General features: G+C 28.6%; 49 protein-coding genes, 2 tRNA genes and 2 pseudogenes. 39 read left to right on the top strand and 14 right to left on the bottom strand.

Features of this window, described 5'->3' with window-relative positions; all coding sequences use genetic code 4:
- Nucleotides 1–219 precede the first annotated feature (219 nt).
- The 9 genes from ACM0IS_RS03125 (at nucleotide 220) to rsmI (ending at nucleotide 10,037) form a co-directional block, all read left to right on the top strand.
- Complete coding sequence (locus ACM0IS_RS03125) at nucleotides 220–756, top strand: transposase (RefSeq protein ID WP_416756043.1); 537 nt, start codon at nucleotides 220–222, stop codon at nucleotides 754–756.
- The gene (locus tag ACM0IS_RS03120) at nucleotides 680–1,402 is read left to right on the top strand and encodes an IS256 family transposase (protein ID WP_416756041.1); all 723 of its coding nucleotides are present in this window, start codon (nucleotides 680–682) and stop codon (nucleotides 1,400–1,402) included. The genes ACM0IS_RS03125 and ACM0IS_RS03120 overlap by 77 nt, the downstream gene beginning before the upstream one ends.
- A gap of 1,532 nt (nucleotides 1,403–2,934) precedes the next feature.
- On the top strand, nucleotides 2,935–4,155 hold the full coding sequence (locus ACM0IS_RS03115) for a restriction endonuclease subunit S (RefSeq protein WP_416756039.1): 1,221 nt from the start codon (nucleotides 2,935–2,937) through the stop codon (nucleotides 4,153–4,155).
- Nucleotides 4,156–4,600: 445 nt separating this feature from the next.
- The gene (gene dnaX, locus ACM0IS_RS03110; RefSeq protein WP_416756037.1) at nucleotides 4,601–6,856 is read left to right on the top strand and encodes a DNA polymerase III subunit gamma/tau; all 2,256 of its coding nucleotides are present in this window, start codon (nucleotides 4,601–4,603) and stop codon (nucleotides 6,854–6,856) included.
- A 22-nt stretch (nucleotides 6,857–6,878) separates the two neighbouring features.
- On the top strand, nucleotides 6,879–7,163 hold the full coding sequence (locus ACM0IS_RS03105; protein WP_416756036.1) for a YbaB/EbfC family nucleoid-associated protein: 285 nt from the start codon (nucleotides 6,879–6,881) through the stop codon (nucleotides 7,161–7,163).
- 6 nt (nucleotides 7,164–7,169) lie between these two features.
- On the top strand, nucleotides 7,170–7,754 hold the full coding sequence (locus tag ACM0IS_RS03100) for a recombination protein RecR (protein WP_416756034.1): 585 nt from the start codon (nucleotides 7,170–7,172) through the stop codon (nucleotides 7,752–7,754).
- 10 nt (nucleotides 7,755–7,764) lie between these two features.
- Entirely contained in the window at nucleotides 7,765–8,421 is a 657-nt protein-coding gene (tmk, locus tag ACM0IS_RS03095; protein ID WP_416756032.1) for a dTMP kinase, read from the top strand.
- Nucleotides 8,408–9,334, top strand: coding sequence for a hypothetical protein (locus ACM0IS_RS03090; RefSeq protein WP_416756031.1), 927 nt, complete (start codon nucleotides 8,408–8,410; stop codon nucleotides 9,332–9,334). Before tmk ends, ACM0IS_RS03090 begins: the two co-directional genes overlap by 14 nt.
- Entirely contained in the window at nucleotides 9,327–10,037 is a 711-nt protein-coding gene (gene rsmI / locus ACM0IS_RS03085) for a 16S rRNA (cytidine(1402)-2'-O)-methyltransferase (RefSeq protein ID WP_416756029.1), read from the top strand. The genes ACM0IS_RS03090 and rsmI overlap by 8 nt, the downstream gene beginning before the upstream one ends.
- A gap of 144 nt (nucleotides 10,038–10,181) precedes the next feature.
- On the opposite strand, the pseudogene ACM0IS_RS03080 reads toward rsmI, so the two are convergent.
- The 4 genes and pseudogenes from ACM0IS_RS03080 to ACM0IS_RS03065 form a co-directional block, all read right to left on the bottom strand.
- A pseudogene (locus ACM0IS_RS03080) lies at nucleotides 10,182–11,780 on the bottom strand (IS1634 family transposase).
- A gap of 262 nt (nucleotides 11,781–12,042) precedes the next feature.
- The gene (locus ACM0IS_RS03075) at nucleotides 12,043–13,650 is read right to left on the bottom strand and encodes a DUF2130 domain-containing protein (RefSeq protein WP_416756027.1); all 1,608 of its coding nucleotides are present in this window, start codon (nucleotides 13,648–13,650) and stop codon (nucleotides 12,043–12,045) included.
- 85 nt (nucleotides 13,651–13,735) lie between these two features.
- The gene (locus tag ACM0IS_RS03070; protein WP_416756026.1) at nucleotides 13,736–14,428 is read right to left on the bottom strand and encodes a ribonuclease HIII; all 693 of its coding nucleotides are present in this window, start codon (nucleotides 14,426–14,428) and stop codon (nucleotides 13,736–13,738) included.
- A gap of 2 nt (nucleotides 14,429–14,430) precedes the next feature.
- A complete protein-coding gene (locus ACM0IS_RS03065) occupies nucleotides 14,431–15,336 on the bottom strand; it encodes a Cof-type HAD-IIB family hydrolase (protein ID WP_416756025.1) in 906 nt (301 codons plus the stop codon).
- A 376-nt stretch (nucleotides 15,337–15,712) separates the two neighbouring features.
- Between ACM0IS_RS03065 and pyrH the strand changes: the two genes are divergently transcribed.
- Entirely contained in the window at nucleotides 15,713–16,432 is a 720-nt protein-coding gene (gene pyrH, locus ACM0IS_RS03060; protein ID WP_416754402.1) for a UMP kinase, read from the top strand.
- Complete coding sequence (gene frr / locus ACM0IS_RS03055; protein ID WP_416756023.1) at nucleotides 16,432–16,983, top strand: ribosome recycling factor; 552 nt, start codon at nucleotides 16,432–16,434, stop codon at nucleotides 16,981–16,983. Before pyrH ends, frr begins: the two co-directional genes overlap by 1 nt.
- Before the next feature lie 495 nt (nucleotides 16,984–17,478).
- On the opposite strand, the gene ACM0IS_RS03050 is transcribed toward frr, so the two are convergent.
- Nucleotides 17,479–17,706 carry a sigma factor-like helix-turn-helix DNA-binding protein gene (locus ACM0IS_RS03050; protein ID WP_416741589.1) on the bottom strand — a complete coding sequence of 76 codons (228 nt, stop codon included), beginning with the start codon at nucleotides 17,704–17,706 and terminating at the stop codon, nucleotides 17,479–17,481.
- Nucleotides 17,696–18,739 (bottom strand): signal recognition particle-docking protein FtsY, encoded by a 1,044-nt coding sequence (gene ftsY / locus ACM0IS_RS03045; protein WP_416756022.1) that lies wholly within the window; start codon nucleotides 18,737–18,739, stop codon nucleotides 17,696–17,698. Before ftsY ends, ACM0IS_RS03050 begins: the two co-directional genes overlap by 11 nt.
- A gap of 190 nt (nucleotides 18,740–18,929) precedes the next feature.
- On the opposite strand from ftsY, the gene ACM0IS_RS03040 reads away from it, so the two are divergent.
- Together ACM0IS_RS03040 and ACM0IS_RS03035 are read left to right on the top strand one after the other, a co-directional pair.
- On the top strand, nucleotides 18,930–20,426 hold the full coding sequence (locus tag ACM0IS_RS03040; protein WP_416756021.1) for an MAG3960 family lipoprotein: 1,497 nt from the start codon (nucleotides 18,930–18,932) through the stop codon (nucleotides 20,424–20,426).
- A 721-nt stretch (nucleotides 20,427–21,147) separates the two neighbouring features.
- Nucleotides 21,148–21,232, top strand: a tRNA-Leu gene (locus ACM0IS_RS03035).
- A gap of 73 nt (nucleotides 21,233–21,305) precedes the next feature.
- Here the strand turns inward: ACM0IS_RS03035 and ACM0IS_RS03030 are convergent.
- The 4 genes from ACM0IS_RS03030 to ACM0IS_RS03015 all read right to left on the bottom strand — a co-directional run bounded on the left by ACM0IS_RS03030 (nucleotide 21,306) and on the right by ACM0IS_RS03015 (nucleotide 23,883).
- The gene (locus tag ACM0IS_RS03030; protein ID WP_416756019.1) at nucleotides 21,306–21,569 is read right to left on the bottom strand and encodes an HPr family phosphocarrier protein; all 264 of its coding nucleotides are present in this window, start codon (nucleotides 21,567–21,569) and stop codon (nucleotides 21,306–21,308) included.
- Between the two features lie 65 nt (nucleotides 21,570–21,634).
- The gene (locus tag ACM0IS_RS03025) at nucleotides 21,635–23,149 is read right to left on the bottom strand and encodes a phospholipase D-like domain-containing protein (protein WP_416756017.1); all 1,515 of its coding nucleotides are present in this window, start codon (nucleotides 23,147–23,149) and stop codon (nucleotides 21,635–21,637) included.
- 45 nt (nucleotides 23,150–23,194) lie between these two features.
- Nucleotides 23,195–23,443: a DUF2188 domain-containing protein gene (locus ACM0IS_RS03020; RefSeq protein WP_416741585.1), complete on the bottom strand. Its 249-nt coding sequence runs from the start codon at nucleotides 23,441–23,443 to the stop codon at nucleotides 23,195–23,197.
- A 2-nt stretch (nucleotides 23,444–23,445) separates the two neighbouring features.
- Nucleotides 23,446–23,883: an RpiB/LacA/LacB family sugar-phosphate isomerase gene (locus tag ACM0IS_RS03015; RefSeq protein WP_416756015.1), complete on the bottom strand. Its 438-nt coding sequence runs from the start codon at nucleotides 23,881–23,883 to the stop codon at nucleotides 23,446–23,448.
- Nucleotides 23,884–23,982: 99 nt separating this feature from the next.
- Here ACM0IS_RS03015 and ACM0IS_RS03010 point away from each other — a divergent pair, with 99 nt between their 5' ends.
- The 23 genes and pseudogenes from ACM0IS_RS03010 to ACM0IS_RS02900 all read left to right on the top strand — a co-directional run bounded on the left by ACM0IS_RS03010 (nucleotide 23,983) and on the right by ACM0IS_RS02900 (nucleotide 52,631).
- Nucleotides 23,983–24,285, top strand: coding sequence for a cysteine peptidase family C39 domain-containing protein (locus ACM0IS_RS03010; RefSeq protein WP_416756014.1), 303 nt, complete (start codon nucleotides 23,983–23,985; stop codon nucleotides 24,283–24,285).
- A gap of 427 nt (nucleotides 24,286–24,712) precedes the next feature.
- On the top strand, nucleotides 24,713–26,008 hold the full coding sequence (locus ACM0IS_RS03005; RefSeq protein WP_416756012.1) for an ATP-binding cassette domain-containing protein: 1,296 nt from the start codon (nucleotides 24,713–24,715) through the stop codon (nucleotides 26,006–26,008).
- Nucleotides 25,986–26,369 (top strand): MAG1140 family protein, encoded by a 384-nt coding sequence (locus ACM0IS_RS03000; protein ID WP_416756011.1) that lies wholly within the window; start codon nucleotides 25,986–25,988, stop codon nucleotides 26,367–26,369. Before ACM0IS_RS03005 ends, ACM0IS_RS03000 begins: the two co-directional genes overlap by 23 nt.
- Nucleotides 26,370–26,420: 51 nt before the next feature.
- Complete coding sequence (locus ACM0IS_RS02995; protein ID WP_416756010.1) at nucleotides 26,421–26,573, top strand: hypothetical protein; 153 nt, start codon at nucleotides 26,421–26,423, stop codon at nucleotides 26,571–26,573.
- 309 nt (nucleotides 26,574–26,882) lie between these two features.
- The gene (locus tag ACM0IS_RS02990; protein WP_416756008.1) at nucleotides 26,883–29,132 is read left to right on the top strand and encodes a S8 family serine peptidase; all 2,250 of its coding nucleotides are present in this window, start codon (nucleotides 26,883–26,885) and stop codon (nucleotides 29,130–29,132) included.
- 1 nt (nucleotide 29,133) lies between these two features.
- Nucleotides 29,134–30,585 carry a hypothetical protein gene (locus ACM0IS_RS02985; RefSeq protein WP_416756007.1) on the top strand — a complete coding sequence of 484 codons (1,452 nt, stop codon included), beginning with the start codon at nucleotides 29,134–29,136 and terminating at the stop codon, nucleotides 30,583–30,585.
- Between the two features lie 342 nt (nucleotides 30,586–30,927).
- Nucleotides 30,928–32,524, top strand: a pseudogene (locus ACM0IS_RS02980) (IS1634 family transposase).
- A 215-nt stretch (nucleotides 32,525–32,739) separates the two neighbouring features.
- Entirely contained in the window at nucleotides 32,740–33,237 is a 498-nt protein-coding gene (gene ybeY / locus ACM0IS_RS02975) for an rRNA maturation RNase YbeY (RefSeq protein WP_416756006.1), read from the top strand.
- Nucleotides 33,238–33,308: 71 nt separating this feature from the next.
- A complete protein-coding gene (gene cdd / locus ACM0IS_RS02970) occupies nucleotides 33,309–33,707 on the top strand; it encodes a cytidine deaminase (protein ID WP_416756005.1) in 399 nt (132 codons plus the stop codon).
- A gap of 2 nt (nucleotides 33,708–33,709) precedes the next feature.
- Nucleotides 33,710–34,591, top strand: coding sequence for a GTPase Era (gene era / locus ACM0IS_RS02965; protein WP_416741578.1), 882 nt, complete (start codon nucleotides 33,710–33,712; stop codon nucleotides 34,589–34,591).
- A gap of 98 nt (nucleotides 34,592–34,689) precedes the next feature.
- Nucleotides 34,690–35,727, top strand: a complete 1,038-nt coding sequence (locus tag ACM0IS_RS02960) for a heat-inducible transcriptional repressor HrcA (RefSeq protein WP_416756004.1) — start codon at nucleotides 34,690–34,692, stop codon at nucleotides 35,725–35,727.
- A complete protein-coding gene (grpE, locus tag ACM0IS_RS02955; protein ID WP_416756003.1) occupies nucleotides 35,720–36,559 on the top strand; it encodes a nucleotide exchange factor GrpE in 840 nt (279 codons plus the stop codon). Before ACM0IS_RS02960 ends, grpE begins: the two co-directional genes overlap by 8 nt.
- A gap of 135 nt (nucleotides 36,560–36,694) precedes the next feature.
- Nucleotides 36,695–38,500: a molecular chaperone DnaK gene (gene dnaK, locus ACM0IS_RS02950; protein WP_416756001.1), complete on the top strand. Its 1,806-nt coding sequence runs from the start codon at nucleotides 36,695–36,697 to the stop codon at nucleotides 38,498–38,500.
- 111 nt (nucleotides 38,501–38,611) lie between these two features.
- Nucleotides 38,612–39,910, top strand: a complete 1,299-nt coding sequence (locus tag ACM0IS_RS02945) for a hypothetical protein (RefSeq protein ID WP_416756000.1) — start codon at nucleotides 38,612–38,614, stop codon at nucleotides 39,908–39,910.
- Complete coding sequence (locus ACM0IS_RS02940; protein ID WP_416755999.1) at nucleotides 39,910–40,611, top strand: pseudouridine synthase; 702 nt, start codon at nucleotides 39,910–39,912, stop codon at nucleotides 40,609–40,611. The genes ACM0IS_RS02945 and ACM0IS_RS02940 overlap by 1 nt, the downstream gene beginning before the upstream one ends.
- 594 nt (nucleotides 40,612–41,205) lie before the next feature.
- Nucleotides 41,206–42,039, top strand: a complete 834-nt coding sequence (locus ACM0IS_RS02935) for a hypothetical protein (protein WP_416755905.1) — start codon at nucleotides 41,206–41,208, stop codon at nucleotides 42,037–42,039.
- A complete protein-coding gene (locus ACM0IS_RS02930; protein ID WP_416755998.1) occupies nucleotides 41,934–42,539 on the top strand; it encodes an IS30 family transposase in 606 nt (201 codons plus the stop codon). The genes ACM0IS_RS02935 and ACM0IS_RS02930 overlap by 106 nt, the downstream gene beginning before the upstream one ends.
- A gap of 199 nt (nucleotides 42,540–42,738) precedes the next feature.
- Nucleotides 42,739–42,814 (top strand) — tRNA-His (locus tag ACM0IS_RS02925).
- 90 nt (nucleotides 42,815–42,904) lie between these two features.
- Nucleotides 42,905–44,803: a hypothetical protein gene (locus ACM0IS_RS02920; protein ID WP_416755997.1), complete on the top strand. Its 1,899-nt coding sequence runs from the start codon at nucleotides 42,905–42,907 to the stop codon at nucleotides 44,801–44,803.
- A gap of 50 nt (nucleotides 44,804–44,853) precedes the next feature.
- Nucleotides 44,854–45,834 carry an aspartate--ammonia ligase gene (gene asnA / locus ACM0IS_RS02915; protein ID WP_416755996.1) on the top strand — a complete coding sequence of 327 codons (981 nt, stop codon included), beginning with the start codon at nucleotides 44,854–44,856 and terminating at the stop codon, nucleotides 45,832–45,834.
- A 91-nt stretch (nucleotides 45,835–45,925) separates the two neighbouring features.
- Nucleotides 45,926–47,551, top strand: coding sequence for a site-specific DNA-methyltransferase (locus tag ACM0IS_RS02910; protein WP_416755995.1), 1,626 nt, complete (start codon nucleotides 45,926–45,928; stop codon nucleotides 47,549–47,551).
- A complete protein-coding gene (locus tag ACM0IS_RS02905; RefSeq protein ID WP_416755994.1) occupies nucleotides 47,545–49,869 on the top strand; it encodes a DEAD/DEAH box helicase in 2,325 nt (774 codons plus the stop codon). Before ACM0IS_RS02910 ends, ACM0IS_RS02905 begins: the two co-directional genes overlap by 7 nt.
- A gap of 35 nt (nucleotides 49,870–49,904) precedes the next feature.
- Nucleotides 49,905–52,631: a cation-translocating P-type ATPase gene (locus ACM0IS_RS02900; RefSeq protein ID WP_416755993.1), complete on the top strand. Its 2,727-nt coding sequence runs from the start codon at nucleotides 49,905–49,907 to the stop codon at nucleotides 52,629–52,631.
- 33 nt (nucleotides 52,632–52,664) lie between these two features.
- Here the strand turns inward: ACM0IS_RS02900 and ACM0IS_RS02895 are convergent, their stop codons facing one another.
- Nucleotides 52,665–54,035, bottom strand: coding sequence for a dihydrolipoyl dehydrogenase family protein (locus ACM0IS_RS02895; RefSeq protein WP_416755991.1), 1,371 nt, complete (start codon nucleotides 54,033–54,035; stop codon nucleotides 52,665–52,667).
- 167 nt (nucleotides 54,036–54,202) lie between these two features.
- On the bottom strand, nucleotides 54,203–54,493 hold the full coding sequence (locus ACM0IS_RS02890; protein WP_416755990.1) for an Rrf2 family transcriptional regulator: 291 nt from the start codon (nucleotides 54,491–54,493) through the stop codon (nucleotides 54,203–54,205).
- A gap of 196 nt (nucleotides 54,494–54,689) precedes the next feature.
- On the opposite strand from ACM0IS_RS02890, the gene rpmG reads away from it, so the two are divergent.
- From rpmG to nusG, 3 genes are read left to right on the top strand one after another with little or no spacing between them, the layout of a single operon-like run.
- A complete protein-coding gene (gene rpmG / locus ACM0IS_RS02885) occupies nucleotides 54,690–54,839 on the top strand; it encodes a 50S ribosomal protein L33 (RefSeq protein WP_416738397.1) in 150 nt (49 codons plus the stop codon).
- On the top strand, nucleotides 54,839–55,129 hold the full coding sequence (secE, locus tag ACM0IS_RS02880) for a preprotein translocase subunit SecE (protein ID WP_416755989.1): 291 nt from the start codon (nucleotides 54,839–54,841) through the stop codon (nucleotides 55,127–55,129). The genes rpmG and secE overlap by 1 nt, the downstream gene beginning before the upstream one ends.
- A gap of 9 nt (nucleotides 55,130–55,138) precedes the next feature.
- Nucleotides 55,139–55,747, top strand: a complete 609-nt coding sequence (gene nusG / locus ACM0IS_RS02875; RefSeq protein WP_416755988.1) for a transcription termination/antitermination protein NusG — start codon at nucleotides 55,139–55,141, stop codon at nucleotides 55,745–55,747.
- 58 nt (nucleotides 55,748–55,805) lie between these two features.
- On the opposite strand, the gene ACM0IS_RS02870 is transcribed toward nusG, so the two are convergent.
- Both ACM0IS_RS02870 and tpiA read right to left on the bottom strand, forming a co-directional pair.
- Nucleotides 55,806–56,807, bottom strand: a complete 1,002-nt coding sequence (locus ACM0IS_RS02870) for a hypothetical protein (RefSeq protein ID WP_416755987.1) — start codon at nucleotides 56,805–56,807, stop codon at nucleotides 55,806–55,808.
- Nucleotides 56,797–57,543 carry a triose-phosphate isomerase gene (tpiA, locus tag ACM0IS_RS02865; RefSeq protein ID WP_416755986.1) on the bottom strand — a complete coding sequence of 249 codons (747 nt, stop codon included), beginning with the start codon at nucleotides 57,541–57,543 and terminating at the stop codon, nucleotides 56,797–56,799. Before tpiA ends, ACM0IS_RS02870 begins: the two co-directional genes overlap by 11 nt.
- Between the last annotated feature and the right edge of the window lie 128 nt (nucleotides 57,544–57,671).

Here is a 57,671-nt window from a genome sequence, read left to right as displayed (position 1 = left end):
GAAAGAGTTTACTATAGTGAATGAATTGGTGATCTAAATGGCTCACAAGTTGCTTTTTAGACTTCTAAATATTAAATATGCGAGTTAGCATTCATAATTTTGTACAAGTAATTTAGATACTATATAGATTTTTGTGTAAATTCATAAATTATTAAAAATGGCAAAAGAAAAGATAAGTTACCCTATAATTTTTATAACGTCGAAAGGAATAACTTATCTATGAATAATTTTAAACTATTAAACTCAGAACAATTGCAAAAATTTTATAAAGAAACAACCGATATCAATCACCTTATGTCTTTATTACTGAATCAATATAAATCAGATATCCAAGAAATAATTAATGAATTATTAAAAGATGGTCTAACTGAATTTCTTCAATATGAAAAATACGAAAGAAGTGACAATGCTAATTATAGAAATGGCTATTACACTAGAAAATTACTATTAGAAATTGGTGAAATTGAAATTCAAATACCACGCGATAGAAATGGTGACTTTGAAAATAAACTTATTAAAAAACATCAAAGAACACAAAAGCAAGTAACAGAAATGATTCAAATTCTTTTCAAAAAAGGTTTAGATTACAGCGAAATTATTGATATTGTAAACGAAATGTTTGGAAAGGAATTTTCTAAACAATCAATAACAAATATCACCAATAACTTAATTCATAATATTGAAGAGTTTAGACAAAGAAGGTTGAAAAAAGAGTACAAAGTCATATACTCTAGATGCAACACATTTGAGTGTTAAAAGAGATGGTTCATATCAGAAAGAAGCTGTACATATAGCCCTAGGAATAAGCGCTGAAGGTTATAAAGAAATACTCGCATTTGAGATTTATCCAAATGAAAGTGCAAATAATTATGGAGATATTTTAGAAGATATTAAAAATCGCGGTGTTGAAAAAGTAGACATATTTATAACTGATGGACTAGCAGGGATTAAGGATGTAATTCACAGACATTTTCCAGAAGCATATTATCAAAGATGTTGAGTACACATACAACGTAATATACATTCAAAAGTTAAAAGAGCGCATATCACAGAAATAACCCAGGATATTAAATTAATTTATAATCAAACCGATGAAGATATGGCTATTAAGAAGTTCAATGAATTTCTAAATAAATGAAAAAATATCTACCCATCAATTGTTAGAAATCTACTATCTATAGGAGATGATTTATTTTCATTTTACGCATTTCCATATGAAATCAGAAAATCCCTTTATACAACAAATTTAATTGAAGCATTCAACTCATATATCAAAAAGCAATTAAAAGGTAAAAAACAATTCTCTACTGTTAATTCAGCAGAGAAAATATTAATAACGATTATAGATTCATATAATGCGAAAAATTCTAGTCGCAGGCATATGGGATTTAAGAATATTTAATATTCTTGTATAATTTTTAAATAAAAGTTATACAAGTTACTTATCTTTTCAGAATTTACACAAAATTATTGACAGTATCGTAATTTATCACTTCAAAATACGAATGGTTCTATATTATAGGGCTATTTACTTTTTATAGCAACCAAACTTCGAAACTAAATATTATCTATAAGTAAAATTATCAATAATGCCTAAAATAACTTATTTTGGTATTTTTATATGTTTTCCGATTTTCAAATGTTAGCAGGATAAAATTTCTTTACAAAAACACCTTTTCCCAGCAGTAGCATAATTTTTCTTTATTAATATCAAACTTCAAATTCAAATAATTTTTGCATGTTTTTTTGCTACTTTTGGCAAAAATTACCTTCAAAACACTTATTTTTGCCTAAAAATCGACAAAAAATGTACTAAACCAGTAAATTCTTGGGAAAAAAGTTGCAAAAAATTCAAGTTTTAATTTATGTTATATAATAACAAATAAAATAAAGGCAAATAGAACAGAATGCGTACTATAGCTGATGAATTTTTTCATTCAATGATTTAATAGGCGTTTTTATGTTTTTAAATTATTAAATATGCCAGTTAGTACCCACAATTTTATACAAGTAATTTCGCGCTTCAAAATACGAATGGTTCTATATTATAGGGCTATTTGTTTTTTATAATCATAAAACTTCGAAAGCGATTATTTTCAAAAGAAAAGAATAGAAATAATAATAAGTTTTACCTTTCCCAGCAGTAGCATAATGTTTTATAACTGCTATCAAACTTCAAATTCAAATAATTTTTGCATGTTTTTTTGCTATTTTTGGCAAAAATCACCTTCAAAACACTTATTTTTGCCTAAAAATTGACAAAAAATAGCATAAACCAGTAAATTCTTGGAAAAAAAGTTGCAAAAAATTCAAGTTTTAATTTATGTTATATAGACAAAAAACGCCCTTTCCCAGCAGTAGCATAATGTTAAATTATAATTACCTTCTAAGTTAAATATAGGTAAAATTCTTTTATTCCTAAAATATAGAGACTTTTGTTTTTTGCACACTTAAAATTACATAGAAAAATTCTATGTAGGCATTTCCCGGCAGTAGTATAATGTTTCTTAATTACTATGAAATTTTAAATCAATACAATTTTTGCATGTTTTTTCGGTACTTTTATTGTAAACAACTCTTAAAATGCTTGTTTTTATCAAAAAATTGACAAAAAATAGCATAAACCAACAAATTTGCAGAAAAAAAGTTGCAAAAAAATCAAGTTTTAATTTATGTTATATAGACAAAAAAGCGCCCTTTCCCAGCAGTAGCATAATGGCAAAATGTGTAATAAATATTTTGCCTTTTCTTCAAAAGATTCATAAATAACCTTATTAATGAACAAAATAAGCCTGCATTTGTTTACATGAAATAAAGCTCTTTTTAAAACAAACTTATACTGATGTAGGTACAAAATTTATCCATTTCAGTAACTAATTGTATAGCTATGATAAAATTATTTTAAAGTCAAGAATACTTGAGATGAAAGGATTTATGCAAAAAGAAAAATTAGTGCCAGAAATAAGATTTAAAGGGTTTGAGGGAAAGTGAGTAGAATATGAGTTGGGCTCATTATATTCTTTTTTAAAAGGTTCAAATTTATCGCAGGATTCTTTTTATTATTCAAATGCTAAGAAAGCTATTGCATATGGCCACTTGTACACTATCTATGGTCCTGTAATTAATGCAGTACATCTATCATCTAATGAAAAAACTTCATTAATATCAAAAGAGAATGACTTACTTTTCCCAGGCTCAAGTACTGTTCCGCTCGGGACTGCCCAAGCGAATGCAATAATGTTAAATGGGATAAAATTAGGTGCAGATATTATTTGCGCTAGACCCATTAAAGATAATGTTGATTCACAATTTGTCAGCTACCAAATAAATGCTCAAAAATATAAATTATTTCCAATAATATCAGGTACAACAATATCACACATGTATGCTTCTGGATTAAAAAATACAAAGTGAAAATTTACAGCCTTAAATGAGCAATCAACTATTTCAGACTTCTTTAATAATTTACTTATCCTTATTCAATCTCAAGAATTAAAACTTAAAAAACTTAATGAAGTAAAACAATCATTGCTAAACAAAATGTTTGCTTCAGAAAATCAAAAATTCCCAGAAATAAGATTTAAAGGCTTTGATGAGCCTTGAAAATTAAAAAAGTTTAGTGACTTATATAATTGCAACAACGAAAAAAATATAAATATTAGATATACAGAAAAGAACATAATATCTGTTGCTAATATGTACTTTAAGAATGAACAAAAAATAAGCAATACAGAATATCTTAAAAGCTACAATATCTTCCATCTAGGGGATATTGCATATGAAGGACATAAATCAGCTAACTATAGATATGGAAGATTTGTAGTCAATACAATTGGGTCAGGTATTGTTTCTCATGTCTTCGAAGTCTTTAAGCCAGTAATGAAGGAGTATGACTTGTACTTCTGAAAATACTATATTAATAATGAAAACATTATGAGAAATGTGTTGAGAGATTCAACTAAATCCGCAACTATGATGGCAGCTTTAGTAAAAAAAGATCTTTCAAATCAATTTATTAAAACAACAAGTATTGTAGAACAACAAAAAATAGGTGCCTTCTTCTCAAGTCTAGATTCTCTTATCCGCTCTCAAGAACTTAAGCTTGAAAAGTTAAATAACATTAAACAAGCTTTATTAGAAAAAATGTTTTGCTAGTTAGAATCCAAGCGAAATTAGCAAAATATAAATTATTTGTTACAATTTGATAAGAATATTATTTTTATTACTATTTTAGTTGAGCAATAAGTACTAAAAATGTTTTTAAAAATTCAACTTTTATAGTAAAATAAATTCATAATTATTAATAATTAAATGAAAAGGATTAACATGCGTAAAGTAGTTAGATTAAAAAACAAATTACGTGCTGAAGCTCGTGCAAAAAAATTAGCTAAAGAAGAAAAGAAAGCTGCTAGAAAAGCTGCTGAAGCTGAAGCTAAATAATAAGTCCATTGGACTTTTTTTATTTGCGTTTCACAAAATGTGGAAATTAACTTTTATGCCTATGTTTTAGGAACAAAAGGAAATTCTAGAATAAATTTTATTTATTTATATTAGCAATTTCTTTAATTGTTTATAATATTAAAACATAGTAAGGAGCAAAATGAGTTACAAGACGTTATATAGAAAATATAGACCTAATACTTTCGAGCAAGTTGTAGGCCAAGAGCACATTGTTAAAACACTGCAAAATATTATTCTTTCAGGTAAAGTTGGACATGCTTATTTATTCTGTGGTCCAAAAGGAACTGGAAAAACATCTGTAGCTAAAATTTTTGCCAATGTCTTAAACTGTTCACATAATAATGGTGCAATTTCTTGTCAAAATTGCCTTGCACATTTTAATGACAGTTTAGATATCATTGAAATGGATGCTGCTTCAAATAATGGAGTAGATGAAATTAGAGATCTTAAAGAAAAGATTGAACAAGCACCAATTAATAGCAAATACAAAATTTACATTATTGATGAAGTTCATATGCTTACTAAAAGTGCCTTTAATGCACTTTTAAAAACACTTGAAGAGCCACCAATGCATTCAATTTTCATTCTAGCCACAACTGATGTGCAAAAAGTGCCTTTAACTATTCGTTCAAGAGTGCAAGCTTTTAACTTTAATCGGATGAGCGATAAAGACATTATGCAACATTTAGCTCATGTACTGGATTTAGAAAATATTAAATATGAAGCTGAAGCACTTCGCATTATTGCTCGCTTATCTAGCGGAGGAATGCGGGATGCTCTTTCTATTGCTGACCAAGCTGCTTCCTTTAATGGAGGAAATATCACAGCTAGCAGTCTATATGCTAACTTTGGTATTTTATCTACTAGTGAAACTATTGGCTTAATGAACCTAATTTTAAATGCTAGTGCTTATGAATTAATTCGTAAGTTAAACGAACTTGAACAAAAAGGAATTGATCCAAGCCAATTAGTGCTTTCCCTTTTAAACTTGAATAAAGAAAAACTACTGTACTTAAAAACTCAAGCAAGTGATTTACTAGCTATTTATACAACAGCAGAATTAAATCAAGCTTCAACATCAATTCATAATTGCTTTATACTAGCTGATACTTTCTATGATATGTTTATCAAAGTGCAAAGAAGTCCTTTTCCATTTGAGATTATTGAACTTGGCTTACTGAAAGCCTTACAAGAATTTGAAACAGTAACTACCGAAGTTAATAATATTCAAATCCCAGTGCAAGAAACTAAATTATCTCCTGAGGCCACTTCAATTAATTCTGCGCCTAGTTCAGATGTGCAACATGACGCACTTGAGGCTGAAGCAGAAGTCTTTATTAATTTAACACCTGAAGAAAATGAATCAACACCAGAAGTAAAAACTCCACAACATGAGCTTAATATTCAACACCATACAACTGAAAGTGTCCTAAATTTAGTCTCAGAAAACTTTAAATTTGATATTGCTCCAAGCATTGATATTGATTTAGTAGCTACTAATTTAGATGATAATTTAATTCAAAGTAATGAAAGTGATCAAATTCAAACAGTAGTTGATCAAAAAGTACATGACTTTTTAAATGCTTCTATGCAAGATTCTTTCCTAGCTAATAAATTAATTAAAGAGGATGATAATAACTACAATCAAATGGACTTATCATTTTCAAATGTGGTTGAGGAAAATAATAAAACTCAAGCGATGGTGAGCGAAATGTTGAATCAAACTCAAGAATTCTTGCTTAACAATAATGAGCATGAAGGAGACATTAAAGATGTCGATTCTGAGCTAATCAATGATCCAGCTAATACTGGAGAGAAAGAAAATCTTATTTCTACAAGAGAGATAGACATAAACAAAATTCAAGATTTTACCAGTTTAGAATATAATAAAGAAACACCAATTGCTAAGAAAATTCCATATGAGGAATTCTTACAAAAACGTAGTATTGAGGAATATGTTAATGATGCAAGATGAATTCAACAAAATGCTGAATATAACTTTACAGCTATTTTTAGAAATGCACTTGCAAATGTAGATTCAATATTACTTTCAAAACCAGAATTTAAACAACAAGCTGCACTATTTAAGCAACTTAAAATTATGTTTGGATCAGATCGCTTTATTGTGGTTACTTCAAATGACCAAGCAGTATTAGACAAAATTGCTCAAAAAGGTGATAGTCAATGGTTGCAAAACTTTGTAACATACCTTTTTGGGGAACCTTATAAATATATTTACCCAATTTCTCATGCCCGTGTGCAAGAAATTAAAGAATATATTAGTAGTCATAATAAAGATGACTTACCCCCAATTGTTGAACCAGAGTTTCTAGAAGAAACAGTGGCAGAAAACAATGATGATTGATTTATCAATCGTGCTAACTTATTTAGATAAAAATTAGGAGTATCTTATGAACATGTCACCAGATTTTTTAAGAAGAATTAAAACAATGCAAAAAGAACTTGAAGCAAAGCAAAAAGAGCTTGAAGAAAAAGAATTTGTAATTGAAAAACAAGGAATCAAACTAGTAATGAAAGGTGATTATTCAATCGTTTCTCTTGAATTAGATGAATTATTAGTTGATCCTGAAGACAAAGAATTATTACAAGACTTACTTGTTGTAGCTTTCAATGAAGGAATTGACTTAATTAAAGAAGAAACTGAAAAACTAGCTCCAGCAATGCCAGGAATGCCTTTCTAGGTAGCTATGTTTTACACTGATGATATAAATACCTTTATCGCTAAGGCTAAAAAAATTCCAGGCATCAGTAAAAAACAAGCTGAAAAAATTGTGTATTGGATTCTAGAATCAGAACAAAATGATGTTTTTGAATTAAGTAAATTAATCCAAGATATTAAGATTGAAACCAAATTCTGCCCAATTTGCAGTAGCCTGATGCAGCAAGATAGCTGTACAATTTGTCACGATCCTAGTCGAGATAATTCTTTACTGGTAATTGAGAACTTACAAGCTATGCAAAAGATTGAAGATGCAGGGTTTTATCATGGAAAATACTATATCTTGCCCTTTTTAATTGAAAAAGAAAAAGATATTATAAAGTATCAAAAGGAAATTAAGGAGTTTGTTAAATATGCAAGCTCCTTTGATGAAATCATTTTAGCAATTTCGCCTACGCTAAAGGGTGAAATAACTAATCAAATATTAAAAATTGAATTAGGTAAAGAAAAATTAAATGTCTCTAAATTAGCTATTGGGCTGCCACTTGGTGCCTCCTTAGATTATATGGATGAAATTACGATTAAATTTGCCCTTAATAATAGACAAAAATAAAGGAGTTGATATGTTTATATCTTTTGAAGGACTTGATGGATCAGGAAAAACAACCATCACACAAAAATTAGTAGTTAAATTAGCTGAAATGCATCCTGAAATTGGTGTCATTTGAACCAGAGAACCTGGTGGAAGAGGCATTAGAGAAGCTGAAAAAATCAGAGAAATTATTTTAGATAAGTCTTCTGAACTTTCACCAGTAGCAGAAGCACTACTATATACAACTAGTCGTAGAATTCACTTAGAAAAAGTTATTTGACCAGCTTTAGAACAAGGTCAAATAGTTGTTTGTGATAGATATGTAGATAGTTTTTATGCTTACCAAGGATACGCAAGAGAACTTGGAATTGAGTTTGTTAAAGCCATTACTAACATTGTTATTAACCACACGATGCCAGATATTACAGTATTTTTAGACCTTACACCAGAGGAATCTAAACAAAGAAGAGAAAGTACTAGATTAGTTGAAGATAGAATGGAACAAGAAAAATTGGAGTTTCATAATTTAGTTTACAAAGGATACCAAGCATTAATTCATGAAGATCCCCAACGTTTCATGGTGATTGATGCAACTCAGACAGAAGAAGAAGTTCTTCAAGATATAATTAATCAACTTCACCAACACCCTAAATTCATTGCTTATTTAGAAAAGCATGCTACAAAATAAAATATTTGAAAATATAAATGATTTAGCTTTAAATGGGAAGTTAAGTCATTTATTTTTATTACAGGGTGAAGAAAACTATTGTTTTGATGCTGATTTAGTTAAGTTTATTAATGCAATTAATAATACTGAGGAAGTAAGTAGCTTAGAATACTTAACTCCAAATGTTTTACTACTAGATGGTAGTCAGGAAAGTATCAAAAAGGATGAATTTGATAGTGCTTTTTATGCACTTTCATTTAGCAACACAACTAAGCGTTTATACAAATATTCAATTCTAGTAATTAAGAATATTGAAAATACTTCAATTAATGGGCTAAATTCAATTTTAAAATCAATTGAGGAACCTAGTGAAGACTTAATAATTGTGTTAACTACAAATAATATTAATGCGCTACTAGATACAATTATTTCTCGTGCTCAAGTGCTTAGAGTAGAAAGTCCTAGTTATCAAGAAATCCTAGCTAGTTGACCTAACGTTCTGGCTCAAAAGCCTGTAGCTCTATTGCTGGCTTACTTATTTAAAGATCCTAGTTTAAGTGAAAATGAAGAGTTCTTTGAGGCAGCCGACATTGAAATTAGAATGCTAATAAATGCTATTGAACAATCATTTCAGCAACCAGAACAACTCTTTATTTATTTAGATAACATTCTAAATAAGGACAACTTATTAATGAGTAAATTTATATTGCTTACGTTAAAAGCAATGTTACTGGGAAAAATGCGCTTTTTACCTATGGAAAACCAATTAACTCAAGAATTAAGTGCTTTACGCAATACTTGATATAATCATTGTAATAACGTATTAAACTTTGTTCTAGATATAGATCAGTTTATTAATAAAATCAAAAGACAAGCAATTTTTGAATTGCAAAAGCAAATTATGCTAAACAAATTAATGGAGTATTATGGCTAAATTATACATAGTAGGAACACCTATTGGTAACTTAGAAGATATCACACTAAGAGCTTTGCGGATTCTAAATGAAGTAGAATACATTGCTTGTGAAGACACAAGAGTAACCCATAAGTTACTTGAAAAATATGAAATCAAAAATAAGAAGTTATTGACTTATAATAACTTCACTGAAAAAAGTTCATCAAAAGGATTATTAGAATTAATTAGAAATGGAAATGACATTGCACTAGTATCAGACGCTGGAATGCCTGTGGTTTCTGATCCTGGTTTTGAAGTAATTGCACAAGCTAAAGAAGCTGGAATTGAGGTTGAAATTATACCTGGAGTGAATGCAGCTATAACTGCCTTTGTTGGGTCTAACTTCTCAAATGAATTCACTTTCTTAGGCTTTATTAAAGATAAGAGCCAACAACGGATCAATCAGCTTTCAACCCTAGAAATTGGGACTTATATTTTCTATGTCTCTCCTCATAAATTACTTGCTACATTGCAAGATATTGATACAGTATTTCAAGGTAAAGAAAGAGTATGTTTAGCTAAAGAATTAACTAAAATGTATGAACAATGATTCTTTGGTTCAGGAGCACAACTATACCAAGAATTTGCTGCCTTAGATAGCATTAAAGGTGAATTTACAATGGTGCTTAATATTCCAAAAATTAAACGTGTTAAGGTTAATAAATACAAGAAAGAAGATTAGTAGGAAACTACTAGTTTTTTTAATATAAAAACTCCCAAGATTACTTTGGGAGCTTGCTGCTAGTATTATTCTTCTCCTACGTTTCCCAGCAGTAGCATAATAAAATAAACCAGCCACAGTGAATGCTGTAGTTGGCTTGAAACTTTATTTAATATTTAAATGATTAAAAATATTTAATATTAATTGGTAGTCTTCCCAGCTTTGTTGTAAGGCTGGGTTTTTAATTTCGATTGTATTTATAAGTTTTTTGTCAAAATAGTGTTCAACTTGTTTAACATCATTAATCATAGTAATGATTCTAGATGTAGTCATTTTATCCTTCTTAGCAAGACCTAAAAAATCATTAATTTTATAGGTAAGGAATTTTAACATTACTAAAGAAAGAAAACATAAACAAATATATCCTTGTATATTTTTTCATGTAGAAAGATACATTGGTCTTAATGATAATGCGCCTTTTAATGTTCTAAAGTTTTCTTCAGCCTGTCATTGTTTTGCATATAGCTCAACGATTTCAGTTTCTTTAAGATCAACTCTATTAGTTTCGTAAACATAAAATCCATCGAATTTTTCATCTTCTAGGACTTTATCATAGTCTAATTCATAAAAACCTGACTTATCTGTTGGTTTAAAGAAACGATATTTCTTTCCTCCAACCATATCTTCATATGACACTTTTCCATTTTTAGCTTTCTTATTGAAGTTATCAATAAGAATTTTTCTATCTTCATAGTCTTTTTTGCTCTTTTTTCACTAAAAGTGATTATTTGTTTTCTAGTGTGACCATTTTTTCTTCCATTACGGTATAGAGATATTATCTCTCTGCTCTTATATAAGAGTCCATTTTCATTAATGTAATCCTTTTCACTAAGAACATATTCTTTGAATTCTTTTGAACCTTTTTTCATTCTGTATGAAATAATGTAATTTAGTTTTTATCTTCTAAAAATCTTATATTTTTATTTACAGACATTCCTTTATCAGCAATAACAGTAACTGTGGTTATGTTGTATATTTTTTGCAGTTCAAGTATAAAAGGAATAAAAGTGGATGAATCAGCTGTATTTCCGGGGAAAACTTTGTAGTGCACTGGTATACCATTACTATCAGTGGCGAGTCCAATAACGATTTGGTCTTCTTTAAATTTTCCATCTTTTGAATAACCTGGTTTCTTATAACCATCTCGACTAAATGTTTCAAAATAAGCTGTTGTTGAGTCAAATCAAACTATACTTACATCTCTTTTGTACTCATTTTTCATGGTTTCATTTATATTGCTTAAGTATTTGATTTTTGTTATCAGCAATATATTCTAGTGATCTATAAAACGAATTTTTAGAATAAAAATCTTGTTTTTCTTTAGTTGCATTTTTGTATGTAGCATAAACACTTAAGTGGATTTTTAATTCTTTGATATATTTGTTGCTTTACAACATCATTTAAACTTACTGATTTTGTAGTTTTACAATCCTTGAAAATATCAAAGTAATCAATTAATCGAGAAATTAAGTCGAGATCCAACAAATTTTTCATATGTCTCATTTATTTTAGGGCTTTTATTTTTGATCTTTTATTAATTTCATTAATAACCTCTTCTTTTGTCATTGAGAGAGGAAGAGTTTTTATAATTTGTTTTATTTTTTCGACTGAATTTTCTTGGTATTTATCAAAATCTTCTTCATATCCTATCCCGAATCTTACAGCATATCCTGTTTTGTTTGTGCTTTGATATCCAACAGATATATAAGTTCCTTTTTGTCTTTTAGATCTTGAAATTATTCAATTTATTTCATGTAGGTTCTTCTTTTTCATGAATATATTATACCACATTTAGTAGCATAGTAGCATAATATTTATATTTTTTTCAAAAATATAGCCACCTAAAAAGCGACTATATTTGGCCCAAGTGGGAAACGCAGGAATACAAGAAAGAAGATTAGTAGGAAACTACTAGTTTTTTTAATATAAAAACTCCCAAGATTACTTTGGGAGCTTGCTGCTAGTATTATTCTTCTTCTACAATGTCAGCATCTTGAATATTCGGAATTTCTTTCATTGTATGGGGAATTTGAAGTGCATCATCTTCAGAGTCTTGAATATCCAGTTTTTCATATTCTTTTTGAAGACTGAATTTATTAAATTTACTCATTAAACGTTCAAATCTTCCTTTAAGTTCATTATCAATTGAATTACGTAAATTATTTGCAATACTAATTAAGTCATCAGTTTGTTTGATCATTTTTGCAATTGTTTCATCAACTAAACGCACATTATAAGTCATTAATTCATGTCTAAACTCATCAAATTTTTGCAGTAATTTAGCTTTAGATTCAAGATTAATATCTAAACGATTTAATTTACTTTTTTCTAAGGCTAGACGCTGTCAAATACGAACCATTTGTGGTAAGGCTTCAAAGCGCATTTGAACAATATTCTTATAGCCATTTACATTTTTAACTAAATAGCTTTCATTTGGCTCAAGGGTAGTTACAAGGAAGGCGATATCAGCTTTATAATTATTACGATCATTTTCTAGCTTCTTGTAGAAGTTAGCATTTTTTTGCTTTCCTTCTTCACTAGCTTGATCTTTAGCTTCAATAATAATTTTACCAATGACTTCATTATCTCTACCTGGGTCTTGATTTAAGAATTCGATTAAGAAATCAGGCTTAGTTCCTTCGTCTTTAACAGTAGTATTTTTTCCTTCTTTAGTCTTAGAGATAGTTGTTTTAGAAAATCTAATGCTGCTATCAAAGCCAAAGTTTTCATTTAATGAATCAAAAATAGATTTTTCAAAATCTTCACCTAATTCTTTGGTTGAACGCATGTATTTTGCTTGAGTTAGCTTATTATTTTCTTCCTTAGTGTGAGCAATTTCAGATTGTAAATTAGAAATTTGCTGTGTTAAGTAGTTAACTTTTTCATTTAAAATAGCTTCATCAATAGCTTTTTGTTCTTGTTTTCCAGCTAATAATAATTCATTCTTTTTAGCTTCAAACATTTGCTCAAAGTCTTTTTTGATATTTTCTTTTTGTTCTAAAACTTTATTTTGAACTATTAGATCATGATTTTTATTAAGGCTATTAATTTGAGCTTTATATCCATTAATTTCATTTTCTTTTTCATAATTAGCCTTGGAAATTTGATTATTTAAGTCATTAATTTTTTCCTTTAAAGCTTCCATATCTTGAACTAATTGTTCTTTAGCTTTATTTTGAGCATTTTCAATTTCAACATGCATAGTTTGATGATATTGGTCTAATTTTGCTTTAGCAATTTCATATTCTTGACTCTTAGCTGCTAATTGTTCTTTTATCTCTTGAGTTTGCTTGATTTCTTCTTGTAATTTTTGATTAAATTCAGTTTGTACCTTATCTAGTAGCTTTCTAACTTGAAGTTGATTTGGCAAGTCTTTTTCATAGTCTTGAATAACTTGTTCCTTAATTTTAGTAACAAAAGTTGTACTTTGCTCCTTATATTTTTCAAATAAAGTTGAGATTTTGTCACTATCTAAGTCTAAAAGCGAGATAAAATCCCCAACAGAAGCCTCTTGCAATAATTCAATTTCAAGCTTGTCAAAATCCTTAATTTTAATAGCTATTTTTTTACCCATTTTTATGTCCCTCCTGAGTATTGTTTATTATTTTAATTGTATCAAATCGTACATTAAAGGCATAATAAAATCGCATTATCTGCGATTATTTGATTTTAAAATTTAGCTTGCAAACTTGTGCAAGAGAATCATCACCATAAGTTAAAGCAAAATCTTGAACTTGTTGTTTGACTTCTTTACTTGCTCCAAGCAAGAAGTGGAAATTTCAATTTTTTTCTTGTTCTTGCATGTATTCTAACAATTTATAACGAGCAATAATTGAAGCACAAGCAACAGCTAAGTGGATATCTTCTGCTTTTTCAATTAATAGTGTGGGTAAGTCATATTCATAAAGATTTGCTCAGTTATTTGCAAATATTTTATCGTGATATTTAAGAATTGAATTAGTAGTTGAATATTTATCAATAATGATAGCATTAGCTTTAGTTGAAGCTACATGATATTGATGTAAATTAGATAATGCTGCTGCATGAGCAAAAAACTTAAGTTCATTATTATTTAAATTTTTGCTCAATTTATTAAATCCAGCTTGAGATAAAATGTAGGCTGAATAAGGTAAAAACTCCATTAATTTAGGTGCTAAAGTTTTGATGCGTGCATCAGTTAGCTTTTTAGAGTCTTTTACTCCTAAATCTAAAACGAATTTTTTTAACCGATTAGGTAAATATACAGCACAAGCAACTAGAGGGGTAAAGTAATCACCTACGCCAGTTTCATCAACTCCAATTACTTCGTAAGTTTCTAATTCAAATAACTTAACATCATCAATAAATTTCATGATTATTCTTCCTCAACTGCTTGAACTTTTCTTTTTCTAGCATTTGATTTTTCGATTTCAGCTTTAGGGTTGTCTAAGAATTTGTGAATGTATTCTCCAACTCCCCCTTCTTTATTTGTTTTTGTCATTTTAATTGAAGCATATTTTTTAACATCTTTAGATGCATTTGCCATTGCTACTGAAACGTTAGCAATCTTAAACATAGGAACATCATTAAATCCATCACCTAAAGCAATAGTGTTTTCAATTTTAATGTCGTAATAACGAATTAATAAGCTTAAAGCTTTTCCTTTGTTAGCTTGAGTATTTGTAATATCAAATACTGGTGTAAGACCTTCACCTTTTGATCAGTATGAGAATTCTGCTAAGTCACCATAACGTGCTTTTAAGTATCTTCTCAAGAATTCAACATCTGTTGTAGCTTTAACATCAAAGATAACACCTGTTGGCATTAATGGTAGCTTGTGATAGTTAAGCCCGATTTGTAATTTAGCACTAGTTTTAAATCCGAAAACTTTTTCAAGTTCTTCATCACGGTGATCTAGTTGTACTCAATCTGGACCTTCAATTGCAAGGTTAGTAATTTCTTTTTGTACAAGAGGATCTCCGATAATGTATAAGGCTTCGTTTAGATTTAAGTATTTAATGTAAGGGATAAATTCTTGATTATAAGGGTGGTGAATGTGAGCTCCGTTGAAGTTAGAAACGATTGTATTTAAACCTAAAGTGTCATAAATAAATTTAGTACTTCTTCAAGGTCTTCCTGTAAGGATACATACAACATGCCCTTCTTCTGTGGCTCTTTTAATAGCTGAAACTGTTCTATCGTGGATTGCACCTGTAGCACTTGATTGAAGTGTGGTACCATCTAAGTCGATAGCAAATAAGTATCTTTCTTTTTGTTCCATATTAATAATTCCTTTCGTAATTTAATTATTTGTATAACTTGAATAAAAATGGTATGAAACCATTTCTCGCTAATTGTTATACAATTATAACCATTTTTTTAAAAAAGAGAAAAATCATAAATAATTTCCACATTTTGTTCCACATTTACTTTTTTAGCTTATTTTTGCATATTTTTCAAGACTAAAAGGATCCAAATTTTCTTGTTGTCATTTTGAGTTATCTTATTAAAATAATTATTTTAGTCATTGCCTAAAGATGGGTTAAGAGCAAAAAATGATGTTTATAGCTATATGCATATAGTAAAAAAAGTAATTAGCATTTCATATCTGGCATATTTTAATATAAAATATAAGCAATAAAAATTAGAGGTGAAAAATGATCAAATATAAAAGAATCTTGATAAAGCTTTCTGGTGAAGGTTTTGCAAATAAAGAAAAACATTTAGCAATTGATTATGATTTAGTATCAAAAATTGCTCATCAATTAAAAGAGGTGGTATCTCAAGGAGTTGAGGTATCAATCGTTATTGGTGGTGGTAACTTCTGAAGAGGTGCTTCTGCTGAAAAAAATGGAATCAACAGAAATAGAGCTGACTATATTGGAATGCTTGCAACTATCATGAATGGACTTGCATTATGTAGTGGGTTTGAACAAGTTGGCTTAAAAGCTAGAGTTCAAAGTTCACTTAATATTGACCAAAGAGTTGCTGAGAACTATGTAAATGAAAAAACTTTAAAATACTTAGAACAAGGTGAAGTTGTAATTTTTGTTGGTGGTACCGGTAGACCATTTTTCACAACCGATACAGCTGCTACACTATATGCTTCTGAAATCGGAGCTCAAGTTATTTTAATGGGTAAAAATGGAACTGATGGAGTTTATGACGCAGATCCTAAAAAGAACCCAAGTGCAAAACGTTATGATACTGTAACTTATGATGAAATTCTTGAAAAGAAATTGCAAGTTATGGACCTAACTGCAACAAGCATGGCAAGAGATAATAATATTAATTTAATTGTCTTCAACTTGCTTGAAGAAAACTCAATAGTAAGAGCATTAGAAGGCACAATTACTCATACGGAGGTAACAAAATAATGGAATTAGAAATGTACTTAATGGAACTAGAAGAAAAATGTGATAAAGCTATTTCTCACTATCGTTTCGAATTATCTAAAATTTCAACAGGGAGAGCAAACCCTCAAATTATTAAAGGAGTTAGAGTTAACTATTATGACACTTTAACACCACTTGAAGAATTAGCTAACATTAGCGTTCCCGAACCACAACAATTATTAATTAAACCTTACGATATTACTTCTGTAAGAGAAATTAATAAAGCTTTAGAAAAAGCTAATTTAGGAATCTTACCAGTTGATGAAGGAAGTCAAATTAGACTTACATTCCCAGCTTTAACAACTGAAAGACGTAAGGAAATGACCAAATCCCTTGCTAAATTAACGGAAAATGCTAAAGTTGGTGTCCGTAATGCACGTCAAGATATCAACAAAGCAATTAAAGCTGATGATGAATTATCAGAAGATGTTCAAAAGAATTTCTTAGATGCAATTCAAAAAGAAGTGGATAAAGAAATTGCTAAAATTGATGCAATTACCAAAGAAAAACAAGATGAATTAATGAACAAGTAGTTCATAGATATAAATGTAAAAAAATCCTAGTTTGAACTAGGTTTTTTAATGCAATTTTATAATAATCCTGTTTCTAACCCTGACTTTATATTTAGTGTAAAAAGAACAAGAGAAAGCACATTCCTAAGAATGTGCTTGAAATTATTCTTATACAACCAATTTGAAAACAAAAAGAAAGGTTTTCTTATGGATATTTATAGAATTTAAATATAAATAAATTGGAAATATAATATAAATGAATTTTTATGTGAAATATGCTTACTGGAATAAAAAATCTTTTACAAATGAAATGGTATGTTTATAATGTGATATAAGTAGCAAATTCACTATGCTTTTTTAAAATAAAGCAATCTTTTTTATAAGCAATGATGAGTTACATTTTATATAAATGTACAAAATGATGAATTATATTTTGGAGCACTTTTACATGCTCCATAATTATTATAATATATTTGAATAACTAATCAACATAAATTGCTAGTCAAAAGAGTTAACTTATTGATCTATTTGCTTTTCGTATTTAAGTAAATTTTTAATAGCTTTATTTAAGGTGTCATAAGCAGCAGATCTAGTAGTTGCTAGAATTTCAGCAACTTCTGCATAAGAAAGGTCTTGTTCATAGTATAAACGAAAGACTTGTTGTTGGTTTTGAGTTAGTAATTTACCATATTTATCAAATAAAGCTGTATATCTGTCGATATTTTCGATTGATTTATTGTTCATGAATTAAATCCTTAGTCATTTGATAAATAAACATTTCAAGGTCAAATTCTTGTAAATCATCTAACCCTTCCCCTAGACCTACATATTTAACATCAATATCATACTCATCTTTAATTGAAAGTACAATACCACCTTTTGATGTTCCGTCCATTTTAGTAAGAATTATTCCAGTTAAGTTAGCAATATCTTTGAAATGTTTAGCTTGTGATAATCCATTTTGTCCAGTAGTTGCATCTAGTACTAATAAAGATTCATGAGGAGCTGAAGGTTCAAACTTTTGAATTACACCAATCATTTTTTCCAGTTCCTTCATTAAATTCACTTTATTTTGCAATCTACCAGCTGTATCAATGATTAATAAATCATAGTGTTCACTTGTAGCTTTATCCATTGCTTTATAAACTACACTAGAAGGATCAGCACCTTCTTTATCAGGTTTTACAATGCTTGCTCCTATTCGTTCTGCTCAAACGCCTAATTGGTTAACTGCACCAGCTCTAAAGGTATCAGCAGCAGCTATTAGTACCTTTTTTCCTTCTTTAATATATTTGTTTGCTATTTTGGCAATTGAAGTAGTTTTTCCCGATCCATTAACTCCAACAAAAATGAAGACATTTAATCTCCCATCTTCAAAGTTTAAATTAGTGTTAACAATTGAGTTATTAGCATAAATTGAAAACATCATATCAGCTACTAATTCACCAATCAATTTTGGATCATCAATATTATTAGCTCTAATTTCTTGTTTGATTTTTTCAATCATAACATCAACTAAAGAGGCATTAATATCTGACATAATAAGCAATTCTTCAAAGTCGTCAAAGAAATCTTCATCTATTTTGACGTGCTTATTTTGAATTTCGAGTAGTTTTTTTCCAAATGAGGAAGCACTATTAAGCCCAGATTCATATTTCTTAAACTTTTCTGAAGCTAATATTTCTTTAGTTTCTTTTTCATCTAGTTGTTTATTAACTGTTTCTACATCTTTTTTCTTAGTAAAAACTTTTTCTTTTAATTTAGTAAAAAATCCCATATATGTATTTTACTAATTAAATTAAAATTGCTGCATGATTTTTTCCATCTAATATTAATATAAAGCGTATAACATAAACTGTTTAATTATATTGACATATTTAAATATCAACAGCTGTAGACATTAAATTGATGATTAACAAATATTTAAATACTCAAAAATGATAAAATTCAAATAAGGAGGTCTTACCATGAAAAAAATGTTACTTTATTGTGGACTCTTATGTCAAATTTCTGCTATACCAATTTCCGCTTCTTGCAACAATATAAATGGAACAATAAAACCAAAAGAAGGGAAAAATGATGATACTAATACAGAAATCAAAATAAATGTTCCCAAATTAACAAATAAATTCAATTATAAGGAAAAAGCCTATACTCTAATTGATACTGACACTTGAAAAACATATGAGAATAATGAAAAATGAAGATATGACTATGAAGCTGTAGCTGATGAAAATAGCTGAATGGAACAAAAAATAAAAGATGAACTAAGCTTTTCTAGAATAATATCTGAAGTAAATACCCCTTCTAATAATGGGCTAATTTCAAAAAATATACCATCTATAGCTTTTATTTCCAAATATATTAGAAATCTTGATTTTACAAATCCTAACAAATTTGTAAAAAAACAAGATAATTCACATATAACAGTAAAAGAATATCGATATTTACTAAAAAAACTAAAAGATATCTTATCCCCTTCAATAACAACTCCTTTGCAGACTGATAAATACGATGAATGGCATATTGTATCAATAATAAAACAAAATGATTTCAAAACCGAAAGAGCATGGAATAATTTTATAAATGATATCAAAGACTTAAGTATATTTTCATATTATGCAAATGATAAAGCTTCAAAATTTGGTTTATTAAACGAATATTTTATTCCTGCTAAAAATTGATTAATCAATCATAAATATTGAACTAATTCAAGTAGCTTCGGAAATGTGGCATTTGATCATGAAAATAATGATAATCAAATAATAACATTATTTGGATTAGAATCCATACTATTCTTTTACGAAGGAAGTTCTTCTTCTGCCTCATTTACTTCTTTAATCTTGAATAACGAGTATCCTAATTTTCAGTATAAACCCGATAATATTGTTTTAAATAACCTAGTTGTGGGAAGATATTTGGTATGACAAATGCTTCAATATAAGTTGTTGAAGAGTTATTTAGATTTTTTAAACATGTTAATCAGTGTTAACGAGGATCTAACTTTAGAAGAATATATACATAATGAGACAAATAAAGAAATTATTAATAAATATTATGAAGCAATAATTGATTACTTAACGGTTAAAAATGTACTTGGCCTCACCATACCAACAGATGAAAATTTTACTAATTATAATTTAATGTTATTTCCTGGTTTATCATATACTCCGGCAAGTGATTATCAAGACACGTATTTATGAGCAAAAGAACAATTAGAAAATATTGTACTTCCTTTAATGTATGATGCAAAAGATGAAACAAAAAGCTGGCTAGTTTTTAAGATTTTATTCAACGAACAATTCAAAAATGGTAATAAAGAAGATAAATATCAACTTATTTGGACAGCACTAGAAAAAAGTACTGGAAAGAAAAAACCTAGCGTACCTGATGATGCAACATTAGAAAGCAAACAAAAAGAAATTAACAAATATATAAGAGAATTACTTGCTATTAAACAATAGTGCCTTAATTTCTTTAAAGAGTCTTTTTTATCTAACTATTAATTATGCAAATTATAGTTATATTTTATTTTTGTTTGAAGAGAAATAAATAGCATAAAAAAATAGATGTTTATCATCTATCTAAGTGTTATTGCTATTATTAATATGGATAATGGACCAATTAGTGGACCTAAACTCGTTCTTTAATTTACAACAACTTGTGTAAAATAAGCTCTATTTTTGCCATCGCTACAGCTAATGAAATATGGCAAAAGATATATGATAATTATTCAATATAAATACCATATTTTATATTAGAAGACAATGCTTTTAGCCTACAGAAAAGTTATTGCATTGTCTTTTTTCTTTAATAAATACAGCATAATTAACTATCCTATATCTGTCAACACTTCTCTATATAATTCAAGATTCACTCTTCAATTTTCTCTGTTTGTACCCATTTATTAAAAAATATTTCATATTTAAAACTCTTTTTAATCTTAAATTGTAATAATTTTTAAAGCCTTCTGGATTCTCCTTAAGATCAGAAAGGTTTTTGTTTAATTATAATCTGTTAGTACTTTTATTTTTTTATATCTGTTTTTAAATTAATATAAGAAGTTTAGACATCGACCATTATTTCTAATGGGGGTGACAAAATAAATCTTATTTCACAAAAGCAACTTTTTTCCAGTTTTCTTATTTACTTCTTTCGTTTTTTATATTATAATATTTACAACAAGCCCGAGTGGTGAAATTGGCAGACACGCTAGACTAAGGATCTAGTGGAGCAATCCGTGCAGGTTCAAATCCTGTCTTGGGCACCAGAATATGCGTATATCGCATTTTTTTATTGCTTTTTTGCATAAAAAATCACCACTGAGTCGGTGGTGATATTTACTATATTAAACCATTAGCTTCTAATGCGCCTTTGATAGCTTTAACTGCATCAGCTTCATCGTCGCCTGAAACTTTGATTGTGATTTCGGCACCGTGTTTAACACCTAAGGCCATAATGTTCATAATAGATTTTAAATTAGCTTCACGTCCGTTATAAATTAATTTAGAATCAGACTTGAATTTAGTTGCTGTAGAAACTATTAATGTAGCAGGTCTAGCGTGTAACCCAATCGGGTCAATAATCTTAGCTGAAAATTCTTTCATTAGACTCCTCCATAGGATTTACGTTCTATATTTATAAACTTAAATTCTTTTTTCGTACGTTATTATTATATCAGTGGTTTAGTAATATCATATAGAAATTTTTCAATAACGTTAGGCTTTTTATCGATTTCTGGAAAATTTTCCACTTTTTGGCTATCTTTTTCATATTTATGGAAAATTTCACATAGGTTTTCAATTGATTTACCAGTTAAAATGTCCATAGTTTCATATTGAGAAAACATACTACGTGAATCTCAATTATTTGTGCCAACCCAACCATATTCATCATCAATTAGTCCAGCTTTAGTGTGTAAGAAGTGATCTTGATAGATTTTAACTTCCAAACCATATTCCCTAAGCTTGCTAAGTTGATAAATACCAATTTTATAAACTAGTTTTTTATCGGGCAACCCTGGGAAATAAAGAGTAACCTTAACCCCACTTTTAAGTGCTAGGATAATTTGCTTTTCAAGGGCACGAGTAATTGAAAAATAAGGGGTAGCAATCTTAATGCTTTTTTTAGCATTTGGAATCATTTTAAGGAAAAATAATTCAGCTTCAGAATGTGAATAAGAAGGAGATTCAGTAACTAATAAAGCTGAATCTTCGTAGTTTTGATTTTGATCAGGAATAAAAAGTGAAGCTTGAATATCAATTTCTTTACGTGTAATAACTTTCCAAAACTTAATAAAGTGTATGATGTAAGCATTAATATATGGTCCAGTAATTCGATAGTTTAAATCGATTCAGTGCCCATATTTTTTTGACATTGAGGCATATTCATCAGAGATGTTATTTCCTCCTGAAAATACCACTTCGTTGTCAATGATAATAAATTTTTGGTGATTACGTGAGAAACTAGCTGCATTGATAAAAGGATAATAGATTTTACCAATTAGCTTAATTTCAATATTTGGATGTTTATTTAATTTACGAAGCAATCTTTTTTGTGATGCCATAGCGCCAAAGTCATCAACTAACCACTTGATCTTAACTCCTTGGTTAGCCTTTTGTTCAAGTATGTGTAAGAATTCTTGTGAAATTTCAGATTGCTTAATAATGTAGGTCACAATGTAGATACTACGCTGTGATTGTTTTAAGGCTGCAAATAAATCATCGTAAAAGCGATATCCTTCGGCAAAAAAATCAAAGTTACATGGCAATACCATGTTTTGATTAATATTTTCCATGCGCTTAAGCATTGAAATGTGCTTTACTGAATTATTTCTATAAATTAAATCTTTATAGGTTCTTAAATTGTATTTGGGATCTTCGTTAATTTTGAGTTCATATTTATTTCTAAATAATAACCCATAGCCAATAAAAATAGCATGCCCAATAAAGGGAACTAGTAAGACTAAATAAATCCAACTAAATTTCGCTTCATGTTCACGATTTTGAGCATATATTACAAAAACAAAGAGCACATTAATTAGGTAAAGTAGGAACAAAAGCAAGTAAGCATATCGTTTATCAACATTTAAAATGAGCATAGTAATTCCGACAATAAACCCAATAAATAAAATAATTTGTAGTAAGAAAATTACTACATTTTTTAAACTTATTTTAGTTTTATTCATATTTAAATTTTATCTTAATTAAAAATAACGCATAAGCGTTATTTATTATTTTTCCTTAAAGCTTTGACCAGCTCTAATTTTACCTTTTTGACTGTGGATAAGGTATCTTCCTTCATTATTTTTAGCTAATTGTTTTGCATATTCAATAGCTTCTTTTTGGGTATCAAAAGTCTTGATTGCCTTAACTCCACCTTGTCTTATAACTTTTCATCCATCAGGGTGTTGTGAGACGTGTCAAACAGCAGCTAATTCTTTAGCTTCTTTTTCGTTTACTTCTAAGTTTTTATCAGCCATAATTATTCGTCCAATTCATCAATTCTTGCTTGGTGACGTCCACCTTCGTATTCTGTGTTTAAGTATTCATCAACCATAGCTTTAGCTTGGTCTAATGTAACTTGACGTCCACCAAAAACAAGAACGTTTGCATTGTTGTGTTGTTTTGCTAAGTGTGCGTCTTCAACAGATGTTACTCTAGCTGCTCTAATGTGTTTGTGTCTGTTTAAAGCGTAAGAAATTCCTAAACCTGTTCCACAAACACCAATTCCGAATGTTGGTTTAGCTTCATCTACATAATTAGCTAATTCTTTACCCATTAAAGCGTATGAAACAGAATTTGCGTCTGTAGATGGACCTAAGTCAACAACGTCAAAACCTTTTTCTTTAAGGTATGTTGCTAATTCATCTTTTAATTTGAATCCAGCATGATCACTTGCAAGTGCTACTACTTTGTTCATAAAATATCTCCTTTCACTTTTTATAACTTAATTATATAGAAAAAAACGCTTTTTGTTCTTTTTTAGTCCACTTATCGAATAATTTAATTTATAGAATATATGAGAGAAAAACAAATTGATATTAGAGATTGCTCACTGTTTGTTTTGAAATGATTTTATGATCGCTATAATCTCAATTCAATTGAAATTAGTGAGCTAAAATTAAATGCCAAATATACTGAAAAAGGAATTGCTATTCCTGATTTTGAAGCCTTAGCTAGTAACTATAATTTCGCAATTGAAGTATACAATTGTGACTTTTTAGGTTTGCTTCAATTAGATATTGAAACCTTTCCGATTGCAGCGCTTATAAAAAAGGATAATAATACTCACATGGTTGTAATTAAAAAAAGTAACGCATAATAAAATTAAACTTTATGATCCTATCTTCGGAAATGTATCTTACTCATACGCAGACTTTAAAGCTAATTTTTTTGGCTTGCTGATAAACTTTAAAAAACAAGAAGGTGAATTAAAATTTAGCTCGCAGCTAAAAGAAAATTCTTGAGTCAAGTTTGATAAGTTTTCCTTCTTTTATTTAACTGCCTTATTGTGTGAAATTTTAATTCTATTTTCCTTACCTTATTTTAATAAGATTATTTTGGAAAAAATTATTCCAAATAGGTTAAATATTCACTTGTTGTATCTAGGAATAGTCTTTATTTTTGTGGTGTTATTAAATTTTGCTTTGCGCAATCTTAGTCAAAAGATTTTGCAAAAAATACTAGCGCAAAGGCGTGAAAGTGTCTCTTTAAACTTTATTAAGGAGTTAAAATTTAAAAATTATAAAGTGATAGATAAACTTACTGTGTTAGAAGCTAAAAATCGAATTGCAGTCTTTGATACTATTATCCATTTCCAAATTGTTTTTATACCTGAGGTGCTCTCAAGCATTATTACCTTAATTTTGGCACTAATTTTACTATGAAATGTAAATGTCTACTTAATGATTATTATTGCACTTTATTCAGTTTTAACCCTTATAGTAAGCTTTATTTCAAAATCAATCTATGATAATGAATTTCCGAAACTAATGCAAGAAAATATCACAACTGATAATGCTTTCAATAACTATTTTAACCATATAAAAAACATTCATAACTACTACCTAGAAGAAAAACTATTTAATACTCTATCTAATTCATATCAAAACATGAACTTAAAGTTGTTGCAATTTAAAGAAAAAACCATATCGTTAAATTCCTTTTTGGCCACTTTAGATGTTATTGCACCTTTATGTATCTTAATTTTAGGCTCATATCAAATTTGAAACAATAAATTAAGTGTGGCCAATTTAATCTTTTTCTTAACTGGCGCTAGTTTGTTTACTCGACCAATTAAAAATGTTTTACCACTGGTAAGTAGTTATAGTGAGTTTAAAAAAGCTTTTAGTATGCTTAAAATTTTTAAATTTGATGAACAAGAAACTGAAGAAAGCAACAGTGTTGATAGGAAAATAAATTCAATTAAGCTCTCAAGTATTACCTATTCATATACGGAGTCTAAAATTAATAAAGCACTTAATATAAACTCTTGCATTATAGATAAAAACCTACATTTAATAGGACCAAATGGATGTGGTAAGTCTACTTTGTGCGCTATTTTAAATGGCTCTAAGCAAGCTGATGATGGTGAAATACTAATTAATGAAAATAAGGTTAATCCATTTTTAGATGCAGGGTATAAAGCGAAAGTAATTTATATTGGAAAAGATAATAATTTAACACTTTCAGTACTCGATTACTTATGCATTAGTAATATTGAGCAGTTTAATGAGCTAATTCATCAGTTAGATTTAAAAGGTTGCTTGCAACATTTAAATATTAATTTAAGTCAAAATATTTCACTTGATAATCTATCTTCAGGCCAAAAGCAATTTATTGCGTTACTTAATTTATTTTTACTTCCCTATGATGTAATACTGCTTGATGAGGCTTTTGAAAATTTAGACCAATATACTTTTGAAACCTTACGTAGCAAGTTACAAAATGAATTGGGAAGTGCTTTAGTCCTAGAAATTAGTCATAATGGTAGATACTTATATCCAGAAAGTGAGGAGTTAAATGTACAAGAAATTAGTGCATAACTATTTAATTGAAATAGTGCTATTTATAGTACTACTTGGACTCTTTGCTTTCATTATGTATTTAATTGTTACAGTTAAATTGCAAGATTATAAAGAAGGGCTAATCCGTTATGAAGGTGATGATTTATATTTATATAATCTCAAGCCACAAGATTTACCAAGTGTGCAAATAAACATTAATTTTAACTATGACAATCACTTATACACCTATAGCGTAGATACAAAAAATGAAGAAAGTAATTTAGTAAAACTATATAGTGAAGCTTTAAAATTCTTTTTGGATCAAAACAATATTGCTGAACTAAAAGTGAGTGTTAAAATGCAAGATATCTCAGTTTTAAGTTATATATTTTCACTGTAAATTTAATAATATAATTACTTTTTTAGCTAAATAAAAAAGTATCATAATTTTATGAAAATTAACAAAGAAAGAGATGTTATTAAAGTAGAATATAAAATTTCAATTCATTCTCATATTATGCGTGCAATTATTTATCAAGCAGAAATGGAACAAATAGTTTCTAACTTAAAGAAATACTTTAAAATCAAAAACCAGTCATACTAGATGTCGCAATTGTTTCACCAGCAGCAATTAAGAAATTAAATGCTGAATATAGAGGGAAAGATTAACTTGAATCAATTAATAACTAATAAAATGAGGTGACAATAACTAGTATGATTAGGGTGTTATCTTTTTGTAATTGATTTATGTGGAAATATTTATTTTACAAAAAATAATTGTATAATAATTATGTAAGGGAATATATGATGAAAACCAAAATAGTTTATTATAAACAGATTTTCACTTATTAGGCTGCACTTTTTTAGTGTGGCCTTTTTATTACCCTTACTTACATACATATAGGAGAACATAATGAAAAAAATAAAAAAAATATTAACTTTAATATGCTCATCATCAATAGCAGCAATTACAGTAGCCACAACACTTTCAGCATCTCTTGAAAAAGATGTCAAAATAAATAAATACTCTGACTTAACACTCAGCACAAGTGAATTAAGTTCAATTAAAAATATTTATAAGCACTACTTCAATCTGCACGAAATAGATAAATCTTTAATTACTGATGATTATAATCTAAATGATTCATATAGCAAAGTTGGTATTATTGAAATTAATGGGCTTAAAAAAACTGACATAATTAATACTAAAACTAATGCTGATAACTTTCATGTACATGGAGGATTTGTAAGCGAAAATTCAAAAATAACTACATGGCATGGTTCTAAGGTATATTCTTTGATTGGTGCAGATTTAGGGGTTAATGAAAATGCTAATGTATTCTACAGTAGTTTTGATATGATAAATCAATCTGGAATTTCTAATGCTGAAAAACAAAAAATTCTTAGCAAATACCCAGATATTGAATGAAATGTATATTCACAACTAAAAAATTCATTAGATTATATGGTTGAAAATGGAGTTAAGGTTGTAAATTTAAGCTTAGGAATAAAATTTTTAGTTAATTCATTATCGAGAAAATCATTAAACACATTAAATGAAATAGAAAATTATTTCATAAATTATAAAAGTTCAAGTAATTCTGAAAATATAACTTCTCCACTAGAAGATCTATATTGATTAAAAAATATAAGTCATATTATGCAAAATGATTTAAGTAATAATCCAAAACTGGATGAAATACTCGATTTTTACAATAAAAAATATGGAATTGTAGCAATTGTTGCAGCCGGAAATGATGGTGAAATATATAAAAAACTAAAAGATCATATTAAAAGCTTAAGTAATTACAAAGATTTAAATGATCTATATTGAAAAGCTACGCAAGAATTAATGAGAAAAAAAGCTATGAATGGATTATTATCTACAGACTATACTAGATTACAAATTTCTGAAAAACTATTAGATGAATTATCATATGATGTTGTAGAAAACAGGAATAGTCTTGAAAATATTATGTCGACTCTAAAATTAAATCCTGAAAAAAATTATAAAGCAGTTATTGACAAGTTTACAGAAATATTAAAAACAACAATTGGAAATAATGTAATTTATGTAGCTTCTGTTGGTAAAAAAATGAGACCTTCTGAATTTTCGACTTTTGCAATGTTTGAAAATGACAATCTACCATTAGTAAGTTCATATGGAGAATTTATCGAAACTGATATTAACTCAAGGCAATATCCTAAAGATAGTAATCTAAATTCATTAATTAAATATTATTATAATTCCCAAGGAACAAGTTTTTCTGCCCCAATAATAACTGGAATGATCTCATTACTCCAACAAATATTTCATAGAACATTCACCTTATCAGAGATAAAGGCTTTATTAGCATATAGCTCGCAAATATATGATTACAATTTAAATATGTATACTGATAGTGGATATGATTATGAATGGTATATTAAAAATAGCCATAGATATGGAGTTAGAAGAAAAAATAATTCATTTTCTAAAATAGGATTTGGTGTTCCAAGTTTCAGAAAAATGTATAACGTTGTAAAAAATAATAAACTTAAAAAAATAAATGTTTCTGCTAATAATTTTGACAATGATAATGAAAAATTTGAGTTTAGTTCAAATTCATATTCATATGAATCTAGTTCCAGATATACAATGGTAGTAGCATATGATAATATAAATCCTGTGAACGATAAAAATGGATTCTTATGATATCTAGCTAATAAAAAAGATATTTCGGAAAAGTATTGAGATTTCTTAATGTATTGTACAAAAAACCTTAAAAATCAAGATATTTTAAATCTTAATGCGATGTTTTCATATCACATATATTATCAAAATTGATTTGATTATTATAATTATTATCCTGAAGAAACAAGTCAAACCACTCACTCTGTAAGTAATTCTAACACATCATCTGTTGAAAAGGTATGAATTGATATGCCTGTTTATGGTCAAGACGATGAAATGTACATGAATGATTATGAAGGATATATTTCGTTTATTTATCTTAAAGCTTTAAAAGAAGTTTATGATAATTATGCAAATCAAAAAATTGAAATAGATGAAAAAATATCATGAAAAGAGTGCAAGGAAATATTTGCTGAATATATTAATTCATTGGATATCACATATATAATCAATACAGATTATATTGATGCTAAAAGAGGAGACTTCTAATATGAAAAAATGATTATATAGCAAAACACTAGGAATAGTGTCATTAGCTGTTATACCTTCGTCCTTTATTGCGATTTCATGTAATAAAGAAGATAAAGAAATGCAAGAGTTTAATAAAGCATATGATACCAATTTAATTAGAGATAACATTAAGAATATTAAAAATATCAAATTAGAATCATTAATATCTCTAGCTAAGAGTGTTAATTTAAATGATGAAAAAGGTAAAAAATATTTTGATGCTTGAGTAAAACCAGCTGTATTGAGTATTGTATCTAGTGATGAAGATCAATATAGCAAGCAAGTTATTGATTCATATGTTTTATATTTAGAATTCATGATTAATAGATTTATAAACTTACCATTAGAAGCAAAATATAATGTTGGTAGTGTTAATATATCTAAATCAAATTGAAATATAGCAAAAATGGAGAATGAAAGTGATGTGCTAAAGTACAAAGATCAAAATCATGATCAAATTGACTTACTGTTAAATACAAAAGACCCAGAGATTTGAAAAACTTATTGAAATACTATTGATGATGGATTTAAAAACAATCTTCATCTAAATATGCTATCTAAAAGTAAAATAATAACTAATAATAAAGAAATAACAATGTGAGAGAATTTATTACAAAGTGAAAAACGTCAACCACTAGACTATTCCCTAATAGATCGCGTTTTTGATAAATTTATTAAATGATTCCCCACAATAAAAAATAAGTCATGATCTGAAAAGTATTTAATAATTAATGAACTGGAAACAGGTGCTTTTGATACTTTCAACAACAGTAAAATAATTTGGTCAAATATCGCGACAAAAAAAGTTACAATTGATAACAAACCTAATATAAATATAAAAGCAGAAGTAATTTTAAAATACAGTGAAGTTGAATCTGCTTTTCTTGAGCCAATTATCAAAATTGTTAATAATAATGAAACAAAAGAATCATCTATTAATATTGTTTTAACAAATAAGCAACATTCCCAAAATTCTTACGTAAATCATAGCAATATTAATGATTTCATTAATAATTGATATAATCCAAACAAGAAATTAACTGAAACAAAATTAACTTATGGTCCTAAAGTGACACCATTGCCTGCGTTTGGGGAACCTATAATTCCTGGAGATACTGATATACTTGAATTATTGGACCTTTCTAAACCAAAAGTATACAAGTTAACTATAGATATCAATATCCCTGAACCAGAATTTCCAGTAACAGTAACATCTGTTTCATGTGCAAGACCCTTAAAACTTAATCAAAATGATATTTTAATTGATGAAAGCAAACTGGTGCAACTTAACCAAATCGCTTCAAAATTGAGAAGAATTTCATCAGCTAGTGATATTCAAATTAATGATTCAATATTTAAAATTAGTGATTTTAATGATAATGAATTAAGTAGAATTAAAGATATATATTCAAAAATTGATACTAATAAATAGTGTAAGATCAAAAAATATAAATATTCAAGTATTTATTTTCAAACTAAATGAATAATAAGAGACATAATTTAAAGTGATGTTTACGCAGAGTGAATATCACTTTTTATATACTTAAAATGAGTAAAAATTAAAAAGATGGCATTCCACTAAAGCTAAAGTGGAGCTCCTGCGTTTCCCACTTGGGCCAAATATAGTCACTTTTTAGGTGGCTATATTTTTGAAAAAAATATAAATATTATGCTACTATGCTACTAAATGTGGTATAATATATTCATGAAAAAGAAGAACCTACATGAAATAAATTGAATAATTTCAAGATCTAAAAGACAAAAAGGAACTTATATATCTGTTGGATATCAAAGCACAAACAAAACAGGATATGCTGTAAGATTCGGGATAGGATATGAAGAAGATTTTGATAAATACCAAGAAAATTCAGTCGAAAAAATAAAACAAATTATAAAAACTCTTCCTCTCTCAATGACAAAAGAAGAGGTTATTAATGAAATTAATAAAAGATCAAAAATAAAAGCCCTAAAATAAATGAGACATATGAAAAATTTGTTGGATCTCGACTTAATTTCTCGATTAATTGATTATTTTGATATTTTCAAGGATTGTAAAACTACAAAATCAGTAAGTTTAAATGATGTTGTAAAGCAACAAATATATCAAAGAATTAAAAATCCACTAAGTTGTTTATGCTACGTACAAAAATGCAACTAAAGAAAAACAAGATTTTTATTCTAAAAATTCGTTTTATAGATCACTAGAATATATTGCTGATAACAAAAATCAAATACTTAAGCAATATAAATGAAACCATGAAAAATGAGTACAAAAGAGATGTAAGTATAGTTTGATTTGACTCAACAACAGCTTATTTTGAAACATTTAGTCGAGATGGTTATAAGAAACCAGGTTATTCAAAAGATGGAAAATTTAAAGAAGACCAAATCGTTATTGGACTCGCCACTGATAGTAATGGTATACCAGTGCACTACAAAGTTTTCCCGGAAATACAGCTGATTCATCCACTTTTATTCCTTTTATACTTGAACTGCAAAAATATACAGCATAACCACAGTTACTGTTATTGCTGATAAAGGAATGTCTGTAAATAAAAATATAAGATTTTTAGAAGATAAAAACTAAATTACATTATTTCATACAGAATGAAAAAAGGTTCAAAAGAATTCAAAGAATATGTTCTTAGTGAAAAGGATTACATTAATGAAAATGGACTCTTATATAAGAGCAGAGAGATAATATCTCTATACCGTAATGGAAGAAAAAATGGTCACACTAGAAAACAAATAATCACTTTTAGTGAAAAAAGAGCAAAAAAGACTATGAAGATAGAAAAATTCTTATTGATAACTTCAATAAGAAAGCTAAAAATGGAAAAGTGTCATATGAAGATATGGTTGGAGGAAAGAAATATCGTTTCTTTAAACCAACAGATAAGTCAGGTTTTTATGAATTAGACTATGATAAAGTCCTAGAAGATGAAAAATTCGATGGATTTTATGTTTACGAAACTAATAGAGTTGATCTTAAAGAAACTGAAATCGTTGAGCTATATGCAAAACAATGACAGGCTGAAGAAAACTTTAGAACATTAAAAGGCGCATTATCATTAAGACCAATGTATCTTTCTACATGAAAAAATATACAAGGATATATTTGTTTATGTTTTCTTTCTTTAGTAATGTTAAAATTCCTTACCTATAAAATTAATGATTTTTTAGGTCTTGCTAAGAAGGATAAAATGACTACATCTAGAATCATTACTATGATTAATGATGTTAAACAAGTTGAACACTATTTTGACAAAAAACTTATAAATACAATCGAAATTAAAAACCCAGCCTTACAACAAAGCTGGGAAGACTACCAATTAATATTAAATATTTTTAATCATTTAAATATTAAATAAAGTTTCAAGCCAACTACAGCATTCACTGTGGCTGGTTTATTTTATTATGCTACTGCTGGGAAACGTAGGAAAATTAAAAAGATGGCATTCCACTAAAGCTAAAGTGGAGCTGTCGTCTTTTTAATTTTTAATTTCAGTTTTAAGTTATATATTTTCACTGTAAATTTAATAAGATAATTACTCTTTTAGCAAAATAAAAAAAGTATAATAATTTTATGAAAATTAATGAAGAAAGAGATGCTATTAAAGTAGAAGATGAAATTTCAGTTCACTCTCGTATTAAGCGTGCAATTATTTATCAAGCAGAAATGGAACAAATAGTTTCTAACTTAAAGAAATACTTTAAAATCAAAAAACCAGTGATACTAGATGTTACAATTGTTTCACCGGCAGCAATTAAGAAATTAAATGCTGAATATAGAGGGAAAGATTATGTAACTGATATCTTATCATTTGACTTTGGTTTTGATTCATTTGATATGGACTCATTACCATTTTTACAAATTGGAGAATTAGTAATTTGCTGAGAAAAAGTAGAAAAGCAAGCTAAAGAGTTTGGACATTCAGTTCGCAGAGAATTTTGTTACTTATTTACTCATGGTTTGGTTCACTTAATGGGATATGACCATGAAGAAGAAAACGAAAGAAAAGAAATGAATGCCATTGTGGATGCAATATTTGATCCACTTAAGATTACACGTGAATCATTTTAAAACGAGCATGTCGGTTAAAGGCGACTAAAGTAAGGATTATATGCTCACAAATTTATTAAGGAGATAATATTATGACTTTTGAAAAATTAAGAGACTTATTAAAATATTCTTACGCACCATATTCTAAGTTTCCAGTTGCAGCTATCTTAGTAGCTGAAGATGGAACAGAATACTACGGAGTTAATGTAGAAAACGCAGCTTACCCATCTGGACTTTGTGCTGAAAGAAGTGCAATGTTTGGTTCAGTAGCTTACGGTGGAAAAGTTGGAAAATTCAAGGAAATTCACATTATCAGTGGAAAAAATGAAATCATTAGCCCATGTGCTGGATGTAGACAAGTAATGACAGAATTTATGCCATTAGACGCTAAAGTTTACCAATACAGTAATGATGGTAAAAGTGTTAGAGTAAACACTGTTGAAGAACTTGTTCCTTTCGGCATTAGAGCAGAAGAAATTACAATTAAATAATTATGAAAATTTGCTTTGCAAGTATCCTTGGTAGACCAAATGTTGGAAAGAGTTCTTTACTAAATGCAATTTTGGGTTACAATGTTGCAATTGTAACTGATACAGCACAAACTACAAGAGATCAAATTACTGGTATTTATACTGATGATGACACTCAAATTATTTTTACTGATACACCCGGAATCCACAAACCATTAAATAAGCTTGGCGAAGCTTTAAACAAAAACGCCTATGACGCAGCTAAAGATGTTGACGTCTTATTATTCTTAACACCTGCTGATGAAAAACTTGGCAAAGGTGATGAAATGATTTTAGAAAAAATTGCTCACACCAAAAATAAGATCGCAGTTGTTTCTAAAATTGACAAAATCAGAAGTAAACCTGAAATTTTAGTTGAAAAAATTAATGAATTACATGCACATGGTTTTGAAACTATTTTAGCTACTGATGTAAATGACTATAGATCAATTAATGCTTTAATTAATGAAATTAAGAAATATAGTTATGATGGTGAACCTCAATATGACCCTGAATATTTAACTGATAAATCTATGAGATTTTTAGCTAAAGAAATTATTCGTGAGTCAGCTATTAATGCTTTATATGAAGAATTACCTCACTCAATTGCAGTTGAAGTATCTGAATTCATTGAAGAAGATGATCACATTACAATTGATGCAGTAATTTATGTTAAGAAAGCTTCACAAAAAGGGATGGTCATTGGTAAGGGTGGAGAAAAAATCAAACAAATTGGTAAGAATGCTAGAATGAAGATTGCGCATCAATTTGATGTACCAACCACTTTAACGCTAAAAGTAAAAATTGCTAAAAAATGAATTGATGATCCAGAAGCTCTTGAAAAATTTGGTTATTCAAGTAAATAAATCACTCTATATATAAAGGGTGGTTTTTTCTTTAGCGAGTTTTTAGCAAAAGAAAAGTTTATTTGCTAAAAAATAAAATATTGTGGTAAAATAGTTCTATGAAAACAGGAAATAGATTAAATGAAAAGTATGAACCAGTGCTTAAATACACAGTTCAAGCTTATATAGAAACAGGTGAACCAGTTTCATCATCATATTTATTAAGTAAGTATGCTCCAATTCATCCAGAGATTAATTTCTCTAGTGCAAAAATGCGCTACATGATGAATGATCTAGAAGAATTAGGCTTTCTTAAAAAAGAAGCTCATACTAGTGGTAGAATTCCAACAATTGAAGGACTAAATTATTATGCAAAACATTTAAGTGCTTTAGCAACAACTCGTTTTGAAGATAAACTTGATGCTATACTAGCAAACAAAAATGTTGCAATTGACCAGACAGTAGATCAAGCTGCTCAAATTATTTCTGATATGACTGGGTTAACTATGATAACAACTGAGTCAAATGTGCATGATATGGAACTAAAAAGCATTGATTTAGTGGCCCTTAGTGACACTAAAGCAACTATTGTGATGGTTATTTCTTCAGGAGAAGTATTTTCAAAAATTCTTAATATCAGTGATAAAGACTTCAAAATGAATGATGTTAGAATTGCTATTAAAATTTTTAAAGAAAGATTGGTTAATACACCACTTCAAGAAATTCCGGTGCGTTTAGAATTGCTAAAAGATGTATTAGCACAATCAGTCAAAAAATACCAAGAATTAATAAATTCATTTGTCGAAGATGTCTTCCATAATATTGGATTTAGAACAAAATCAAGAAACAATATTTATGGTAAAAATAACATCATACTTAGTCCTAAAATTGATAGAGAAAACTTAAATAAGATGATCGAGCTTATTGAAAACCACTCGGTTTGAGAAAGTATCGAAAGTGAACTTGAAGAAAATGAAAAAATCAAGATCATGATTGATGATTCTGGTGCATATATGTCTAAGAAAATTGAATCAGGTGATAAGATCACTGAAATTTCAGTAGTTGGAGCAACTACATCAAACTATGATATGATGCGTTCAGCTATCAAAATTTTAGACAATTACTTAAATAGAAAGAAGGAAGATAAAAATGAATAATACAAAACTAAATGTTGGTGATATAGTTAAAGGTAACTTTACATTGTTTATCAATGATGAAATCATTACAGAATACACTAAACAATGTAGCATTGAGTTAGGAAAAGAACAATATCTTCCTAACTTTGATGAATATTTAATTAATCGTAAAGTAAAACCTAGTTTAGAAGTTAAATTAAGTTTTGCTAAAAATTATCCTATAGAAGCTTTAGCAGGTAAGAACGCTAAAGTAATTATTGAAGAAATACAAGTTACTTACAGTCATCATAAGGGACATGAAGCTAAAAATAGCAAAGAAGTGGACAATTTAAAAGCTGAAATTGAAACTTTAAAAGCTAAACTAGCTGAAAAAGAACATAAGATCTTACTTGATGAATACATGTATAAGGAAAAACTTGAAACTTTACAAACTAAAGCTAAAGAAAAACTTGAAGCTGAACAAGCTCACTTGCACTCAAAAATGAAACATGAAAAAGCAGAAATTAAAAAATATGCTTTACAAGGTTTCTTAGAAGATTTTATTGAACCTTTTAACAACTTTTTAGCTGCAACTAATGCTGGAGCTAATTCCGATAACACAATTGTTAAAAACTATTGTTATGGATTTAGTATTGTAGCTAAACAATTTACTAACTTACTAGAACAACACGGTGCTTTCATTATCCAACCTGAAATTGGTAGTGAATTTAATCCAGAACAAGAAGAAGTTTTAGATTTTGTTGCTGATGAAACTAAAGCTAATAATACTATTGTTCGGGTAGTGCGTTTAGGTCTTTCAATTGACAATCGTCTCGTAAAACCAGCTGGTGTAATAGTAGTAAAAAACAGCTAAAAAAATAATTAAAAAAATTAGCAAATAAGTATTGTATTTGCTAAAATGGTGGTATAATATTATCAGTTCAAGGGGATGAAATAAAGAAAATCTACCTAAACTTAAATAATTAATTTTATTTTAGGAGGCTATATTATGGCAAAAGAAATAGTATTAGGAATTGACTTAGGAACAACAAACTCTGTTGTTACAGTTATGGAAAACAAACAACCAGTTGTGTTAGAAAACCCAAATGGTAAAAGAACAACTCCATCAGTAGTTGCTTTCAAAGGAAACGAAATTATTGTTGGGGATGCTGCTAAAAGACAAGTTGAAACAAACCCAAACACAGTTGTATCAATTAAAAGATTAATGGGAACAGATAAAACTGTACATGTAAATGGAAAAGACTACAAACCAGAAGAAATTTCAGCAATGATCCTTTCATACATGAAAGATTATGCTGAAGCAAAACTTGGTAAAAAAGTTTCAAAAGCAGTTATTACTGTGCCAGCTTACTTTGACAATGCTCAACGTGAAGCTACAAAAATTGCAGGTAAAATTGCTGGACTTGATGTATTAAGAATTATTAACGAACCTACTGCTGCTGCATTAGCATTCGGACTTGAAAAAACTCACAAATCAATGAAAGTGTTAGTATATGACCTTGGTGGTGGTACATTTGACGTTTCAGTTCTAGAACTTGAAAATGGAACATTCGAAGTGCTTTCAACTAGTGGTGATAACCACCTTGGAGGGGATGATTGAGATCACGAAATCGTTGAATGATTAATCAAGAAAATTAAAGATGAACACTCATATGATGTAAGAAACGATAAAATGGCTATGGCTAGATTAAAAGAAGCTGCTGAAAAAGCTAAAATTGATCTTTCAAACCAATCAACAACTACAATTAACCTTCCATTCTTAGCTGTTACAGCTGCTGGACCATTAAATGTTGAATTAGAATTAAAACGTAGTGAATTTGAAGCAATGAGTTCACACTTACTTGACAGAACAAGAAAACCTATTGAAGATGCTTTAAAACAAGCTGGAATTACAGCTAAAGATCTTGATGAAGTATTACTTGTTGGTGGATCAACAAGAATGCCAGCTGTTCAAGAAATGGTACGTTTAACATTAGGAAAAGAACCTAACAGATCAATTAACCCTGATGAAGTTGTATCAATTGGTGCTGCTATTCAAGGTGCTGTATTAGCTGGTGACATTAATGACATCTTACTTCTTGATGTTACACCTTTAACACTTGGAATTGAAACTCTTGGAGGAATTTCTACACCATTAATCCCAAGAAATACAACAATCCCTGTAACAAAATCACAAATTTTCTCAACTGCTGCTGACAACCAAACTGAAGTTACAATTAGAGTTGTGCAAGGTGAAAGAGAAATGGCAAATGATAACAAGTTACTTGGACAATTCAATTTAACAGGAATTGAACCTGCTCCTAGAGGAATTCCTCAAATCGAAGTAAGTTTCTCAATCGATGTTAACGGAATTACAACAGTAACTGCTAAAGATGTTAAAACAAACAAAGAACAATCAATTACAATTCAAAACTCATCTAAACTTTCAGAAGCTGAAATCGAAAAAATGATTAAAGAAGCTGAATTAAACAAAGAAGCTGACAAGAAACGTAAAGAAGAAGCTGAAACAATCGTTAGAGCTGAATCATTAATTGACCAAATTAAGAAAGCTAATGCTGAACAAGGTGACAAGATGGATCCTAAAGCAAAAGAAGAATCAGATAAACTTGTTAAAGAATTAGAAGACTTAATTGCTAAAAAAGACATTGAAGCTTTAAAAGTAAAATTAGACCAAGTAGAAGAAGTAATTAAGAACTTTGCTAACGCTGCTGCTCAACAAAACGCAAATGCAAGTGCAAACGCTAATGCACAAGCTAACTCAGACGAAGATGTTGCTGAAGTGGTAGAAGAATAATACATTCAATAATTTGAGGATATACCTTCGGGTATATCTTTTTTTATAAATTTACTTTATTTAATTGCTTCTAAAAATATATTGATAAAATTTAAGTTAATAGGAGTATATATGAATTTATCAGCCTTAAATGTTGAAATAAAGCACTTAGCCAGTGCTAAAAAAGATAAAAAGTTTATCCATAATTTAAATAAAATGGAAGGGATTTTTGACTTGCTAAAAGGGCAAGATCCTGAATATGAATTTGACTTTTTAACTTATGCACATAAGTATTGAGATGAGCATAAAATTGAATTTTCTTCTGCTGTATCCTTTTTAAAAAGTAACGGAATTAATAAGATGGTTATTATAGCTGATGGAGAATCATACATTTTAACTAAAGCTTTATATGATGTTTTTTATAATCAATATAGTAATCTAAAACCAGATATTGAATTAATTTTTACACAAGGTAATATTAATCCGGAAGAATTAGTGGCTTCCTTATATCAACTTAAGGATGAAATCTTTGCTATTAACTATATTTCTAAATCAGGAATTTCACTTGAAAGCGCTATCGCCTTTCGTGAATATCGTAAAGTGCTAACTGATAATTTAAAAGCTCAAGGTCTTGATCCAATTATGCTTATCGATTTAATTTATATAACTACGGATATTCATGAAAATGTACTCAACAAAATGGCTGGATTAAATAAGTACACTTTATTTAACATGCAAGCTCCTTTGCCATGTCGCTATAGCGGACTATTTGAAGCTACCTGTATTTTTCCACTACTAGCCAGTGGAATCAATATGCAAGAAGCTTTCAATGCTTATGTAGCAACCTTTAAAGATATTGTTAATAATCAAAATATTGAACAGAATGTTGCTTTAGTACTAGCTAGCTATATTCACTATATTTCAAGAACTTTAAAACGTAATGTTAATTACTTACTGGTAAATGATCCTAGCTTAATGGCAATGGGAAAATACTTAAGTTTGCTAACTAATACTTCATTAAACCAAAATCAAAAAGGGCTAGTAGCTTTTGAGCAATTGTTTGATTTTAGTGCTTTAGAAAGTTTTAGCTCCTTAAATAATAATTTTATTTTTACTACCTTTATTTCACGGAGCAAAGATCTCAATCAAGATGTTTTAGATATCAATATGCAACAATATGATGTGCTTAATTTTTTAGGTAATAAAGATCAAATTAAGGCTTTAAATAATAAGGATAAAATTCATAGCATTCAAAATGACTTTGATATTAAGTTTGAATTAAATGACTATTCTGAAGTTGTACTTGCTAGCTTAATTGCTTTAATGCAAGTTGTCACAATTGCTATTGCCTATCTATATGATATTGACCCATTTTCACAACCAGGAGTAGAAGTGTATAAGCGTAATTTATACAACTTGCTAATTAAATAATGCAAAGTAAAATAAGATTAGATAAATTTTTAGCCCAATGTTTAGGGTTAAGTAGATCACAAGCTTCTAAAGTGCTTAAAAGTAAACTAGTAACTCTAAATGGTGAAACTATTACTCATAATATGGACATTAATCCTAGCGATATAGTATTGTATCAAGGACGAGAATTAAGTCTTGGCCCTAAGTATCATTATTATGCTTTAAATAAGCCTGCTGGATATATTTGTGCTAATTATGATAACAAGCATCAAACAGTTTTTGACCTATTAGATAGCAATATAAAACAAATTAAGGATATACATACTGTTGGAAGATTGGATAAAGATACTACAGGTTTACTTCTAATTACTAATGATGGAGAGTTAACTCACCAGTTGCTTGCGCCCAAAAAACATGTCAATAAAACTTATTATGTAACTTTAAAAGATCCATGCTCAAGTGAGCTAGTGGAAGTTTTTGCTTCTGGCTTTGAATTAGGACAGGGTGAAAAAGTAAAACCAGCTAAATTACAAATTATTAATCCAACTTTTGTGCATTTAACTATTAGCGAAGGCAAATATCATCAAGTGAAAAGAATGTTTGCAAAATTTGGAAATGAAGTAGTAATGTTACATCGTCAATGCTTTGGCACCTTATCATTAGATAATTTAAACTTAGCTCCAGGAGAATATAAAAAGCTTAAACGAGAAGAAATAAAATAAGATATTTTTGATATATAACTTGTGTAAAATAAGCTCAATTATGTCACGCCTAGACGAGTAAAAAAATAGTAAAATATAAGTGGTATTTATTCAATGTAAATATCACTTTTTATATTAGAGGACAATGCTTTAAGACTGTCAAAAAGTTCATGCATTGTCTTTTTTCTTCATCAAATGAGAATAATTAGCTCTCAATGTCTGGTGGCGCCAAATATTTCTATTTGTTTTAATGTCTACTTTTTAATTTTCTCTTTTTTTCCTTTTTATTAAATAATGATTCCTTATTTAAAATTTTTTAATCTTAAATTGTAATAATTTTTAATCCCTTGAAGTTCAGAAAGAGTTCTGATTAATTCTGAATTTGTTAGTTCTTTTATTTTGTTTATGGCTGTTTTTAATTCATATAAAAATTTTATACATCAATCATATTTTCTAATGAAGGGGTGACAAAATAAATCTTATTTTACAAACGTTAAAAATATAAAAATTAAAAAGATGACATTCCACTAAAGGTAAAGTGGAGCTGTCATCTTTTTTGGTTCCTGTTGTAAAATTAGTGTACAAAAAACAAAAGAAAGGAACCAATTTAATTATATGATAACTGCAACTAAAATGCACAAGAAAAATATAATTTGTGTTGAAACAGAAATAAGAATAGACAATTTTGATAACACAAAAAAACAAATTACAAAATGCGAACATTTTATTTTGAGACCTTACAAGGATAAAACATTAAAGACTAAACTTGACAATGAACTTAACAAAGCTAGAAAGCAAAACACTAATTATTTCCAATTAAGTAACTTATCTTGTTTGTTTGATAACTTACAGAGATACAATAGCTTAATTGAAATCTCTAAAGTGATGAATATAAATATTAAAACAATCAAAAGTAACATCGAAAACGCTGCTGAAGAATACAAATATACAACAACAGCAAAATGTAAGAGATGTAAATCAAAGATGATGACTGTTACATATTTATCGCTAGAAGAATGAACTTATACAAAAATTGCATTAGCTCAGAATATTTATGAGTCAAATGTAATGAAAAGTTGTGAAAGATTAAAACCAATACAAGACTTTTTGATTGAGTGAAGTAATTTAAGAAAGAAATACAAAAAATTAAGAAAAGAAAATCCTGATATGGATCTTGGTGAAAATATTAAATATACCATGCAAGTATCAGCAGCTCGTTTATTAGATGAATATACCAAGAAATATAAAGGTCAAAATGTGTTTATCCCTACACTAAAGACATTTTATAATGCAATAGACACTAAATTAGATATCGACTTCAGTATGTTTGTGGGTAAAAAGGAATGAGCAATTCATCATTTGACAAATCTCAAAAGAAGAAAAAACGAAAATACACAAAGTCAAAAATTCAAGGCGCAACTTCTATTCATAATAGAGATGAAAGCATAAACAACCGCGAAGAAGCTGGACATTACGAAATGGATACAGTTGTGTTTAATAAGTCTAGCAAACTTATTTTAGTAACTGTTTATGAAAGAAAATCAAGATTAGGATATGCGATGCTTTCAAAAAGAGATGCTCAATCAGTTGTTAAAACTGTCCAAAAAATCATTAAACTTTATGGTCTTACAATTAAGACATTAACAATAGATAATGGCTCTGAAAACACATTATTGCACACAATTCCAGGAATAGGAAAAATCTATACTTGTGACCCTTATTCTTCGTATCAAAAAGGTGGAATTGAATGTTGACACAAAGAATTACGAAAGTTTATTCCAAAAGGAAAATATTATTCCTGAATAAATGATCAAAACATAATGAACATTTGCCATATTATCAATAGCTCAAAAGAGAATATAAAATTCCGGGTAGTTTATACACTGTGCGCATGAGTGCATATGAATTTTATTCAACATATTGTTAAAAATAGCAAACTTTTAAAATAACCTCATCAAATTTTTATGGGTGAGGTGCCTTTTCTACTGCTTTTTTTATAAAAAACCTTTAAAATTAAAACAACATTGGTTTTACAATCAAAATTAGACCTTTAGTGGAAAATCATATTTTTAATTTATAAACGTTAAAAATAGGTAAAAAAAGCATTTGGAAAATTATCGCTTTTAGTTATAATATATTTACTAATTGGCGAATGTGGTGAAGTGGCTAACACAGCGGGTTGTGGTCCCGTCATTCGCGGGTTCGAATCCCGTCATTCGCCCCATATGTTAAAAGGCTGCCTCAAAGCAGTCTTTTTTCTGCATTTATTGTAAAATTATAATATTATAAAAAATATATTTTATTTAGGAGAAAAATGAAAAAAATATGAATTTTATTAAACGGAAGTATAGCTGCATTAGCAACCACATCACTTGTGGTTTCTTGTGGAAATCCAAAAGCAGAAAACACTAATCCTACTCCAGAACCAGACAAGCCTATAATCGCTGATAACAAGAAGACTGAGCTGGTAGCTAAAATTAATTTACTTGCTCAAATTAATCCAGAAGAATATGAAAAGTACAAAGATAATATCAAAAAGAATTTAACTGATCAAGAAATCGAAACTTTAACTGGTGAAATAAATAAAATAATTTCAAGCTATGCTGCAAGTTTTAATAGTTTACAAGCACAAGTAAAAGAAGCACAAAGCTGAGTAGATGGATTAAATTTACAAAAAATTTTATTTGAAACATTAAAACCAGAAATAAATAAGTTTACTAATTATTTAACAAGTATTTCAGTTAAAAAAATAAATACAATATCAAATGAACAAATAACTTTATTTAATAGTGGAATAAATAAAAAGAAAACTGCTTTAATTCAAGCTAAAGAAGAAGCTGAGAAACAAATTACTAAATTGCAAAGTGAATTAACAAACGAAATAATAAGCGCAAAAGAACAATTACAAACATTAAAACAATACTCAATAGCTGAATTTGAAACATTACAAGCAGAATTAAATGGTTTTGAACAAACCCAAAATTCTGTTGAAAATTTAGCCTCATTAAATGCCTTATCAGATAATATAAAAAGTTTAATTGTTAAAATAGAGCAAAAAAACAGCACTTATAAAACACAAAAAGAACAATTAATTGCTTCATATAATCAACTTAATACAAAAGTTCTTGAATTAATTAAACAAGTTAAAACTTGAAATGTTGATTATGCTACAACTAAAGAAAATTTAGTTTCAACATTAAGTCAAAATATAGCTAATGAAAACATAGATAATATTCAAAAAGCAAATAGTCAATTAAACCAACTTTTAGAAGAATTAAATGAAAACATACAACAACATAATTCTATAAGTCAAAAAGTTACAAACTTAATTCAAGAAACAAAAACTGGTTTATTGAATACATTAGATACAGATGAATTAAAAGAATTACATACAAAATTATCAGAGTATTTAAATGGCATTACAACTTTAAATATTCCTAATGACAAACTAGCTGAACTACTTAATCATTTACAACAAACAATTACTGAAATAACAGCTGAAAGAGATGCTATTTTAAGTCATGATAAAGAAGAAAAAGAAGCTATTGATAAATTAAAACAACAAGTATCTTCAAAGATTCAAAATATTAATTCATTTTTAATTCAAATAGAAAAATATGATAGTGCATATGCAGCAAATATTAAAAAAGAGTTAAATGATTTAAATGTAAGTAATGTAGATTCATCAGCTGAATTAAAAATGAAATTAGATAAATTGGTAAGCTTGGACAATATTATTATTAGATACATAAGCGATAGAAATAAAATATTAGAAATTTTAAAAACAACAAGTGTTAATAATATTAATGACTATATTAAAACTTTTAGTCGCGGAAAACTATACAATACAGGTCAAAATAACCTATTGCAACAAGCTAAAAATATTCAAGAGTTCTTAAAACAAGATTTTACTACTAAATCACTTAGTCAGTTAAGAGATATTCGAGCTGATTATTTAAATAAAATAAAAATGTTAGAACAAGATTATCAAAGATTAATGAACGAAACAGAAGAAATTCAATCGATAGCCTTAAAATTGAAAAATTTCCTTGACCAAAAAGCGAAATTAGAAAAATTAAGTGAAAAAGAAAATGAAATTAAAACATATATTGACAATCTTCCTATAGGAAATATTGAACTTCTATCTGGGGATAGTGTAGTTTCAACTATTCAAAAACTTAAAGAATATGAAACTGAACTAAAAATTAGCTAAAAAACCTAACAAATATTAAATAAGATTCATTATGAATTTTAGGAGAAATCATGTATCACTCAAAATTAAATGTCAGACAAACTCAAAGTGCCATTCAGGATCTAAAATTATACTTTCAAGAACAGTTAAAAGTTCATCTAAACTTAACTAGAGCAACTGCTCCGCTATTTGTTTCTAAATCATCAGGATTAAATGATGGACTTAATGGTGAAGAACCAGTTTGATTTTTACCAAAAGATAAACAAGAAAGGTTAGAAGTTGTTCACTCACTTGCAAAATGAAAAAGAGATGCACTAAAAAAATACAACTTTTTGCCTTATGAAGGTTTATACACAGATATGAATGCAATTAGAAAAGAAGAAGATTTAGATTTATTACATTCATATTATGTCGATCAATGAGACTGAGAACTAGTTATTTTAGCTCAAGATCGTAACTTAGAATACTTAAAGAAAACAGTTAAATTAATTTATGATTCATTAAAAGTAACTAAAAAACTTTTAAAACTTAAATACTATCAACTTGAAGATGAAATGCCAGAAGAAGTTTTCTTTATTTCGGCTCAAGAATTAGAAAATTTATATCCAAACCTTGATATTAAAGAAAGAGAAAATGCAATTGCAAAGGAACATGGTGCTGTTTTCATCTATGGTATTGGATACCCTATGAAATCAGGACTAATCCATTCAGCTAGAGCATTTGACTATGATGATTGAAAATTAAATGGAGATTTAATTGTTTATTCAAATGTTATTAATCAAGCTATCGAACTTTCTTCAATGGGAATAAGGGTAAATGATCAATCATTAGTTGAACAAAGTGGTCTAAGTAGAGAAGAAGTTAAAAAACTTTCTCCTTACCACCAACATGTTATTGAACATAAACTTCCTTTAACTATCGGGGGAGGAATTGGACAAAGTCGGGTTTCAATGTACTTACTTGAAAAAGCTCACATTGGCGAAGTACAGGCATCATTTTGACCTGAAGAATATCGTGAAGAAATGCGTGCCAAAGGAATTGAGTTATTATAATGGTTGCCTAGTGTAATAACTAGGCTTTTTTATCACATTAAAGAAATAATTTAATAAAATTAAATTATAAATTTATTCTGTGAGGTAAGTTATGAATAATGAAAAGAAACAAATTATTTTAAATTGATTAAAGCAACAAGAAGAGACTGATTCAATAACACAAGAACAACGTGATATTTTTGCTCTCATTAGAGAAACATTGCATACAAAAAAATATGGTCTTGTTTTTGAAGAAAAAGAAGAAGATATTGTTAATGAATCTAATGATTCAATATTAACTTTAAAACAAAAGGATTTAATCATTGCAAATAATAATGCAAAGGAATTAAATTATTTGCTTGAAGGAGATAATTATCAAGCATTAAAATTGCTTCAAAAAACGCACAGAAATAGAATTGATGTAATTTATATTGATCCTCCTTACAATACTGGTAATAAGGATTTTATTTATAATGATACATATGTTGATTCGGAAGATGGGTTTAAGCATTCAAAATGATTATCTTTTATGAGAAAAAGATTAGAGCTTGCAAAAACACTATTAAGTAATCAAGGTGTAATTTTTATAAGCATTGATGATAATGAGCAGGCACAGTTGAAACTGTTATGTGATGAGATATTTGGTGAAAATAATTTTGTAGCAGATTTTATTAGAAAAACTAAATCAACAACTAATGATATAAAAACAGGCGCTAATATTCAACATGAAAACTGTTTATGCTACGCAAAAAATAAATTAGTTATTAATTTACTTGGTGGAGAAAAAGATTTATCTAGATATACTAATCCAGATAATGATCCTAATGGCCCTTGGATTTCTGATAATCCTAGTGCTAAAAGTGGCACAGAAAAAAACAATTATTTTGCAGTTGTTAACCCATATACCGGGAAAGAAGATTTTCCTCCTAAAGGTATGTACTGACGCTTTTCTATTTCAACGATAAATAAACATATAAAAGCTGGGACAATTTCATTTAAAAAAGAGCACAAAGAAAATGAACGTGGGTTTATATATAAAAGATATTTAAATAATCTAAAATCAACAAAAAAGACTATTAATAGTTTGGATTTTACCACCAACGAATATATGAATCAAGTTGCGACTAAGGAAGCTAAAACATTAGATTTTGTTGAAGATTTTCAATATCCAAAGCCTATGGTTTTTATTCATAAACTTTTATTACACTCTACTGAATTAAATTCTATCATTCTTGATTTCTTTGCTGGATCAGGTACAACAGGACATGCTGTTGCTAAGCTAAATGCCGATGATGGCGGAAATAGAACCTACATTTTATGTACAAATAATGAAAATAACATATGTGAAAATGTTACTTTTAAAAGATTAAGTAATATTCAAGGCGAATTACCTCACAGCTTGATATATCAACAAATCGAAACAATTAATAAGGATGAATTTATTGTTTCAAATTACGATCAAAAATATTTAGATCAACTAGAAGAATCTTCAAAGCAACTAGCACAGTTAGAATTAGGGAAATTAATTGATAATAAAGAAATTTTCTTTATCACTAGCCAGGACGAATTAGAAAATGCTAATGAAGATGATTTATTAAATGCTACTGTGATCTTTATGAATGAAAACAAAGTTGATCCATATAGATCTAAGGTCTATGATCATATTAAAAACAAAATCATCATTATTCCAGATAATTACTACGAAAAAGAATTGAAAGAGACTGACTACTTATGATAAATATAAAATGAAAAAGATTTCAAGAAAAAACAATTGAAAATACAACAAATTTTGTACTTTCTAACAAAGACAAGAAATCATTAGTTATAAAATCACCTACTGGATCAGGCAAAACATTAATGATGTTACAAATGATTGCTAATGTCATAAATAATGATGTAAACAAAGAATTTATATTTTTATGACTAGCACCAGGTGCTGGATCATTAGAAGAACAATCTAAAAGAAAAATGATTAAGTTTTATCCTGAATATGACTGTGGTGATGTTCAAGACATATTAAATAATGGTTTTGTACCTGACACAACATATTTCATTAACTGAGAAAAGATTACTAAAAAAGGAAATAAAGCTATAGCTGAAGCTGAATATTATAATATTCATGATCAAGCCCTTAAGGCTAGAGATAATGGTTACAAATTTATAGTTATTGTTGACGAAGAACATGTTAACCAAACTAAAAAAGCTTTTGATTTCTTGCACGATCATATAAAGCCATTTAAAGAAATTAGAATATCTGCTACTGCAAAAGCAGCAAAAGGACAAGAGTACATTGAAATAACGGATAAAGAAGTTATTGACTCTGAACTTATAACTCGCTCTATATACATAAATCCTGATGTAAATACAAAAGAAGCCTTAGAAGATTTTGAAAATGAAGCATTTATTTTGATAAAAGCTGCTGAACAAAAAAGGTTAGAAATAGTTAAGGCATATGAAAGCATTGATTCTCAATATAGAATTAATCCTCTTGTTATAGTTCAAATACCAAACAAAAGTGATTCATTAATTCATTACATGCAAGAAAATCTTTTTGATAAGATGGGCGTAAGTGTTGAAAATGGTAAATTAGCAATATGACTTGACAATGATAAGCAAAATATTGAAGGTATTGAGAAAAATAATTCAGCAGTTGAATATTTAATCTTTAAACAAGCTACAGCAACTGGCTGAGATTGCCCAAGAGCCAAAATTTTAGTTAAATTAAGAGATAACATGGCAGAAAACTTCGAAATCCAAACTATAGGAAGAATCAGAAGAATGCCATCACAAAGACATTTTGACGATGATAAGATTGATAATTGTTTCTTATATACTTTTGATGCTAAATTTAAAGATAATGTCTTGATGCAAGCAAATGGTATTGAAGTAGCAAGAGTAAATCTTAAACCTGAATTTAATAAGTTTACATTAGTAAAAGAAGAAAGAAATTTACGTACATCAGAGCATGATGATGATCAATGAATTCGAACTTCAAAGCTTATTTATAAATTTTTAAAAGAAAAGTATAAATTAACCAGAGATTTAGAAGAAAATGCTAAGAAATTAGCAGATAATGGATACATTATCGATACGAAATTCATCCATGACGATATGCGTCAAGGACAAGTTCAAGAGTTATCCGGAATGATTGATGATGTTTTGGTACGCAAAGATGTTCGTTATCACTATAATACAGCTGCAAATCACAACGATGAAACTCATGCTATTGACAAATTAAGAAACATATTAGGCTTTGATGGTAAGCAATTAAAAAATATGCTTAATACTTTAATTAGTTCAAGAAGAGCTAATGAATATTTAGAAAGATATCAAATTATTGAAATAGGCTTAGCTAAGCCACAAATCTTTTTAATTAACAATGTTAATAAATTAGCTAGTGATTTTCAAGAATTTACAACTCAAGCCAACATTGTAAATAATTACAATTTATTTGAATCTGATGAAGATATTGTTAGAAGCAACTGATATATTCCTACAAAAGATGAAATTGTTTATGACTCTACTTCCAAGGATAAAAAAGTTTTCACGAAAAATGTTTATGAAGAATATGATGCAAGTATGGCAACAACTAAAAATAAAATTAGATCATTGCCTGAACATCTTTTTGAAATGTTTTGTCAAAGTAATAAGCACATTAAGTGATATTACAAAAATGGTGATAAAGGTAAACCTTACCTTTCTTTAATTATCAAAAAAGAAGGTTTAGAAAGACTTCAAGCTTTCTATCCAGATTATATTCTTGAAGATAGTAAAGGGACTATTTGAATTATAGAAGCAAAAGGTGGAGAAAGCTTCCAAGGTGAAAGCAAAAATATCGACCCATTTAGTGCTCAAAAATATGCTACATTAAAACGTTACGAAAAATGATATAACAATGATTGCGAAAGTAAAAAATATAACCTTAAAACTGCATTCGTTAGAGATAAAGATAATACTTTATATATAAGAACTGCTGATAATTATGAAGAGAACTTAAACGATCCGGATTGATACGATATTAAGCAATTCTTTAATATGCAAGAATTAAATAAATAATATAATTATCATGTTTTTAGAAAGGATATAAATAAATGGAGAATTTATTAAATACAGACCTGAAGTCTGGTTTAACTCAAGAAGAAGCACAAGCAAGAATTGCTTCTTTAGGAGAAAATACAATCAAAGCCAAAGAGCGTAAAAGTGTTTTCATGATCTTTTTAGCTCAATTTAAAGACTTTATGATTATCTTGTTATTAATTGCGGCTGCCTTTTCTTTTGGGGTTACAATTTATGAACATGTACACGGTAACTTAAAAACCAATGGAGAAATTGCAGTTGCATATATCGAACCATTTATCATTTTGATAGTAGTTGCTTTGAATTCTATGCTTGGTACCTATCAAGAGATTAAAAGTGATCAAGCTGTCCGGGCTTTAGCTAAAAGTAATGAACTGTATGCTAAGGTTATTCGTGATGGTAAAATGGTTTCAATTCCATCTTCACAAGTTACAGTTGGAGACTTAATTGTAGTTGAAGCTGGAGATATGATTCCAGCAGATGCTAAAATTGTTGAAGCTTTTAGCTTTAGTGTAGTTGAATCAGCTATTACTGGAGAAGCTTTAGCTGTAGATAAAAGAGTAGGCGAAATTGCTAATATTGAACAATTACCTCTAGGAGATAGATATAATACTATTTTTTCAGGTACATATTGTGTTACAGGTAGAGCAATTGCCTTAGTACAAAAAATCGGGAAAGATACTGAAGTTGGTAAAATTAACTCAAGTATTCAAGAACAAGAAGTTCCGAAAACACCTTTACAAATTAAATTAGATAAGTTATCTAAAATCTTTGGAATTTCAGGGATTATCTTACTATTTGCTTCAACTATAATTCAAATTATATTAACTGGGGCCTTTAGTAATGATTGAGGTAATCCACAATTATATTCAAATGCCTTTATTATAGGTATTTCACTTGCTGTAGCTGCTATTCCTGAAGGATTAATAACCTTTACTACTGTGCTACTAGCTATAGGTGTTTCACGTATGACTAAGGAAAATGCTATTATTAAAGCTTTCCCTGCTGTAGAAACCCTTGGATCAACAAGTATAATTTGTTCAGATAAAACAGGTACATTAACAGAAAATAAAATGACAGTGGTTAAATTCTATGATGCTCAAGGAGTACAAGATTTAACTAAATCACAAACTTTAGGTAGCTTTGTAGCATGTACTGATGCTCAAGTTACTTTAGATGAAAATGGTAATTATGTTGAAGTAGGTGACCCTACTGAAACAGCTATTTTAAGATTTGGACTTGAAAAAGGAAATTCAAAAGAAGAATTCTATTCAAAATTTGAAAAGCTAGCAGCATTACCTTTTGATAGTGACCGTAAAATGATGTCAGTGCTTATTAAGACACCTAATGGGCAAAAGATTTTAATTACTAAAGGAGCACCTGACGTTATCTTTAGTAAGTGTGCTAAATTAGATGCTAATGTTCGTGAAATGAACGAAGAATGATCTAATGATGCAATTAGAGTTATTGCAGTAGCTTACAAAATGCTACCAGAAGATACTTCTACTATTACTCTTGCAGATGAACATGACTTTATTTTCTCAGGTCTAATTGGATTAATTGATCCACCTAGAGCAAATGTTAAAGCAAGTATTGAAGAAGCTAAACGTGCTGGTATCAAGACAGTTATGATTACTGGTGATCACTTAACTACAGCTGTAGCAATTGCACGTAGCTTAAGTATTTTTGAAGAAGGCGATAAAGCTATTGATGGTACTACACTAGCGAATATGAGTGATGAAGAATTAACTCAACAAGTACAACATATTTCAGTTTATGCTAGAGTAAACCCATCTGATAAACTTAGAATTGTTAAAGCTTGACAAGCACATAACCAAGTGGTAGCTATGACAGGAGATGGGGTAAATGATGCTCCTGCCCTAAAAGCTAGTGATGTTGGTTGTGCTATGGGAATTACTGGAACTGATGTTTCAAAACAAGCTGCTGATGTTATCTTAACTGATGATAACTTTAACACCATTGTGCGTGCAGTTAAATCAGGTAGAGAAACATTTATACGTATTAAAACAGTTATCTTAAACTTACTAGTTTCTTCATTAACTGAAATTATTGTTATGTTAGTTGGGCTATTTGCCTTTAGATTTATCTTTAAAGATGCAATTGGTGGTGAAGAATTTATTGTTCTAACTGCAGCCCAACTATTATGAATTAACTTATTAACACATGGATTACCAGCTATTGCACTTGGAATGGTGCCTAGTGATGTGGATGTAATGAACCATAAGCCAATTAATAAAAACCAAAGCATTTTTGCTGATGGCCTTGGTAAGCGTCTAATTATTCACAGTGTAATTCTTTCTCTTGCTGCATTGCTTTCTTACTTAATTGTAGGATTATATGCTTCTAACAATGGTGTAACAGGAGATAATTTTGTTATGTTAACATCTTCTGCTGCCTTTATTACTTTAGGAGTTGGTTCAAGTATTAACTCATTAAACTTAATGTCAAAAAAAAGCATCTTTAAATGCTCTCTAGCTAAATACAAATTAGTTTACTTGGCAAGTAGCTTTAGTATGATTTGTATGCTTGGATCAGCCTTTATTCCAGGTGTTAACCAATTATTTGGAAACATTGATTTATTAACTTTTGAACATTATTCAGTTGTTTATTGATTAATTCCAATCCTACTTGCATTTGTACTTACAATTTGTGTTGAAGGTTATAAACTTTATCAAGTTATTGCAAGCAAAAAAGCTATGCAACCAGCAGTAAATGAATAAGAGATATAAAAAAAGCACATTTGTGCTTTTTTCTTATCCAAATATATTTAAGCTTTCAGTAAAGGTTGGATGAGTGTAAATAAAGTTAGCTAATTCATCGTATTTAATTTTCTTAGCAATAGCTAATGAAATAAGGTTAATCATTTCATCAGCTTGATAATTAAATAATGTCGCTCCAATGATGTAGCCTTCACTATCTACAAGTATTTTATTTCATCCAAATGTTTCATGTATTGTTTTAGCTTTTGAAATTGATGATGTATTTAATTGTTTAACTTCGTATTTGATGCCTTTAGCATCAGCTTCTTTACAATTCATTCCAACACGTGCATAGGCTGGATCAATGAATAAACAGAATGGAATTGGTGGACGATTGTTTAAGTTGCGTTCATTAGTTTTATCTAATAATTGAGGTAATACAATTCTAGAGTCATCTAGTGATACATATGTGAAGAAAGGACCACCTTTACAATCACCAACAGCTCAAATGTTATCAGCTGTAGTCTTTAAGTTTTCATCAACTTTAATTGCACCATTTTCAGTCATAACACCTGCTTTGCTTAGTCCTAGACGATCTAAGTTCGGTTCACGTCCAATTGATACTAGAACTGCATCATACATTTCTTCAACTTCTTGCCCATCAATGATGGCTGTAACTTTTGTACCTCTGCTGTAATCTTTAATAGCAATAATTTCAGCATCATTTTCAAAGTTAATTCCTTGGGTTTGCATTGTTTCTTTAATACTGTATGAATCCATGTAATCTTCTGAAGGTAAGAAATTGTGTAGTTTACTATAAACTGTTACCTTACTTCCGAAGTTACTATACATACTTGCAAATTCAAGACCAATAAAGCCAGCTCCGACAACAAGTAATCTTTTTGGCAATGCATTTAATTCTAAGATTGCGTCTGAGTAAAAAATGTTTTTTGATTTGATGTCTAAATCTAATCTAACAGGTTTAGAACCTGTGTTGATAACAACTTTCTTTCCACGTATTTTAATTAATTTATTTTGTGTTTCAATAAGAATTGTATGTGGATCAAGGAAGCTAGCTGCTCCGACATATAAGTCAACATTTTCGCTGCTCATAATTTGATCATAGCTGTCGTTGTGCATTTTCTTAATAAATGCTCTTTTATATCTTTGTGCTGTTCTATAATATGTTTCTTTTTCTTTTCAAGTCATATTAATATTGTGAGTTTCAGCTTGTTGTCTAATTTTAGCACTGTGAATTAGAGCTTTTGTAGGCAAGCAAGCTACATTAATACATGCTCCCCCAGCCATATCTATATCCTTTTCAATAAGAGCAACTTTTTGTTTATTGGCTGATAATTTAGTTGCAAGAGTTTTTCCTGCTTTTCCTCAACCAATAATAATTACATCATATTCGATATCTAACATATTATGCCTCCCTAGATAAGATATCATTCTTAATATCTTCTAGTGTTTTGTTTTTTAAATTTTCGTATATAACATTATTTAATGAGTTAATTAAATCCTGTTCTACTGCTTCTATATTTCGTGAGATCACGCATTCAGAATCCTTGAGACCACTAACCCAAGTTTTATTAATTAACTTTAGGTCTAAAACATCAAGCAAGTCGCTGCATTTGATGTTTTAGACCTATATTCAAGGTATACCCTCCTTTACGACCTCTACTCTTTTTAATCCAATTGTTGTCATCTATTGCTTGCAATATTAATCTGACTTTAACAGGATTAATGTTAGCGTTTTTAGCAATTTCAGAGCTACTCATAGCAGTATTCTTGTGACCTAAAATTGTTAAAATGTGTAATAGACTAATAAAGTCACTGAATCCATATTTCAGTTCATTCTTTTTATATGTTACATTAACCATTACATATTAATTCTAGTACAAAAAAATAATATTTCAAGTGAATTTTTTAATTGTTTATGCCTATTTTTTAGGCATAGAAAAATGAAAAAATTTCTACATTTTAAACAAAATGGCTAGTTTGGACAAAATACGATAAAACTTATAAAGTTTTATATTAAAAACAAGCAATTTTTGCAACTTATGATAAAATAAACATATGAAAAATAATAAAGTATCACTAGCTTGCGAATTGTGTCGTAAAAAGAATTATGTCACAGTTAAAAGTGCGGGTAATCCAGAGAGAATTGCGATTAAGAAATTCTGTCCACGCTGTAAAGTACACTCACTGCATAAAGAGGAAGTATAATGAATTTAGAAAATGAAACACAAGTTGAAACATCAGAAGTTACTGATACTAGTAGTGTAGTGGTTGAAGAAAAGAAACCATCTTTAAAAGAAAGATGAAAAAATCGCAAAAAAAGATATTTCTTGCGTAAGGTTGTCAAAGACATTAAACGTGTTAGATGATCTTCACCAAAAGAAAATTGAAAAAATTTAGCTAAGATAATAATCTTTACAGTAATATTTGCTTTATTTGTGTATGGTGTAACAATCGGATTTACATCATTATGAACTGCAATTGGTGCAGGAAAATAAGGAGACAAGATGAATACAAACTTTAAATGATATATGATTTCTACTATTCGTGGAAAAGAAGAACAAGTTCTAGAAGCATTAAAAAACAGAATTGTGGCTGAAAACGTTGCTGATTCATTTAATCAAGAAGCTACAGAATTTGGCGCTTTCAAAATGTACTCAAAACCAACATTAACACCTAAAGAAATGGAAAAGAAACGTATTGGGGAACCTTACAAAATCAAATATGTAAATATGTATCCAGGTTATATTTTTGCTAACATGGATATGACTGATGAAGCTTGATACGTTATCCGTAACACTCAATATGTTACAGGGATTATCGGATCATCAGGAAAAGGAGCTAAACCAACTCCAGTATCAGCTAGCGAAATTAGAAAAATGATTAAAGCTGAAGCTGAATACTTAAAATTATTTAATGAAGGTAAGAACTTACTTGGACTTAAATTAGGTGACCTTGTTGAAGTAATTAATGGACCATATAAAGGTGAAATTGGACCTATTGCTTTACTTGATGTTGATAGAGATATTGCTGTTGTAGAACTTGAATCATTTGGTAAGAAAATTGTTGTGGAATTCCCTCTTGAATTACTAAAACCTAGTGAAACATACCTATAATAATTACAATGTGCCCTGTGCACATTTTTTTATAAAAAAATACTGGCAAGCCAGTAATTTAAAATTCTTTACGTTCTTTTTTGAAATGTTCAATTTTGTCATTTGTTGCTTCAATTTTTAATTCAGCTCACATGATAGCATCTTCAAGAGAAGCTACATTTTCAGGGAGATTTTTAATAAATTTTAATAGCAAGCTACATTCGTGAATTTTATCATTTGCATATTTTTCAAGTGCCAGTAATGAATCATCAGCTTGAGTTTCTTCATACTTTTTAGCATACTTAGTAAAGTTCTTTAACAGTTTCTTTTGATGAGATAGAGCTGAAGTAGTTTTATTGATGTTAGAATCAATTGTATTAAGATGATTTGAACGTTGCAATATGATATCTTGATTACGATAACAATAATCTAGTTTTAATACATCATCCTTATTATAATTAACAATATCGGTATCAATAATTTGCAAGTCTTGTAAGGTTAAGTTTAATTTATTAGTTGGTTTTTTAGCTTTATTAAATAATTGAAAACGAATGAAACCTAAAAAGCTTGCAGCAAAGCCTGGATCATCAAAGATACTGGTATCTACTTCTGGCTGTTTAGCCTCAAATAGGGCTCTAGTAGCAATAAAATAGTCATCCCTATGTAAATGAGGTACAACAATTTTAAGTGATAATAAACGCTTACCATTGTATTTTGAAGCATTAAAACAATTAATCCCAAATAGTTTATTTAAAATGATGTTTTCCATTTGGGGGTTTCAACCATAAAATTCAACTTTTTCAGCTAAATTAGCAGCAGAAATTTCTTCTTTAGCCAAAATAGATAAATCATTTAACAGATTAGATTTAAGTTTATTTAAATAAGTACGATAGTTAAAATTCTTAAATGACATCATTGAGGTTTTAGTCATAAAACCTTTATTTAAATCATTTTCACGATACATCCCAATCGTATAGCAATAAGGTAGAAATTGAACATTTAAGTTACCAGGTAAACGTTTTAAAAAGTTGTTAGTAATTGCTTCAAAATCAATAAAGACTTTTATTTTATTATTTTTCATTATGTGCCACTTCCATTAGTATGTCAAAAAATTGTTTAACATTTAATGAAGCCTTGCCAATTAAGAATCCATCGATATCATCTTTGTTAATTAGTTTAGTTACATTAGTTTCGGTTACGCTTCCACCATATAAAATATGACAGTTTTGATCCACTAAAGAACGGATATATTCAGAAATTTCTTGAGCTTGACATGATGAAGCACACTTACCTGTTCCAGTAGCTCAAACTGGTTCATAAGCAATAACAAATTTATCATGTGGTAAATTAGCACTTGATTCCAAGACTTGTTGCTTAATTACACTTTTAGTTTGACCACTTTCAAAATCGTGTAAGTTTTCTCCAACACAAATTATTGGCGTAATACCATTAGCTATAAGTTGCTTAGCTTTTGCGTTAATGAGAGCATTATCTTCCTTGTAGTGTGCTCTACGTTCATTGTGTCCAATAATAGCATATGAAACATTTAAATCCTTAAGCATAGCTGCACTAACATCACCTGTATAAGATCCTTCTTGGTGGCTTGAAACATCTTGAGCAACTAAGACAAAATTATCTATTTTAAGGTTTCTAAAAGCAGCCAAACATGTGTAGGGAGCTGCAATTCCGAAACTAACTTTATTATTAAAGACTGAAGCGTTTTGTTGATAAAGATCCTTAATTTTAGCGATATACATTTCCGCTTCTGTATATGTTAAATTCATTTTTCAGTTACCAATTATTAAAATTTTATTCATTTTTACCTTCTTACTATATTTTAATAAATTTAAATTTAAAACCTAAATATAAATGCATCATATTTTGTGAGATTTTTCGCTTTACAATTGCAATTTTCTTATGCTAAAAGTAAACAAAAGCAAGGAAA

The sequence above is a fragment of the Mycoplasma aquilae ATCC BAA-1896 genome, assembly GCF_048074525.1.
GTDB classification, from domain to species: Bacteria; Bacillota_I; Bacilli_A; order Mycoplasmatales; family Metamycoplasmataceae; genus Mycoplasmopsis; species Mycoplasmopsis aquilae.
This window is presented reverse-complemented; position numbering and strand designations above follow the sequence as displayed.